At 70.3% G+C, this 57,671-nt stretch carries 42 protein-coding genes and 1 pseudogene (2 of these 43 cut by a window edge); 32 read left to right on the top strand and 11 right to left on the bottom strand.

The genetic code is table 11. The annotated features are described in order from the left end of the window. The 3 genes from AB0F88_RS25875 to AB0F88_RS25865 form a co-directional block, all read right to left on the bottom strand. A protein-coding gene (locus AB0F88_RS25875; protein ID WP_362689046.1) for an RHS repeat-associated core domain-containing protein crosses the window boundary here: on the bottom strand, nt 1-5,480 show its 5' portion. 1,771 nt of this gene lie to the left of the window's left edge; 5,480 of the gene's 7,251 nt are visible here — the first part of the coding sequence; the start codon lies at nt 5,478-5,480; its stop codon lies beyond the left edge, outside the window. Nucleotides 5,481-5,666: 186 nt separating this feature from the next. Continuing rightward, nucleotides 5,667-7,634 carry a beta-galactosidase gene (locus tag AB0F88_RS25870; RefSeq protein ID WP_362689044.1) on the bottom strand — a complete coding sequence of 656 codons (1,968 nt, stop codon included), beginning with the start codon at nt 7,632-7,634 and terminating at the stop codon, nt 5,667-5,669. 342 nt (nt 7,635-7,976) lie between these two features. Then, the gene (locus tag AB0F88_RS25865; protein WP_362689574.1) at nt 7,977-10,154 is read right to left on the bottom strand and encodes a rhamnogalacturonan lyase; all 2,178 of its coding nucleotides are present in this window, start codon (nt 10,152-10,154) and stop codon (nt 7,977-7,979) included. Nucleotides 10,155-11,027: 873 nt separating this feature from the next. Between AB0F88_RS25865 and AB0F88_RS25860 the strand changes: the two genes are divergently transcribed. The 11 genes and pseudogenes from AB0F88_RS25860 (at nt 11,028) to AB0F88_RS25810 (ending at nt 24,349) form a co-directional block, all read left to right on the top strand. Further along, the gene (locus AB0F88_RS25860) at nt 11,028-12,122 is read left to right on the top strand and encodes a glycosyl hydrolase 53 family protein (protein WP_362689041.1); all 1,095 of its coding nucleotides are present in this window, start codon (nt 11,028-11,030) and stop codon (nt 12,120-12,122) included. A gap of 239 nt (nt 12,123-12,361) precedes the next feature. Next, on the top strand, nt 12,362-14,602 hold the full coding sequence (locus AB0F88_RS25855) for a CBM35 domain-containing protein (RefSeq protein WP_362689038.1): 2,241 nt from the start codon (nt 12,362-12,364) through the stop codon (nt 14,600-14,602). Nucleotides 14,603-14,751: 149 nt separating this feature from the next. Beyond that, nucleotides 14,752-16,227, top strand: a complete 1,476-nt coding sequence (locus tag AB0F88_RS25850; RefSeq protein WP_362689035.1) for a family 43 glycosylhydrolase — start codon at nt 14,752-14,754, stop codon at nt 16,225-16,227. Nucleotides 16,228-16,429: 202 nt separating this feature from the next. Then, a pseudogene (locus tag AB0F88_RS25845) lies at nt 16,430-16,594 on the top strand (AbfB domain-containing protein); the annotation flags it as partial. Between the two features lie 522 nt (nt 16,595-17,116). After that, nucleotides 17,117-17,488, top strand: a complete 372-nt coding sequence (locus tag AB0F88_RS25840) for a beta-galactosidase (RefSeq protein WP_362689032.1) — start codon at nt 17,117-17,119, stop codon at nt 17,486-17,488. Continuing rightward, complete coding sequence (locus AB0F88_RS25835) at nt 17,485-17,772, top strand: DUF1961 family protein (RefSeq protein ID WP_362689029.1); 288 nt, start codon at nt 17,485-17,487, stop codon at nt 17,770-17,772. Before AB0F88_RS25840 ends, AB0F88_RS25835 begins: the two co-directional genes overlap by 4 nt. Next, nucleotides 17,769-18,344 (top strand): DUF624 domain-containing protein, encoded by a 576-nt coding sequence (locus AB0F88_RS25830; RefSeq protein ID WP_362689026.1) that lies wholly within the window; start codon nt 17,769-17,771, stop codon nt 18,342-18,344. Before AB0F88_RS25835 ends, AB0F88_RS25830 begins: the two co-directional genes overlap by 4 nt. Then, the gene (locus AB0F88_RS25825) at nt 18,344-19,891 is read left to right on the top strand and encodes an extracellular solute-binding protein (protein WP_362689023.1); all 1,548 of its coding nucleotides are present in this window, start codon (nt 18,344-18,346) and stop codon (nt 19,889-19,891) included. The genes AB0F88_RS25830 and AB0F88_RS25825 overlap by 1 nt, the downstream gene beginning before the upstream one ends. Before the next feature lie 74 nt (nt 19,892-19,965). After that, a complete protein-coding gene (locus tag AB0F88_RS25820; RefSeq protein ID WP_362689020.1) occupies nt 19,966-20,943 on the top strand; it encodes an ABC transporter permease subunit in 978 nt (325 codons plus the stop codon). Between the two features lie 11 nt (nt 20,944-20,954). Next, a complete protein-coding gene (locus AB0F88_RS25815; protein ID WP_362689017.1) occupies nt 20,955-21,872 on the top strand; it encodes a carbohydrate ABC transporter permease in 918 nt (305 codons plus the stop codon). Then, complete coding sequence (locus AB0F88_RS25810) at nt 21,869-24,349, top strand: Tat pathway signal sequence domain protein (protein WP_362689014.1); 2,481 nt, start codon at nt 21,869-21,871, stop codon at nt 24,347-24,349. The genes AB0F88_RS25815 and AB0F88_RS25810 overlap by 4 nt, the downstream gene beginning before the upstream one ends. Before the next feature lie 4 nt (nt 24,350-24,353). On the opposite strand, the gene AB0F88_RS25805 is transcribed toward AB0F88_RS25810, so the two are convergent. Then, nucleotides 24,354-24,791, bottom strand: a complete 438-nt coding sequence (locus AB0F88_RS25805) for a hypothetical protein (protein WP_362689011.1) — start codon at nt 24,789-24,791, stop codon at nt 24,354-24,356. Between AB0F88_RS25805 and AB0F88_RS25800 the strand changes: the two genes are divergently transcribed. Next, complete coding sequence (locus tag AB0F88_RS25800; protein WP_362689008.1) at nt 24,790-27,165, top strand: beta-galactosidase; 2,376 nt, start codon at nt 24,790-24,792, stop codon at nt 27,163-27,165. The two genes, AB0F88_RS25805 and AB0F88_RS25800, sit on opposite strands and share 2 nt — an antisense overlap. 676 nt (nt 27,166-27,841) lie before the next feature. On the opposite strand, the gene AB0F88_RS25795 is transcribed toward AB0F88_RS25800, so the two are convergent. Beyond that, nucleotides 27,842-29,272: an RICIN domain-containing protein gene (locus AB0F88_RS25795; RefSeq protein WP_362689005.1), complete on the bottom strand. Its 1,431-nt coding sequence runs from the start codon at nt 29,270-29,272 to the stop codon at nt 27,842-27,844. A gap of 269 nt (nt 29,273-29,541) precedes the next feature. Here AB0F88_RS25795 and AB0F88_RS25790 point away from each other — a divergent pair, with 269 nt between their 5' ends. From AB0F88_RS25790 to AB0F88_RS25780, 3 genes are all read left to right on the top strand, one after another. Continuing rightward, nucleotides 29,542-29,730: a hypothetical protein gene (locus tag AB0F88_RS25790; RefSeq protein WP_362689002.1), complete on the top strand. Its 189-nt coding sequence runs from the start codon at nt 29,542-29,544 to the stop codon at nt 29,728-29,730. 930 nt (nt 29,731-30,660) lie between these two features. Next, nucleotides 30,661-32,574 (top strand): heparinase II/III family protein, encoded by a 1,914-nt coding sequence (locus AB0F88_RS25785; RefSeq protein ID WP_362688999.1) that lies wholly within the window; start codon nt 30,661-30,663, stop codon nt 32,572-32,574. Then, nucleotides 32,571-33,698 carry a substrate-binding domain-containing protein gene (locus tag AB0F88_RS25780; protein ID WP_362688996.1) on the top strand — a complete coding sequence of 376 codons (1,128 nt, stop codon included), beginning with the start codon at nt 32,571-32,573 and terminating at the stop codon, nt 33,696-33,698. The genes AB0F88_RS25785 and AB0F88_RS25780 overlap by 4 nt, the downstream gene beginning before the upstream one ends. 11 nt (nt 33,699-33,709) lie before the next feature. Here the strand turns inward: AB0F88_RS25780 and AB0F88_RS25775 are convergent, their stop codons facing one another. Continuing rightward, a complete protein-coding gene (locus tag AB0F88_RS25775; RefSeq protein ID WP_362688993.1) occupies nt 33,710-35,608 on the bottom strand; it encodes a DUF2264 domain-containing protein in 1,899 nt (632 codons plus the stop codon). A gap of 271 nt (nt 35,609-35,879) precedes the next feature. On the opposite strand from AB0F88_RS25775, the gene AB0F88_RS25770 reads away from it, so the two are divergent. The 8 genes from AB0F88_RS25770 to AB0F88_RS25735 all read left to right on the top strand — a co-directional run bounded on the left by AB0F88_RS25770 (nt 35,880) and on the right by AB0F88_RS25735 (nt 46,395). Continuing rightward, nucleotides 35,880-36,860 (top strand): hydroxyacid dehydrogenase, encoded by a 981-nt coding sequence (locus AB0F88_RS25770; protein ID WP_362689571.1) that lies wholly within the window; start codon nt 35,880-35,882, stop codon nt 36,858-36,860. A 93-nt stretch (nt 36,861-36,953) separates the two neighbouring features. Further along, on the top strand, nt 36,954-38,192 hold the full coding sequence (locus tag AB0F88_RS25765; RefSeq protein WP_362688990.1) for a sugar ABC transporter substrate-binding protein: 1,239 nt from the start codon (nt 36,954-36,956) through the stop codon (nt 38,190-38,192). 70 nt (nt 38,193-38,262) lie between these two features. Beyond that, nucleotides 38,263-39,198, top strand: a complete 936-nt coding sequence (locus AB0F88_RS25760; RefSeq protein WP_362688987.1) for a sugar ABC transporter permease — start codon at nt 38,263-38,265, stop codon at nt 39,196-39,198. Continuing rightward, nucleotides 39,195-40,094: a carbohydrate ABC transporter permease gene (locus AB0F88_RS25755; RefSeq protein WP_362688984.1), complete on the top strand. Its 900-nt coding sequence runs from the start codon at nt 39,195-39,197 to the stop codon at nt 40,092-40,094. The genes AB0F88_RS25760 and AB0F88_RS25755 overlap by 4 nt, the downstream gene beginning before the upstream one ends. Before the next feature lie 5 nt (nt 40,095-40,099). Then, complete coding sequence (locus tag AB0F88_RS25750) at nt 40,100-40,768, top strand: hypothetical protein (RefSeq protein ID WP_362688981.1); 669 nt, start codon at nt 40,100-40,102, stop codon at nt 40,766-40,768. A gap of 526 nt (nt 40,769-41,294) precedes the next feature. Next, nucleotides 41,295-42,746 (top strand): family 43 glycosylhydrolase, encoded by a 1,452-nt coding sequence (locus tag AB0F88_RS25745; RefSeq protein ID WP_362688978.1) that lies wholly within the window; start codon nt 41,295-41,297, stop codon nt 42,744-42,746. 252 nt (nt 42,747-42,998) lie between these two features. After that, nucleotides 42,999-44,036 carry a LacI family DNA-binding transcriptional regulator gene (locus AB0F88_RS25740; protein ID WP_362688975.1) on the top strand — a complete coding sequence of 346 codons (1,038 nt, stop codon included), beginning with the start codon at nt 42,999-43,001 and terminating at the stop codon, nt 44,034-44,036. A 115-nt stretch (nt 44,037-44,151) separates the two neighbouring features. Further along, nucleotides 44,152-46,395: a cellulose binding domain-containing protein gene (locus AB0F88_RS25735; protein WP_362688972.1), complete on the top strand. Its 2,244-nt coding sequence runs from the start codon at nt 44,152-44,154 to the stop codon at nt 46,393-46,395. A gap of 607 nt (nt 46,396-47,002) precedes the next feature. Here the strand turns inward: AB0F88_RS25735 and AB0F88_RS25730 are convergent. Next, a complete protein-coding gene (locus tag AB0F88_RS25730) occupies nt 47,003-48,064 on the bottom strand; it encodes a hypothetical protein (RefSeq protein ID WP_362688969.1) in 1,062 nt (353 codons plus the stop codon). 259 nt (nt 48,065-48,323) lie between these two features. Here AB0F88_RS25730 and AB0F88_RS25725 point away from each other — a divergent pair, with 259 nt between their 5' ends. The 4 genes from AB0F88_RS25725 to AB0F88_RS25710 all read left to right on the top strand — a co-directional run bounded on the left by AB0F88_RS25725 (nt 48,324) and on the right by AB0F88_RS25710 (nt 51,501). Next, nucleotides 48,324-49,610: a histidine kinase gene (locus AB0F88_RS25725; RefSeq protein ID WP_362688966.1), complete on the top strand. Its 1,287-nt coding sequence runs from the start codon at nt 48,324-48,326 to the stop codon at nt 49,608-49,610. A gap of 300 nt (nt 49,611-49,910) precedes the next feature. Then, nucleotides 49,911-50,660 carry a response regulator transcription factor gene (locus AB0F88_RS25720; protein ID WP_362688963.1) on the top strand — a complete coding sequence of 250 codons (750 nt, stop codon included), beginning with the start codon at nt 49,911-49,913 and terminating at the stop codon, nt 50,658-50,660. A gap of 110 nt (nt 50,661-50,770) precedes the next feature. Beyond that, nucleotides 50,771-50,953: a hypothetical protein gene (locus AB0F88_RS25715; RefSeq protein ID WP_362688960.1), complete on the top strand. Its 183-nt coding sequence runs from the start codon at nt 50,771-50,773 to the stop codon at nt 50,951-50,953. A gap of 23 nt (nt 50,954-50,976) precedes the next feature. After that, complete coding sequence (locus tag AB0F88_RS25710; protein ID WP_362688957.1) at nt 50,977-51,501, top strand: N-acetyltransferase; 525 nt, start codon at nt 50,977-50,979, stop codon at nt 51,499-51,501. An 86-nt stretch (nt 51,502-51,587) separates the two neighbouring features. Here the strand turns inward: AB0F88_RS25710 and AB0F88_RS25705 are convergent, their stop codons facing one another. Both AB0F88_RS25705 and AB0F88_RS25700 read right to left on the bottom strand, forming a co-directional pair. Beyond that, nucleotides 51,588-52,019 carry a VOC family protein gene (locus AB0F88_RS25705; RefSeq protein ID WP_362688954.1) on the bottom strand — a complete coding sequence of 144 codons (432 nt, stop codon included), beginning with the start codon at nt 52,017-52,019 and terminating at the stop codon, nt 51,588-51,590. 122 nt (nt 52,020-52,141) lie between these two features. Beyond that, entirely contained in the window at nt 52,142-52,615 is a 474-nt protein-coding gene (locus AB0F88_RS25700) for a MarR family transcriptional regulator (RefSeq protein ID WP_362688951.1), read from the bottom strand. Nucleotides 52,616-52,708: 93 nt separating this feature from the next. Here AB0F88_RS25700 and AB0F88_RS25695 point away from each other — a divergent pair, with 93 nt between their 5' ends. Both AB0F88_RS25695 and AB0F88_RS25690 read left to right on the top strand, forming a co-directional pair. After that, on the top strand, nt 52,709-53,254 hold the full coding sequence (locus AB0F88_RS25695; RefSeq protein WP_362688948.1) for a YceI family protein: 546 nt from the start codon (nt 52,709-52,711) through the stop codon (nt 53,252-53,254). Nucleotides 53,255-53,424: 170 nt separating this feature from the next. Next, entirely contained in the window at nt 53,425-53,781 is a 357-nt protein-coding gene (locus AB0F88_RS25690; RefSeq protein ID WP_362688945.1) for a metalloregulator ArsR/SmtB family transcription factor, read from the top strand. 109 nt (nt 53,782-53,890) lie between these two features. Here the strand turns inward: AB0F88_RS25690 and AB0F88_RS25685 are convergent, their stop codons facing one another. After that, complete coding sequence (locus tag AB0F88_RS25685) at nt 53,891-54,901, bottom strand: cation diffusion facilitator family transporter (protein WP_362688942.1); 1,011 nt, start codon at nt 54,899-54,901, stop codon at nt 53,891-53,893. 103 nt (nt 54,902-55,004) lie between these two features. Beyond that, nucleotides 55,005-55,448 carry a metalloregulator ArsR/SmtB family transcription factor gene (locus AB0F88_RS25680; protein WP_362688939.1) on the bottom strand — a complete coding sequence of 148 codons (444 nt, stop codon included), beginning with the start codon at nt 55,446-55,448 and terminating at the stop codon, nt 55,005-55,007. A gap of 192 nt (nt 55,449-55,640) precedes the next feature. Between AB0F88_RS25680 and AB0F88_RS25675 the strand changes: the two genes are divergently transcribed. The 3 genes from AB0F88_RS25675 to AB0F88_RS25665 form a co-directional block, all read left to right on the top strand. Continuing rightward, the gene (locus AB0F88_RS25675; RefSeq protein ID WP_362688936.1) at nt 55,641-56,231 is read left to right on the top strand and encodes an SH3 domain-containing protein; all 591 of its coding nucleotides are present in this window, start codon (nt 55,641-55,643) and stop codon (nt 56,229-56,231) included. A 197-nt stretch (nt 56,232-56,428) separates the two neighbouring features. Then, nucleotides 56,429-57,124, top strand: coding sequence for a DivIVA domain-containing protein (locus AB0F88_RS25670; RefSeq protein ID WP_362688933.1), 696 nt, complete (start codon nt 56,429-56,431; stop codon nt 57,122-57,124). A 61-nt stretch (nt 57,125-57,185) separates the two neighbouring features. Then, nucleotides 57,186-57,671, top strand: the beginning of a protein-coding gene (locus AB0F88_RS25665; RefSeq protein WP_362688930.1) for a hypothetical protein. Its footprint extends 693 nt past the window's final position; only the first 486 of its 1,179 coding nucleotides appear in the window; the start codon lies at nt 57,186-57,188; the stop codon falls past the right edge of the window.

Raw genomic sequence — 57,671 nt, 5'->3', positions numbered from 1 at the left:
CTGTCGTAGCCGTGGAACACGACCGGGCGGGCGAACCCGGCGGTGCCGGCCTGGTTGGCGGACCTGACGGTGACCAGGCCGAGCCGGTTGCGGAAGGACTGGATCGTCATGTTCCTGCCGCCGACCGTGAACCGCACCTCGGAGGGCACGCCGTCGTGGTCGTAGCCGGTGTGCACCGACGGCCCCTCGTAGGTGACCGTTCCGTGCGCCATCGCCGCGGAGTACGTGCCGCGTTCCTCGTTGCCGGCCGCGTCCCGCTGGTGGTCGACCACCAGGTCGTCCGCCGTGACCGGTCCGGGCAGCGCCGGCACGATCTGCCGGGCGCCGGCCAGGTGGCCGTACGGGGTGTAGCGGTTGATCACGGTGACCGACGGCGAGCTGGTGTACGACAGCCGGCCGACCTGGTTGGCGGCCTGGACCGCGGGGAGCGACGAGTGCGCCCGGTCGTAGCCGTACTCCTTGGGGCCGAACCTGAACTCCTCCCGCTCCGCGGCGGTCAGGTCGCGCACCGCCGGGGTCTCCCTGACGATCCGGTTCAGGTCGTCGTACTCGGTGGTGTGGGTGTAGGCCGCCGCCTGCGCGCCGGCCGGCAGCGGCTCGGTGATCGACGTCATGTTGCCGTTGGCGTCGTAGCCGTACGACCAGGTGCGGCCCGCGCCGGTGATCGACCGGCGGTTGCCGGAGTGGTCGTGCACCAGCGTGGTGGTCACGCCGTCGGAGTCCGACACCGAGGCCGTGCGGCCCGCGCCGTCGTAGGCGTAAAAGGTGGTGGCCCAGAGCGGGAGGCTCTCGCCGTCGGAGTCGCGGGTGCCGCGCCACTCGTCGATCGTGGAGACCTGCCCGGCCGCGTCCCGCCGGGTGATCGTCTGGGACGGCGGCGAGCCGTCGGCGGTCTGCTGCGAGACGGTGTGCGCGAGCCCGTCGTAGGTGTGCAGCTCGAAGACCTGCGACCCCGACCCGGTCTCCTGGACCCTGACCGGCCGGTCCAGCGCGTCGTAGGTCGTGCGCACGCCCACCGAGCCGGACTCGCCGTCGCCGCGCGGCACGAACACCTGGTACGCCCGGCCCGCGGCGTCGTAGTCGTAGCTCGTCGTGAAGTCCTGCTGGACCCGCTGCCGCACGACGCTGCGCAGGGTGCGGCCCAGGCCGTCGAACTCCGTCGTCGTGCTGCTGAACAGGCCGTCCCCGACCAGTTCCCGCGTCACGCGCGACACCGGCGCGCCGGTGCCGGGCGCGTCGTCGTAGGTGGCGCCGGCCACCTCGACGCCGGTCGCCCCGCCCGCGCCGGCGGCGTGCCGCAAGGTCTGCAGCGGCCGGCCGAACCCGTCGATCCTGACGACGGTGCGCTCGCGGAACTCCGCGTCGCCGAACGCGCACGCGGTCGCCGGATCCGGCTCGCCGCCGGCGTCCGGCCCGTCCGGGCAGACGTAGTCCGGGCCCGCCACGTCGAGCGCGACCCCGGTGCCGAGGTCCACGACGGACGTCGTCACGTGGCCGGCCGGGTTGGTCGTGCGGACCGCGTGCACACCGTGGGCGTCGTAGGCGTACTCGGTGAACCCCGCCGCGTCGTTGGTGTTGCCGTACCTGGCGATCTGCGCCGGCTGCCAGGTCCGGTACGGCAGGCCGCGGTCGGCGCCGTCGCCGCCGTAGTACTGGTAACGGGTGGTCCGGTCGGGCACGCCCGCCATGGCGTCGTCCACCGTGACGTTCTTCGGGTAGTGGAAGTCGCCGTCGTGGTAGGAGGTGCGGGTCACCCCGAGCGGGGTCGTCACGCCGTCGAGCACGCGCTCCTCGACGGTGGTGTCCGGCGCCACCCGGTACACCGCGCTCGTCCAGGCCACCTTGTGGGACGGCGAGGCGCGCCGGATCTCCTGCCGGCCCTGCCCGTTGACGAAGCGGGTCTCGACCTCGCTCGGCAGGTCCGCGACGAACTTCCCGCCGACGCTGCTGCCGGCCCAGCCGGTCTCGACGACCAGCGACGGCGCCGACGCGACGCACGCGTCCGCGGTCTGCCCGAGGGCCCCGGCGCAGGTACGGGTGGTCGTCGCCCGCGGCAGCACCACCCGCGGAGAGAAGCCCGCCGCCATGCCGGGCGCGCGCAGCCACAGTTCCCGCACGTGGTAGGTCTCGTCCACCAGCCGCATCACGCCCGTCCGGCCGGCCGGGTCGAACGCCGGGGCCGCGGTGAACGCCGCGTCGCCGCGGACCGTCGCGGTGCGCCGGGGCAGCCCGCGGTGGTCCTGGTCAAAGGCGTACAGCCGGACCGTGGTCAGGTCGTCGCCGGCGTCACCCGGGTCGCCGACCCGCAGCGTCCGCGCCTCGGCGAACCCGCGGAACCGGGACTGCCCGTACGGGCCGGGCGTGAAGGCGGGCAGCCGGAAGTGGTGGCGGGTGGTCATCTCCGGCTCGCCCTGCCCGGGACGCACGGTGACCCGCGTGGCCGTCCACTTGCCGGCGGCCGGGTCGTAGCCGTACGACACCAGGGACGTGGCACCGTAGCCGTTGCTCACCGTGCGCAGCAGCCGCGCCGGGGCGTTGTGGCTCTCGCCGGTGTCCAGGATCGGCTTGGCGTACCGGACCGTCACCGAGCCGTCGCCGTCGCCGTCCTCGACCAGGTCCAGCAGGCCGTCGGCGTTCACGTCGACCGCCTTGTGCGCGTAGGTGTGCAGGTAGTCGGCGCGGTCCACGAACTGGTTCTGCATGGCCCCGCCGGTGACCCGGCCGCCGAGCCGGTCGGCGAGGGCGGCGTCCACGCCGGTGGCCCTCACCCAGGCGGCGCCGCCGCCCAGGTACAGCTTGGCCGCGGTGCCGGCGTTGTGGAACAGCACGTCCGGCACACCGTCGTAGTCCAGGTCCACCAGCCGGGTCCTCACGTACCGGGTGCTCGCGGTCGGGTAGCCCTGCCAGTCGTGGGAGTCCTCCACCAGCCGGAACGACTCCAGCCGCCTGGTGTCGGCCGCGCCCTCGCTGAACATCACCTGACCGCCGCCGGCCGCGGTGCCGAAGCCGAACCCGGTGTTGTAGGTCACCCGGGTGCCGCCGTCTCGCACCTCGATCCGGTCGGGCAGCCCGTCGGCGTTGATGTCCGGCTCGACGCCGCCCCGCATGTAGCCGGTGTAGGTCTCCAGGCAGCCGGGGCAGCCGGAGCCCTCGGCCCGGTCCCTGCCCGGCGCGAAGTCGGCGTTCTGCGCCCCGTCCGGCAACTTGATCGGGTCGCCGAAACCGCCGCCCTTCGTGCCGGGAAGCACGTAGCCGCTGTCCACCGCGAAGTCGCCGTAGCCGTCGCCGGTGATGTCGGCCAGCGTGCCGAGGACCTGCTTCGAGCCTTCGAGGGGGGCGTACGGCGCGTGGAAGGCGCCCACGAACCCCGGCTCGGGCACCGTGACGATCCGCTCGTTCAGCCGGGTGTCGGTGGTCCGGCCCGCCGGGACCTTCGCCGGGGTCGCCTCGAAGCCGGTGCCGGTGTTGCGGTACACGTACCAGTACGCCTGGCGCGCCGTCACCTGGATCGGGTCGATCGCCGAGTTCGGGATGCGGAATTCGAACTCGGTCCGCCAGTGCGGGTCCGCGGGCACGCCGTCGCGCTCCGGGTCGTCCCAGAGCGGCGCGGGCACGCCGTGCGTGCTCGCGTACGGGCAGTGCACCGAGGCGATCGGCTGGGAGATCAGATCGGGGCGGCGGTCGCCGTCCACGTCGTAGAAGCCGTGCCTTACCTGCTGCATGGAGCCCCAGCCGGCGCGCGCCCCCCAGTTCGCCACCGTGTGACACGGTTTGGATGCGTCGCCCTGCCAGCCCGCCGAGGTGGAGCTGAACGAGCGGTTCAGCGAGCACAGCAGCTCGCCCACCCCGCTGTCGCCCGCGCCCGCGCTCACCGGCACGTCCGCCATGGCCTTGGCCAGGCTGAACGACGCGAAGAGCGCGTCGTCCCTGGCGAAGCCCTGCTCGCCCCGGTTCACGTACACCTCGACGTGGCAGCCGCCGGTGAACGGGCCGGCCGTGCTTGCCCGCGACAGGTTCATGTCGCCGGACTCGCCCGAACGCCTCAGCAGGTCCACCCGGCCGTCGCCGTTGACGTCCAGCCACATCCGGGTCACGCTCTCCCCGGACGCCTGCGCCGCCGACGCCTGCCAGGACAGGTGGTAGGAACCCGGCGGGTTCGCCGTGCCGTCGCCCGGCACCGCGCAGAACTTCGCGTCGCAGGACCGGAAGCCCGACGTGGGCGCGAACAGCCCGGCCGTGTCGCCGAACTGGTCGACCGTGTTGGTGTCGACCGACTCCGGCATCCTCAGGTTCGCCACCGTCACCGCGGGCTGGTAGTGCTCCTCCCTGGTGTACGCGGCCGCCTTGCCGTACGTGAACCGGGTGGCGGGCAGCACCGTCGTGCTGCCCGCACCCGAGCCGATGTTCGGCGAGTACGCGGTCTGCTGGACGCTCGCCAGCTCGCGGAACGGCGCGGCCGTCCCCGCCGCGCAGTCGTCGGTGCCCGAGTAGCCGAGCCGGTACCGGCGTACGTGGAAGAACCCGGTGCCGTTCAGGTTCTTGCGCTGCGTGACGATCTGGTCCAGCTTGCGGGTGCCGGACAGCAGCCCCGTCCCGTACCGGTGGTCGAGCCTGCTGCCGACCGGCAGCAGGTCCGAGGTGTCGGGATCGCCGCAGAAGACCGGGTCCAGGTGGTCGAACACCACCCGGGCGTACGGCTGGTCGCCGCCGGCCTGGGACGAGCCGGGCGACCAGTACTCGATGCTCGACAGCAGGAACTCCCGCGGGTGCCCGGCCGCGGGCGCGGCCGTGGTGCGCCCCACCACGGTGTAGTTGTACATGAGCCGGTGGCCGGTGTGGTCGGTCTCGCTGACCAGCGGCGCGTACCCGTACGGGTGCCGGCTCTTCACCCCGAACCGCTGCACCGTGCCGTCGCCGCGGAACGCCTTCCACCAGTACGGCTCGGAGGCGACCTCGCCGAGATACTCGAACCGGGTGTAGCCGGTGTCGTTGAGCGCCCGGTACCCCACCCCGCCGGGCGAGACCGGCAGGCTCGGGTCCGGCACCATCGGGCTGCCGTCCGGCGCGGCGAAGTTGCGCGGATCGGCCGCGCCGCCGCCGTCCGGCCGCTCGGGGCGGAACGTCCCGGCCTCCGGGTCCACCGTGACCGCCCGCACCGGCAGGCTCCACCCCGCGGCCACCCCGCCGTGCACCGGTGCCGACGACGCGTACCGCAACTCCACCGCCGGGCTCTGCCCCCGCCGTCCCGGCGGGACCTCGATCGGGTACGAGTACGTGAAGTCACCGTCCGGGGCGGTCTGCCCGGATCCCCCCGCCGGTGCCGTCGCCTCCGGCGCCCTGTTGGCCCCCGCCATCAGGGCGGCCGCGTTTCCCGGCCGCCGCGCGTCCGCGCGCGCGGGCGCGCTCGTCACCAGTCCTCCCGCCAGTACGGCCACCGCGGCGACCACCGCGACCGGACCCCCGGCCCGTCTTCGTAACACGTGAAACTCCTTGGACAGGAAGAGGAGGGCCTGCCGTCAGGACAGAACCCTCATGTCCACAGAAGTTTGTTCTGCGACGTCCGCGATCAGGAGGCAGGAATACGCACAGCGAGCGCGTATTCCTGCGCATTCCCCCGTCCACGGCTTTCAGCGGGCGTCCGGCCGCGGCGGGGCCGGGCACGGCGGTCACGAGGTCGCCCGCCCGAAGACACGCCAGCCGTAGGCGCCGATGGTCTCCCCCGCCTCGCTGGCCGCCTCCGGCCTGCGGCCGAAGGGCGAAGGCGGCGTGAAGGGCTGTCCGGAGTGGTTGACGACGAACAGGCGCCCGTCGCGCACGACGGCCTCGACGTGCTGCGGCAGCCGGTCCACGGGCGGGCGGACGCCGGCGTCGGCGAAGATCCGCGCGGTGACCGCGCGCATGCCGTCCTCATCGGGGACGGTGGCCAGGTAGTAGGCCGTTCCCGAACCGCTCGTCCGCGAGGTGAAGGCGGGGTGCCCCCGGAGCCTGCCGTCACGGAAGTCGCCGATGACCGTCGCGTCGATCAGGTCGAGTTCCTCGGCGAACAGGCGGCCGGTCATCGAGGCGTCTCCGAGGGAGACGGTCACCGTGGTGGAATCGTGCCCGTCGATGGGGAGGGCACCGAAATCCCTCACCCTGAGGCCGAATGTGGCTCCCAGCCGCGTGGTGAAGCCCCCGGCGGCGAACCTGTCGTGCTCGTCGACCACGTCGCTGAACGCCGACAGCAGCAACGTCCCGCCGCCGGCGACGTAGGCCGCGAGGTTGGCCGCCGACGCGTCGGTCAGCAGGTAGAGCTGTGGCGCGATGACGACGGCGTACTTCGACAGGTCGTCGCCCGGGTGGCGGACGTCGGCGGTGACGTGCTGTCGGTGGATCGCCGCGTGCCACTGCCGCACGACCGCGAGGTGGTCGAAGCGCACCGGATGGTCGGAGTTCTCCACCGCCCATCGGTTCTGCCAGTCGTAGATCAGCGCCACGGGGGCGTCGACCTCCGCCGAGAGCCGAGGGAGCCCGGCCAGGTTCCGCCCGAGCTCGACGATCTCCCTCCAGGTGCGGGTGCCGGTTCCCGCGTGCGGCACCATCGCCGAGTGGAACTTCTCCGAGCCTGAGCGGGACTGGCGCCACTGGAAGAACATCACCCCGTCGGCGCCCCGCGCGACGGCCTGCACGCTGAGAGCCGCCATCTGTCCCGGCGCCTTCGGCGAGTTGCTCGCACGCCAGCTGACCGCGTCCGGGGCCTGCTCCATGAGGACCCACGGAACCCCCGGCTTGAGGGATCGCATGAGATCCCGGTCGAAGGCGGCCCCCCGGAACGACTCGGCGTCCGCCGGATCGGGGTAGCTGTCATCGGCGACCAGGTCCAGGTCCGCCGCCCACGAGCGGTAGTCGATCGGCTCGAACGCGCCCATGAAGTTCGTGGTGACGGGCTGGGTGCCCCCCGCCGCGCGGATGATCGACTTTTCCATGCGATAGAGCTCGAGCAGCGCGTCGGAGGTGAAGCGCTTGAAATCCAGGAGACCTGCGGGGTTGACGCTGTAGGGCGCGAGCCGGGGCGGGACGACCTCCTCGAAATCACCGTAGCGCTGTGACCAGAAGGCGGTGCCCCAGGCCTCGTTCAGAGCCTCGATGTCGCCGTATCGCCCGCGCAGCCAGGCGCGGAACGCGACCGCGGCGTTGTCGGAGTAGTCGGCGTGCAGGTGGCAGCCGTACTCGTTGTTGACGTGCCACATCACCACCGCGGGATGGGAGGCGTAACGTTCCGCGATCGCTCCGGCGAGTTCGGCCGCCAGGCGCCGGTACACCGGCGACGTGGGAGCGTACGCCTGCCGGCTCCCGTGCCAGTAGGTGGCTCCCGAGGCGTCCTTCGGCAGGATCTCGGGGTAGGCCCGGCTCGCCCACGGCGGCGGGGACGCGGTGGCCGTGGCGAGATTCACCCCGATCCCGCCCGCGTGCAGCTTGTCGAGGATCCGGTCGAGCCAGCCGAAGTCGAACTCGCCCTCGGCGCGCTGGATGCGCGCCCACGCGAACACCCCCAGGCTGACCAGGTTCACACCCGCCGCCCGCATCAGCCGGATGTCGTCGTCCCACACCGATTCGGGCCATTGTTCCGGGTTGTAGTCGCCGCCGTAATACACCTGAGGTGCTCTCCTGTCAGTGGTTCATGCCGAAGCCGAGCATGCGCACCGGAGCGTGAACGCGCTCGGCGCCGCCGGATCCGCGAGCACGGCTGCGTCCGCCGCCCGCGAGCCCGGCTCACGCCCCTGAACCGAGTGGTGTCTGCGCCGGCCGGCGAGGCGCCCGCGAGGGCGGTCACCGGTACCGGGGCCGGCGCGCTGAGAGCGCTGAGCAGAATTCGGCGGAGGGGACGGGGGGAACCTGTCATGGCATTGACCTGTCTCCACGGTGGATGCGGTCTTCGCACGGCATCGAAGCCGGGGCGGTCCCGCTTTCGGACGCCCCGGCCTCTCAGCGGCGGATCATCGGATCCTGGGTACGGGGACCTTGGCCCAGTCGAGGTCGGTGGCCAGGTAGAAGCCGGGGTAGGCGGGCTGGTTGTAGCCCGTCTGCTGCCTGGCCACCTCGACCCGGTACTGCGGGTCGTGCATGAGGGTGTAGAGCTTGCGGTTCGTCACCTCGGTGCTGACGTGAACGCGGGCGGCGGTGCTGTCGGCGGTGCGCGCCACCAGTTCCTCGCGCCAGTCGCCGAGGATGTCGGCGACCAGGCCCGGATTTCCCTTGGTCCCGTTGTTGGCGAGGGTGCCGGTGGCGGTCAGCAGCGTGCCGCGCCTGAAGTCGTCGACGGTGGGTGTCTGCGGCACCGTGGTGGCGGTGCCGTTGACCAGCTGGGTGGTCATGTCGGCTGCCCAGCGGATGCTCTGGTTGGTGCCGGGCGTGATCACGCCCAGGTGCTCGCCGCGCGCGGACCACAGGCCGGCCTGGATCTCCTGGTTGGGCGGCATCGCCGACCAGGCTTCCATGCCGCGGACGGCCGGGTCGATGTCGCCGACCATGCCCCGGCCGGTGTCGCGACCGCTGTAGCCGCCGAACAGGACCCGGCCGGTGGCGGCATCTCGCATGGCCCAGCCGTACGGCGCCCACGTCCCGCCCTCGTGCACGGTCCAGATCTCCAGACCGGGCCGGTCGGGGTCGAGGTCCCCGACGTGCATGGCGTCGCCGTGGCCGAGCCGGACGTTCTGGCCGGGCACGCCGCTGTTCGGCGGGGCCACGTCGAAGGAGGAGTACAGCAGGCTGCCGTCGTCGTCGATGGTGGCCGCGCCGTACACGATCTCCTGCCTGCCGTCGGCGTCGACGTCGGCGACGCTCATCGAGTGGAACCCCTGGGTGGTCAGGGTGGCGAAGGCGGGGTTACTGCCGTCGACGCCGTGGGGGGAGGCGTTGAAGGGATTGGCCATCGGGGCGTGGCCGCTGTCGACGAACCAGCGCTCCTTGAGCTCGCGGCCGTTCCAGTCGTAGGCGACCAGGGTGGTGCGGGTGTAGTAGCCGCGGGCGAAGACCGCCGAAGGGCGCCTGCCGTCGAGGTAGGCCACCGAGGACAGGAAACGGTCGACGCGGTTGCCCGGCTCGATGCGGGCCATCGCATAGTCGCCCCACAGCAGGCCGTCGTCTCCCCGGCCGGGCTTGTAGTCGACGGTCCGCAGCTCCCTGCCGGTGGCGCCGTCGAAGACCGACAGGTATTCGGGGCCCTTGACGACGAAGCCGGCGAACTCCCGCAGGCGGTTGTTGGCGCTGCGCGAGGGCGCGTAGACGTCGACGAAGTGGGTGGCCAGCTCGGTCGCCGCCTGGCGGGAGAGCGGGTAGGTGTGCGCCGGCGTGATGCCGAAGGCCTGCTCCAGCGTCGCGGGCCAGCGTCCGGCGACCACCTCGGGGTGCTCGTGCCACTTCGTGAACATGTCCACGAGGTGGTCGAAGTAGCCCGCGGCGCTCAAACGGTAGTCGTCGGTGTGCGAGTAGCCGGGCCGCGGCATGGTGACGAACCGCTCCTTGCGGGGATTCCCGGCGGCGTCATAGCGGATGACCTTGGTGCCCGGCGCGGTCTTCAGCATCACCTCCGAGCGGCCGTCTCCGTCGAAGTCGTAGACCAGGAACTGGGTGTAGTGCGCGCCGGACCTGATGTTGACGCCCAGGTCCAGCCGCCACAGCAGCCTGCCGTCGAGCGTGTAGGTGTCGAGGTAGGTCGGGCCGGTGTAGCCGCGCTGGGAGACGTCCTTGGCGTTGGAGGGCTCCCACTTGACCACCAGCTCGTAGCGGCCGTCGCCGTCCACGTCGCCGACGCTCATGTCGTTGGCGGCGTAGGTGTACGTCTCGCCCACCGGGGTCACACCGTCGGCGGGCTTGCGAAGCGGCACGTCATAAAACGATTCACTCCAGGGCCGGACGGCAGTGCTCTTTCTGCCCTCCTTGCCCCTCGTGATCGGGGCGACGGCGTAGCCGGAGGCGGGCGTGCCCGCGACGTCCCGGTAGTTGGTGCTGTCGGTGACCGTGGCGATCGGGCGGCCGTCCCGGTAAAGGCGGAAGTCGGTGCCGAGCATGCCGTTCCGGCCCGCTCCGGTAACTTCGGGCCCCAGCAAACGCCAGCTCAGAAAGATGCCGTTCGGGGTGGTCGTGGCGACGAGACCGCGGTCGAGGCGCTCCATCCGGATGCGTGGCTCGGCGGCGGCGGGGGTGGCCGGGAGGATGCACGCGAGTGCGGCCAGGATCGTGAAGGCTAAGCGGGCGGCGTGCATGACGGAGCTCCTGAGGGGGGTCGGAGCGGTTAAATCGATCTACTTTCTGGAGATTATGAGCGTTGACATCGGCAGTCAAGGCTTCGGTTCCTCCGGCACCTGGAGGTCACTCTCCGGCTCCCCCGCCCCGTCACCCCCGTACTTCGCGACACGGTCGAGCTCCGTCCGCGGCCCGTACCGCACCCGACCTGGACGGCTTCCGAGACGAGACCGTCCGCGGCACTCGGCGTCCGGGCCGCCGTCGATCCCGGCCCTCCGCAGGTGGCGATGAAGGAAACGCATGAAACCTTCACGTCACCGCCGGAGAGGGCAAAAGAATCCGGAAGCGTTCACAGGACGGAAAAGGGCCTTGTCACCGCCGGTGGCGATTACATTCTCGCCGCCCCGGCCTTTACCTCGGACTTGAAACGGGCACTTTCAGCGCGCCGGGTTGTGCGTTACTGTGCACGTTCACAGAGCCTCATCAAGCCTGTGAGGAGGACGCGTGGCCTCACCCCCCACCCCGCCTGCGGCTTCGCACCCGATCCCCCGTCACCCCTTCCGCGGAACCCGCGGCGAAACGACCTCCGCCTGACCGCGACCACCGGCACCGGCTCCCGGTGCGACCCCGGGACGGCTCAATCGGACCGACCTCCCACTCGGGCCCGGGACGCGGGCATCGGCGGGTCTGTCCGTCATGCCCGTCCACAGACGGCCTCAGCCGGCGGCACCGGCCGCGCCGCCCGCTTCGGCGACCGCTGTGATCCCCGTTTCCGATCTCCGCCCTGACCATCGGAGGACTCCATGAAAAGGATCTTGGTGGCACTGGCGTTATGCGCCGCCGCGACCGTCCCCACCGGGCAACCGGCCCACGCCGCCGCCGCACCGCTCAGCATGCTCGGCGCGGACGTCTCCTCCCTGCAGCGCGCGCTGGACCTGGGCGCGAAGTACTACGACGCCGGTGGTGTGCAACGAGATCCGCTGGACATCCTCAAGGGGGTCGGCGTCAACTACGCCCGCCTGCGAATCTGGCACGACCCGGTCAGCGGCTACAACAACAGGGACAAGGTGCTTCAGCAGGCCAGGGCGGTCAAGGCCAGAGGGCTGAAGCTGATGGTGGACTTCCACTACTCCGACACCTGGGCCGACCCCGGCAAGCAGTACAAGCCGGCCGCCTGGTCCAGCCATGGCATCGGCCGGCTGCAGACCGACGTCTACAACCACACCTACGACGTGTGTACCGCTCTCAAGGCTCAGGGCACCGTCCCCGACAGCGTGCAGATCGGCAACGAGATCAACACCGGCATGCTGTGGAACGACGGCAGGGTGACCAACAACGACTTCACGAACCTGAGTCTCCTGCTCAAGGCCGGATACAACGCGACGAAGGCATGCAACCCCGGTACGCGGGTGATCATCCACACGGCACTGGCGGAGAGCCTGTCCTCCGCTCGCTGGTTCTACGACGGGATCCGGGCCAAGGGCGTGTCCTGGGACGTCACCGCCCTGTCGTACTACTGCATGTGGCACGGCACGCTGTCCAACCTGTCCACGGTCATCGGTGACATGCGCGCCCGGTACGGCAAGGACGTGGTCATCGCCGAGACCGCCTACCCCTTCACCGCCGACGACGCCGACTCCACGCGCAACGCGATCACTTCGGGCTGCCCGGGGTACCGGTCGACCTGGCAGGGGCAGGGCGCGCAGTTCGCGGCGGTGCAGAGCACGGCTCGTGACGCGGGCGCGATCGGGGTCTTCTACTGGGAGCCGACCTGGTACGCGGTGCCCGGCAACGGCTGGGATCCGGCGAACATCGCGGGCAGCGGTAACGGGTGGGACAACATGGCCGTCTTCAACTGGACGGGCCAGATCAACCCACATGTCCGGTGGACACCGTAAGCCCGAAAGCCACCGTGCCTGCCGAGCGCCCCACCCCGGCACGGCCCGAACGGCCCGAACGGCCCGAACGGCCCGAACGGCTCGGTCTCGCTCCACCTGACCGAGCCGGACGACAACACGCACTTCTCCTCGAACGGAGCGAACGAGATGGCCAGGCTCGTCCTGCAGCGCATGCGCGAGCTGAACCTGTCGCCGGTGTCGTACCTGCGATGACCCCCCACCCACCTGTTGGAGTTCCCATGTCCTCACGTAGACCACGCACCGCGCTGCTGTCGGCCGGCGTCGCGCTGACGATGGCCGCCGCCGGTGTCGCCATCGCCGCGGAAGCCTCCGCGGCGACCCGCTACGAGGCGGAAAGCGCGCCGGCCACGTGCGCCGGTCTCATCGAGTCCAACCACGCCGGGTTCTCCGGCAGCGGATTCTGCAACGCCGACAACGCGGCGGGCGCGGCGGCGCAGTTCACCGTCACCGCGCCCGCCGCCGGCGCGGCCACCATCACCGTCCGCTACGCCAACGGCGGGACCTCCAACCGTCCCGCGGACGTGCTGGTCAACGGCGCGGTCGCGCACGCGGGCAGCGCGTTCGACCCCACCGGGGCCTGGACCACCTGGGTCACCAAGACGCTGACCGTGTCGCTGAACGCCGGCGACAACACCATCCGGCTGAACCCGACCACCGCCGGCGGCCTGCCCAACATCGACTACCTGGAGACCGACCAGGACGGTCCGGACCCGAACCCGACCGGCCGCCAGATGGAGGACCTCAACCGCGGCCTGATCAGCGTGCGCTCGGGAAGCGGCAACCTGGTCTCGTGGCGGCTGCTCGGCACCGAGAGCATGAGCACCGGGTTCAACCTCTACCGGGGCTCGACCAAGCTGAACTCCTCGCCTCTCACCGGCGCCACCAACCACCTGGACAACGGCGCCCCGGCCGACGCCTCCTACACCGTCCGCGCGGTGGTGAACGGGGTGGAGCAGGCGGCGTCCGAGCCGTCGCTGCGCTTCGCCGGCGGCAACTACCTGGACGTGCCGATCTCCCGGCCGGGAGGCAACTACACCGCCGGGGACGCGAGCGTCGGTGACGCGGACGGCGACGGGCAGTACGAGATCTTCCTCAAGTGGGATCCGAGCGACCAGAAGGACAACTCCCAGGCCGGGGTCACCAGCAACGTCTACATCGACGCCTACCGGCTCAACGGCCAGCGGCTGTGGCGCGTCGACCTGGGCCGTAACATCCGGGCGGGCGCGCACTACACGCAGTTCCAGGTCTACGACTACGACGGAGACGGCCGGGCCGAGATGGCGGTCAAGACCGGCGACGGCACCGTGTCCGGCACCGGGCAGGTGATCGGCAACGGCGGCGCCCTGCACCGCAACTCCGACGGCTACATCCTCACCGGCCCCGAGTACCTGACCGTGTTCAACGGGCTGACCGGCGCGGCCATGTCCACGGTGAACTTCGATCCGGCCCGCGGCAACATCAGCGACTGGGGTGACAACTACGGCAACCGCGGCGACCGGTTCCTGGCCGGCACGGCCTACCTGGACGGCCGGCGGCCGAGCATCATCATGGGCCGCGGCTACTACGCCAAGAGCACGATCGCGGCCTGGGACTTCCGCGACGGCCAGCTCACCCGGCGCTGGAAGTTCGACTCCGGCAGCGCCGGCAGCCAGTGGACCGGCCGCGGCGCGCACTCGCTGTCCATCGCCGACGTCGACGGCAACGGCACCGACGAGATCGTCTACGGCGGCATGACCATCAACGCCAACGGCACCGGCCGCTACACCACCGGCTTCTACGCCCACGGCGACGCCCTGCACGTCGGAGACTTCGTGCCCGGCCGTGCCGGCAAGGAGATCTGGATGATCCACGAGCAGAACTCCGGCGCCGCCGCCACGCTGCGCGACGCCGGCAACGGCTCGGTCATCATGCAGAAGAACAACACCTGCAACTGCGAGGGCCCGGCCCGCGGCGTGGCCGCCGACATTCACGCCGGTAACGCCGGCGGAGAGTTCTGGGGAACCGGCACCGGCCTGGGCAACCTGTTCAACGCCTCCGGCGGCAACGTCGGGCGTAACCCCGGCAGCTACAACTTCCTGGCCTGGTGGGACGGCGACCCGGTGCGGGAGCTGCTGGACGGCAACCACGTCGACAAGTACGGCACCGGCGGCGACACCCGCCTGCTCACCGCCTCCGGAGCGCACTCGGTCAACGGCACCAAGTCCACCCCGTCCCTGTCCGGCGACCTGTTCGGCGACTGGCGTGAAGAGATCATCCTGCCCCGCGACGACAACGCCGCGCTGCGCATCTACGCCACCCCCGTCCAGACCGACCGGCGGATCTACACGCTGATGCACGACGCCCAGTACCGCGTCGCCGTCGCCTGGCAGAACACCGCCTACAACCAGCCGCCGCACCCCAGCTTCTTCCTCGGTGACGGCATGAGCACCCCGCCGCAGCCCGACATCCACGTCCGCTGAACATCCGGCGGCCCGGCACCCACCGGGCCGCCGGACCGTGACCCGAGCCGATGATGCCGATCGCCACGGCCGTCCCCGCGCCCAAGGAGCCGTCCATGACCGTTGTGACCTGTTCCCTCTGCTGATCGTCCAGACAAGAGGACCCCCCCATGAACAGACTCCCAAGCCCTCCCCTCCGACACGTCCGCCGTGGCGCCGGCGCCGCCTTCGCGGCAGCCGTCGTGGTACTGCTCGCGTTGTGCCAGTCGATCGTGACCGCTCCCCCGGCCGCCGCCGCCGTCATCGACACCGGCGCCTCCTACGTCCTGGTCAACCGGCACAGCGGCAAGGCGATCGACGTCCTCGATCGCGCCACCGGCGACGGTGCCCCCATCGTCCAGTGGTCCCGCAACGACGGCGCCTGGCAGCAGTGGCAGTTCGTCGACTCCGGCGGCGGCTACTACCGGCTGCGCTCACGCCACAGCGGCAAGGTGCTCGACATCTCCTCCCGCTCCACCGCCGACGGCGCCAACGTCGTGCAGTGGGCCGACAACAACGGCACCAACCAGCAGTTCCGCGTCCTCGACGGCGACGCGGGGCACATCCGCCTGATCAACCGCAACAGCGGCAAGGCCCTGGAGACCTGGGAGTGGTCCACCGCCGACGGCGCCCGACTGTCGCAGTACACCGACACCGGCGGCGCCAACCAGCAATGGCAGCTGATCAAGCTCGGCGGCTCCGCTGACCCCACCACCCCGCCGTCCGCCTACCCCCCTCCCGGGCAGGTCGCCGGCGACATCGGCGTGCACGACCCGGAGGTGACCAAGACCCCCGGCGGCACCTACCTGCTGGCCCACACCGGTGACAACATCTCGCTCAAGACCTCCACCGACCGCACCACCTGGCGCAACGCCGGATCGGCCTTCCCCGGCGGCGTCTCGTGGGCGCACCCCTACACCGGCGGAAGCAACCACGTGTGGGCGCCCGACATCACCTACGTCAACGGGCGCTACTACATGTACTACTCGGCCTCCAGCTTCGGCTCCAACCACTCGGCGATCTTCCTGGCCACCTCCACCACCGGCGCCTCGGGATCGTGGACCCACCAGGGCCTGGTCGTCGAATCCCGAACCGGCGACAACGTCAACGCCATCGACCCCAGCATGACCATCGACGCCCAGGGCCGCTGGTGGCTGACCTTCGGCTCGTTCTGGTCGGGCATCAAGCAGATCCGGCTCGACCCGGCCACCGGCAGGCGCACCGGCACCACCCTCACCGGCGTCGCCGGCCGGGGCGGCGGCGCCATCGAGGCGCCCACCCTCGTCCGCCGCGGCGACCACTACTACCTGTTCGTCTCCTTCGACCGATGCTGCCAGGGCGCCTCCAGCACCTACCGGATCATGGTGGGCCGCTCCACCTCGGTCAACGGCCCCTTCACCGACCGCAACGGGGTGGCGATGAACTCCGGTGGCGGCACCGAGATCCTGGCCGGCCGCGGCAACGTCCACGGCCCCGGCCACCAGACCTACCTGGACGACACCGACGGGTCGATCCTCTTCTACCACTACTACGCCGACAACGGCGCGTCCCTGCTCGGCATCAACAAGCTCGGCTGGGACTCAGCCGGCTGGCCCTTCGTCTACTAGCCGCCACGCGGGACCGGAACCGGGGCACGGTCGATCCGATCGTCCCGCCTCACCCCGTGGCGGCTCCGCTCCGGCGACGTGGCCGACCCGCCGTACCCGCACGCCGGAAACCTTGCTCTCACCCCTCGCGGCCTGACCGTCGCCGGTCAGGCCGCCCAGGCCACCTTCCGGGCGGCCCGGGTGACGGGCGACCTCGCCCGACTCCCAGTTCAAGGTCGTCACCGGCCTGTCCGGCTCGGGCACCGTGTCGCTGGAATCGGTCAACTTCCCCGGCTACTACCTGCGCCACCGCAACCACGAAGCCTGGGTGGAGCGCAACGACGGCACCACCGCCTTCCGAGGCAACGCCGGCTTCGTCCTCGAGTGAGGCCCGGACGGGAAAGGCGGACATGAGAAAGAGAGGTGACAGCGGCGCCCCCCTCTTTCGCCCACTCATTAAATGGACGGCAGCACGGTAGAACAGCGTCCGAAGCCTCTGGTCGTGACGAACGCGATTGTGGTGATCAGCCCGTCTACCAGGAGCTTCTTTGCGTCATCAGGCGAACGCCGGCCTTACGGTCATACTGTGACCAGCAGTTGGCCGCCAGAGGATGAAAAGGTTCACTGTTGTTCACGGCCATTGCCTTCTTCTCCTTCGAGCTGGAAGTTCGCACTCGAAGGATCACGCGATGATCGTCCTCATTTCACGGCGACACGCTCACCAGCTGGGAAAACTCATGCGCCACCCCCGTGGGGGCGACCACGCGGGCAATCGTCATCAGTATTGGGTTGTCGCGCCCTGACCGCAACCGCACGCTGACACCGTTTCCTGAAATGGGGTCTTGTGCTGCCAGAAGAAGAACGTTTTAATCCCCCCTAACGCAGAGCTGACAAGAGCACAGGAGAGCATGTGATCGTCTACGGCGACGCCCGGAACCCCGAGCGGTGGCCGGAACGAGCCTGGATCACGCCTGTCGTACTGAAGACCGTCAAGCTGACGCTCCGCCGGCACCGGGAAATGGACCGGTTCGGCTTCGGTGCCGAGGTGGACGTGGTGGCCGCCTGCGGGATCGCCTTCTTCCAGTGGCGCACATCGCGGACCGGTGCCGAGAAGCGGCACCCGGGCACGGTCCCGCACGCCGGCGTCGGCACCAAGATCTGGCGCGAGGTCGCCACGGCGCCCCCCGAGGGCGCGCCTGTCGAGGAGGTTCTGTCTGTCTCACCTGGCGCTGTTCGAACCGCCCATCCGGAAAGCGCTTTCCTAAAGGAGGGAGGAGAATGAGCTACCACAACGCCCTGGCCATTCCCGAGGACGTCAAGGACTTCCATCTGGAGGGCTCCGGCGCGATCACCTTCCCAAGGGGCCGGATGCGGCTGGAGAGCCTGCGGCCATCGGAGGACGGCCAGGAGGCCAACATCGTCCTGTGGTGCCCCGAGGACTTCGACGGAGACGTCACGATCGAGTGGGAGTTCTGGCCGGTCAACGAGCCCGGCCTGGCCATCGTGTTCTTCCACGCGCGAGGCAGGCAGGGCGAGTACGCCAATCTGAAGGTGACCTCGCCATGATGCGCCTCTACCCGGCCTTCGACGAGGTGTGGTGGGCCATCCGCCTCAACGCGCTGTGGCTGCTGTTCACCCTGGCCGGCGGCGTCGTCCTGGGCATCGGCCCGGCGACGGTGGCCGCCTACACCCTCGCCCGCAGACACGCGATGGGCGAGAGTTTCCCGCCCCTGCGCGCGTTCGCCACCACCTACCGGCGGGAGTTCGCGCGGGGCTCGCTGCTGGTACTCCCGATCCTCCTGGCGGCGGCCGTACTGTCCACCACGACCCTGTACGGCGCGGCCTCCCTGATCGCCCTGCTGCTCCTGGCGATGATCGCGGCATACCTGCTGCCCATGTACGTCCATTTCGACCTGCGGCCACGCGACTACCTCCCCAAGGCGTCGCTGTTCGCGCTCGCCCGGCCCGCGTCCTCGATCGTGCTGCTGTTCGCCCTGGCGGCGACGGCCTACGCGGTGTCGCTCCTGCCCCTCCTGCTTCCCACGCTCGCCGTGGGCGGCTGGATCCAGCTGAACACCTGGCTGGTCTTGCGCTTCTTCGCCGAGAACGAGGCGCTCCTGCTTGCGAAAGGCAACTGATGAACACCACCCCCCGCCGACTGCTGGCCGGCATGGTTGCGTTAACAACCCTGTTCGGCGCGGCCGCGTGCGGCAGCGAGGGCGAAGGCGGCCAGGCCGCGCCCGCCGCGCTGAACCTCATGGTCAAGCTCTTCGGCACCGCACCGGACCCCAACGGCGAAATGCACAAGGCCGTGGAGAAGCTCGCCGGCAAGAAGCTCAACATCACCTGGGTGCCGGACGCGGACTACCCCTCGAAGACCAACGTCACCCTGGCCTCGGACAAGCTGCCCGACCTCCTGGTCGTCAACCCCAAGGACGCCGCGTTCACCAAGGCTGCCCAGGCCGGGGCCTTCTGGGACCTGACGGACAAGATCAAGAAATACCCGAACCTGCCCCAGGACCCCCGGATCCTGGCCAACGCCTCCACCAACGGCAAGAACTACGGCGTCTACCGGATCCGCCCGCTGCTTCGCTCGGCGATCCTGCTGCGCAAGGACTGGCTGGACAAGCTGGGCCTGAAGGAGCCGGAGACCACCGACGATCTCTACGAGATCGCCAAGGCCTTCACCGAGAAGGACCCCGACGGCAACGGCAAGAAGGACACCTACGGCCTGATCCTGCCGAAGTGGCCGGCTCCCAACTTCAGCGCCTCCAGCCCGTACAACGCGATCGACGTCTGGTTCGGCGCCCCGAACGGCCACGCGGTGCGCGACGGAAAGCTGGTGCCGGAGTTCGACGCTCCCGAGTTCTGGGAGGCGCAGAAGTACATCAAGAAGTTCATCGACGAGGGCTTGACCAACCCCGACTGGGCCACGCTCGACACCGCCAAGTGGAACGACCCGTTCGTCCAGGGCAAGGGCGGCATCATCGTCGACGTCAACGTTCGCGCCGACCAGCTGTTCCAGCTGTTCAAGCAGGCGGACGCGAGCGACTACCAGACCAAGGTCGCGATGGCGGGCAACCTCAAGCGCCCCGACGGCCAGAAGTTCTCGCTGCCCTTCACCGGCTACAACGACGTCATCGCCATCTCCAAGCAGACCGTCAAGACCGAAGCGCAGCTCGACGACGTGCTCAAGATGATGGACAAGCTGGCCGCCAAGGAAGGCGCGACCCTCCTGAACAACGGCATCGAGGGGAAGAACTTCAAGCTCGACGGCGGGTACGCGGTCAAGATCAACGACCAGGACCCGGCCGTCCAGACCATCAACAACGACGTCGAGAAGGGCTTCATCCAGCTCGGCACCAGCGCCAGCGTCGGCTTCTCGAGCGACAAGGCGTACGCGTGGAAGCGCGCCACCCCCGAGGAGCAGGCCATCGAGGAGGAGAAGGCGACCCTGTCCGAACTCGACCTGCAGACGGCGCAGCACGACCCGACCCTGCCCTACATCTCCAAGACCGCGGTGGACAAGGGCGCCACGCTGAACCCGATCCCCACCGACGCGCGGATCAAGTTCCTCGCGGGTGAGCTCACCGAGGAGCAGTTCAAGGCCGAGATCAAGCGCTGGTACGACAGCGGCGGCACCCAGGTCATGGCCGAGCTCCTGGAACTGATCAACAAGGGCTGACGCCCTGACACGCCGTGTTCCGCGAGGGACTCCCACCGAGCCTCCCGCGGAACACGCGAGAAAGGAGGCCGCCAATGGCCACCGACCTGGCACCGGTGCCCGCCAAGGCGGCCACCGGCAAGCCCGCAGGGCCACGCGGCAGGCTGTTCTCACGCCTGTCCGTGTTCGGGCGCCACCGCTGGCTCTTCCTGATGCTGCTGCCCGGCCTGGCCTACTTCGCCGTCTTCAGATACTGGCCGATGTACGGCCTGTCCATCGCGTTCAAGGACTTCGTGCCGTTCCTCGGCGTCGAAGGCAGCAAATGGGTGGGGCTCAAGCACTTCGAGGATCTGTTCACCGGGCCCGACTTCGGCCGCCTGATGGGCAACACGATGATCATCGCGCTGCTGACGATCCTGATCGCCTTCCCGGCGCCGATCATCGTCGCGCTCCTGCTCAACGAACTGCGGGTGCGCTGGCTCAAACGCGCGGTCCAGTCGCTCATCTACATCCCGCACTTCCTGGCCTGGACCATCGTCGCGTCGCTGACGTATCTGCTCTTCTCCGTCGACTACGGCGTGATCGCCGACTGGATCCACACGATCGCGGGCGGGCAGAAGGTCGACTACGTCGCCCAGGAGGCGTGGTTTAGGCCGATCATCATGCTGCAGACGGTCTGGAAGACCACCGGCTGGGGCACGATCATCTACCTGGCCGCGCTGGCCGGGGTCAACCCCGACCTGTACGAGGCCGCCCGCATGGACGGCGCCGGGCGCTGGAGCCAGTTCTGGCACATCACCCTGCCCGCCATCCGGCCCACCATCGTCATCATGGCCATCCTCACCTCCGGAAACCTGCTCGACCAGAGCTTCGAGCAGTTCTGGCTGCTGCGGAACTCGCTCAACGCGGACGTCGCCGACGTCTTCGACACCTTCGTCTACTACGTCGGCATCACACAGGGCGGCTACAGCTACGCCACCGCGGTCGGTCTGTTCAAGGGCGTCGCCGGGCTGGTGCTCATCTTCGGCTGCAACTGGCTGGCCAAGCGCCTCGGCCAGCGGGGCCTGTTCTGAAGGAGGGGCGCATGGCGCACAACCTGACCGCGAAGAAGCTGGCGGAAACCCCCGCCACGGTGAGCAACTACAGCTCCTGGGGCAGCCGGCTCTTCGACGCGTTCAACATCGCTTTCCTCGTCGGCCTCGCGCTGGTGACCGTCCTGCCACTGATGTACGTGCTGGCCGGGTCCTTCGCCACCGAGGCGGAGATCGCCACCAGGCCGTTCTTCCTGTGGCCGGACACGTTCATCACCAGCACCTACGACTACATCTTCAGCACCCCCGTCTTCCTCAAGGCGATGATCACCACCATCTGCGTGACGGCGGTCGGCACGCTGGTGCAGGTCATGTTGACGCTCACCATGGCCTACCCGCTGTCCAAACGGGCACTTCCCGGCCGGACCCTGATGCTGAACCTGGTCATCTTCACCATCGTGTTCAGCGGCGGCATGATCCCCACGTACCTGGTGGTGCGAGACCTCGGCATGCTCGACAGCTACTGGGCACTGATCCTGCCTCTGGCGATCAACCCCTTCTACCTGATCATCGTCATGAGCTTCTTCCAGGAGTTGCCGGAGGCGCTCGAAGAGGCCGCCCGCATCGACGGCTGCAACGAGCTGGGGGTCTTCTGGCGGATCGTGCTGCCCCTGTCCAAGCCGATCATCGCCACCTTCTCGCTCTTCTACGCGGTCGGCATATGGAACGACTACATGTCGCCCCTGCTCTACATCAACGACAACGACAAGTGGACGCTCCAGGTACTGGTCCGGATGCTCACCGGCGTCGACGCCGAGAGTTCGGTCTCGGCCTTCGACTCGGTGCTCTTCCCCGAGCAGGGCATCAAGTTCGCCGTCGTGGTCGTCGCGACTCTGCCGATCCTGCTGGTCTACCCGTTCCTGCAGAAACACTTCGCCAAGGGCGTCATGATCGGTTCGGTGAAGGAATGACCGAAGTGCGCTGGCTCGACGGGGCGCGCAGGCAGGGCGTCACCTGGGGAGTTCCCTGGCCGCGCGGCACCGTGACCGGGGGGACCGGCTTCGCCCTGCGCGACGGCACTCCCGTGCAGAGCTGGATCACCGCCACCTGGCCGGACGGCTCGGTCAAGTGGTCCGCCCACGCCATCGGCCCGCAGAGCGACCCCTCCGACGCCTACGAGCTCTGCCCGCGGGCCGTTCCCACCCTGCCCGAGCACCCGGTCACCGTGACCGGCCGGACGATCCGCTCTGGCCCGGTCACCTGGCGACTCGGCGGCGGGCTCATCGAGTCCATCTCGTACAGGGAGTCAAGGAGCTCGCGACGACACGGCTCTCGCGAGATCGTCAGGAACGTCCGCCTGGTCAGCGTCCACGACGACGAGGTGACCGCCACCGTCGAGCGGGTCACCGTCGAGCAGGCCGGTCCGGTCCGCGCGGTGGTCAGGGTCGAGGGCAGGCACGGTGGCCGGCTGCCGTTCACCGTGCGCCTGTACTTCTACGCGGGCTCGCCCGAGGTCCGCCTGGTCCACAGCTTCGTCTGGGACGGCGATCCGGAGCGCGACTTCCTGCGCGGCCTCGGCCTGCGCGCCGACGTGATCATGCGCGACGAGCCGCACGACCGGCACGTCCGGCTGGCGGGGCCGTCCAGGGGGTTCGGCGAGGCGGGATCGGCGACCGGGTTCCTGACCGAGGCCGTGCGCGGCCTGACCGGCCTGCGCCGCGACCCCGGCGCGGCCGTGCGGCGGGCGCAGGTCGAAGGGCGGGCGGCCGATCCGTCGGCGCTGGCCGACCACCTGCACCTGATTCCCACCTGGAGCGACTACACGCTCGACCAGAACAGCGCCGACGGCTTCCTGCTGCGCAAGCGCACCAAGCCGGGGCACGGCTGGGTGACGATCCCCTCCGGCACCCGCTCCCAGGGGTACGGCTACGTGGGCGGCATCAGCGGCGGTCTCGGCTTCGGCCTGCGTGACTTCTGGAAGCTCCATCCCACCCGGCTCGACATCCGTGACGCCGCCACCGGCCTGGCGACCGCGACCGTCTGGCTCCACTCCCCCAGCGCCCAAGCCATGGACCTGCGCTTCTGGCACGACGGCCTGGGCCAGGAGAGCCACAGGGAGCAGCTGGAGGGCCTGGAGATCACCTACGAGGACTACGAGCCCGGGTACGGCACGCCGTACGGCATCGCCCGCACCCACGAACTGTCGCTGTGCCTGTTCGAGACCACCCCGTCGAACGAGGAGCTGGCCGAGCGCGCCGCCGGTCTCACCCCGGGGCTGCTGGTCGCCTCCCCCGAGCGGATCAAGGAGGCGGGCGTCTTCGGCACGTGGGCGCCGCGCTCCGACGACGCGCCGATCGAGGAACGGCTGGACTTCCTCTTCGACCACTACCTCGCGCAGCAGGAGCAACGCCGCTGGTACGGGTTCTGGGACTACGGCGACGTCATGCACACCTACGACGCCGACCGGCACACCTGGCGCTACGACATCGGCGGCTACGCGTGGGACAACTCCGAGCTGTCACCCGATCTGTGGCTGTGGTACCAGTTCCTGCGCACCGGCCGTGCTGACGTGTTCCGCTTCGCCGAGGCGATGACCCGCCACACCGGCGAGGTGGACGTCTACCACCTGGGCCCGTGGAAGGGCCTGGGCTCCAGGCACAACGTGCAGCACTGGGGCTGCTCCTGCAAGCAGTTGCGCATCTCCAGTGCGATCTACCGGCGCATGTTCTACTACCTGACCGCCGACGAGCGCACCGGCGACCTCATGGACGAACTGTCCGAGGACGCGGTCGCCGCACTCGACCCCCTGCGGAAGTATCGCGACGTCTCCGAGCCGAGGATCGGCCTGGGCACCGACTGGGGCGCGCTCGCGGCGATGTGGCTCACCCGGTGGGAGCGCCACCGCGACGTCGGCGCGCGCGACAAGCTGCTGGGCACGATGGCCGATCTGGCGATCCTGCCACATGGCTTCCTGGCCGGGGAGGCGGAGCTGCGTGACGGTCGTCTCCGCCGGACGGCGGACGAGATCACCCTCTCCCACCTGTCGGCCGTCTTCGGGTTGCCGGAGGTCTGCGCGGAACTGATCGACCTCGGCCTGGAGGTGGCCGGCTTCGAGGAGGCGTGGCTGGAGTACTGCCGCCGCTATCTCACCGACCCGGAGCTCAGGGGTGTCTCGCTGATCCAGGCGCACAGCCGCCTGGCCGCCTACGCCGCCGCCCGTACCGGAGACCGGAGTCTGGCCGACGTGGCCTGGCACGCCTTCGACGTCGGCGAAGGCGACCAGCTCAACGTCAACCCCCTACAGGCCCAGCGCGACTGGCGGCTCACCCACGTCCGAGATGTGAGCGTCCTCATGCCCATCGACGAGGCTCCGTATGTCTCCACCAACGACGCCGGCCAGTACGCGCTGGCGGCGATCCAGCTCCTGGCACTCATCCCCCGGAGGTAGGTGCTCACCATGGACCGTACCTTCGTGCTGGCGGGCCCGGGAGCGTGACGGACCAGGCCAGGCGAACGGCCTGATCCATGAGGATCAGCGCGCCGCCGGCCGTCCGCAATCGGTCGTTGGAGTAGTTCAAGCTCGCCGATGGTTCAGATGTGAAACTGGCACCGTTCGGAAAGCGGTCGCGACGACAACGATCACTGCTCGTGAGCCGCCCTGAGTGGCTGCCCGGGGTCATGTCGTATCGATCCCGGCGCCCTTGCGGGATGTCGGCGGAGACGCGCATGCGGAGCGCCTCGCGGACGGCGGTGCGGCTCACGCCGAACCGCTCCTGCGGGGCGGCGACATCGAGATCGTCGTCAGGCGACGGTTGCCCGCTGACGATGGACGTGCCCAGGCTGACGACCACCCGGTCGTGAGCTCCCGTGCGGACGTACTGTTTGACCATGACGTCTGACGGGGAGACGGTGGGGGCGGTGCTGCGGCTCAGCGTTCCGGAACACTTCGGGCCACCTCGTACAGGACATCTGGCGATGGGCGACGAGCCTGGCCGGCCGGATGCCATCACGGTGAACTCTCGTCACCTGAGCAGGGGTGGGGTGCCCTGGTTCCCCGTCATGGGCGAATACCACTTCAGCCGCTACCCCGCCGCCGAGTGGCGGGAGGAGTTGCTGAAGATGCGGGCCGGCGGGGTGAGCGTCGCCGCCGCGTACGTCTTCTGGAACATCCACGAGGAGGTGCGTGGCCGTTATCTCTGGAGCGGCGACCGCGATCTGCGCCGATTCCTCCAGCTGTGCTCGGAGGTGGGGCTCGACGTGGTGGTGCGCATCGGGCCCTGGGGACACGGCGAGTCCCGTTACGGCGGCTTTCCCGACTGGTTGACGGCGGCCGACTGCGAGCCGCGTACCGACGACCCCCGTTATCTCGCCCTGGTCCGTCCTTGGCTCGAGCAGATCGGTGCTCAGCTTCGGGGGCTCACCCGCGCCGGCGGCGGGCCGATCGTCGCGGTCCAGGTGGAGAACGAGCTGTACGACCAGCCCGGTCATCTCCTGACGATCAAGCGGCTCGCCGGGGAGTGCGGCATCGACGCTCCCTTGTGGACGGCGACCGGATGGGGGCACGCCCAGCTGCCGCCCGGTGAGGTGCTGCCCGTCTTCGGTGGCTACTCGGAGGCGGCGTGGGACACCGCGCACGACGGATGGCCCGCCCAGAGCCGGGCGCACTACTTCTTCGGACCCGGCCGGGACGACGACTCCATCGGTGCCGACCTGCGTGAGACGGGCACCGCTCCCGGAGAGGCCACGGGCCGGCCCGCTTCGGCGTCCGGCGGGGAGGAACACCTGGCCGACTACCCGTTCGCCACGTGTGAGCTGGGCGGCGGCATGTACACCTCCTACCACCGGCGCGCGATCGTCGCGGCCCGTGATCTGGCGGCGCTCGCCATGGTGAAGCTGGGCAGCGGTTCCTCGTGGCAGGGCTACTACCTCTACCACGGCGCCTCGCAGAAGATCGGTGAGCTGTCGACGCTGCAGGAGTCGCACGCCACGGGCTATCCCAACGACTGCCCGGTGGTGAACTACGACTTCCAGGCCCCCCTCGGCGAGTACGGCCAGTTTCGCGACTCCTACCGGCACCTGCGCCTGCAGCACCTGTGGCTGGCTACCGACGGGGCCGCTCTGGCGACGATGAGCCTGGTCATGCCGGATGACGCGCCGTCCGACACCGCCGACCGCGCGTCACTGCGCTGGGCGGTGCGCTCCGACGGTGAATCCGGTTTCCTGTTCGTCAACAACCACCAGCCGGTCGAGACGTTGCCCGCGCACGATGACGTCCGGTTCGCGATCACGATCGGCGGCCGGGAACTGCTCGTGCCGTCGCGGCCGGTGTCGATTCCCTCCGGCGGCTACTTCGCGTGGCCGCTGAACCGGCCCCTCGGCGGCGCTCTGCTGCGCTGGGCCAGCGCGCAGGTGGTCTGCGTCCTGGACGGTCCGGAGCCGGTGCTCGTGCTGACGCAGACGGCGGGCCTGCCGGTCGAGCTGGCGCTGGACGCGGCGACGGTCACCTCCGTCGACGGCCCCGCGACGGCGGCCCGCCTCGGTGACGACGTCGTCCTGTCGGCTCTCGTCCCCGGCCTCGACTGCCTGCTGCGGGTCACCGCGCCGGGCGAGGCGATCACGCGCGTCCTGATCCTCGACGAGGAAACGGCGCTGGCGGCGGTCCGCGCGCGCATCGCCGGCCAGGACCGGCTGGTGGTGTGCGACAGTCCCGTGGTGCCCGACGGTGACCATCTGGTCGTGTACGGTGACTCCCCCCTCCGGGTTTTCCCGCCTCTGGACGTTCCCCTGGGAACGGGCAGGACCCGCCCGCCGACCCCGGTCGAGGTCACCCACCTCGCCAAGGCCGGCCCGCCACGGGCACCGGTGATCGACGAGGCGACCGGGCGCGCGTCCGCGCCGGTGGACGCGGACTTCGACAACGCCGCCGTGTATCACCTCACCGTCCCCGAGGAGGCGTTCGACGGCGACGAGGAACTGCTCCTGCGCCTGGACTGGACCGGCGACGTCGGCCGCGCCTATGTCGACGGACGGCTCGTGGCCGACCAGTTCTGGTACGGCCCCGTGTGGGAGATCGGCCTGCGCCGCTTCCGCGACGAGGTCGTCCAGCACGGACTGGAACTGCGGCTGTTGCCGCTGGGGCCGGACGCACCCGTCTACCTCTCCCCCGAGGTCCGCCGGGATGTCGGCCCCGGCGGGCTGGTGGAACTGCGCTCGGCCACGCTGGTCCCGGTGACACGCACCGTCCTCACCGCGGCGCGGGCATGATGAGCCATCCTTGGTCAAGGTCCTCCCCGCGCGTGAGGCGGGCCTTCCTGCGGACGGTACGGGCGCCACTGCCGGATGTCCCGCCCCCTCCTCCAGGCCCCATCGGCTCTCACCGGCGTCGTGACCCGCGACGGGCGCACCACGGGACTTCCATTACGTCGGCGACGCGGCCGGGCAACGCGTCTGCGCGCCCGTAGGTCCCGGTCTTGATGAGCACGTCGGCGTGACGATGGCGTGGCGGAGGGGGAAGCCGCCTTCCCGGCTGCCGGGAAGCCCGCGGTCATGCTAGGTGACCATGACGGCGCCGTGCGTCCTTCATGTCATCCCGGAAGAGCCGCACACCCTCCCGACGAAGGCGATGCCGGTGTCAACACCAAGAATCGATCTCCTCACAACACTGTGAACCGCTGGTTACACACAGGAATGTCAATGCTAACAACATCGGCGGCCGGGGCGGCGGCGCCATCGAGGCGCCCACCCTCGTCCGCCGCGGCGACCACTACTGTCTGCACGTCCTGAGCGGCGCACCACCGCGCCCCGAACCAGAAGATCGCGCGAACGCGCCACCAACCGGCACCACGGCGATCCCGCTCCCCCGGCACCGAGCACACGGCATGTGATCGGCACCGGGGGCGTGAGGGCTTACCGCGGATCCGCGGTCACGCCGAGACGACCGTCAGACGGCCGTGCGCGACCACTGCTGGTTGGTGCCGGCGTTGCACGCGTACTGCTTGAGGATCACGCCGTCCGCGGTCGACGCGGCCGGTACGTCCACGCATTTGCCGCTGTGTCGTGCCCGGAGCTGGAAGTAGCCGCCGTTGGCGACCATCTGGAACTGCTGGTTGTTGCCGGTGCCGCAGGTGTACTGGACGAGCTCGGCACCGTCGGCGGTCGAAGCGCTCACCACGTCGAGGCACTTTCCGCTGTGGCGGCTGACGACGCGCCAGTAGCCGCTGCCGGCGTCCTGGAACTTCCACTGCTGCCACGCGTTGCCGCCGTAGGTGTACTGGCTGACGCGTGCGCCGTTGGCGGTGCTCGCTTGCTGGACGTCCATGGCCTTGCCGCTGTGGCGCGCGTCGATCCTGTAGAACGTTTCCGGCGAGGGCGACGGCGAAGGCGAAGGGCTGGGGTCGCTGACGGCGTCGCCCCAGCCATACCGGATCCGGTTGGCGCCGTGGCCGTTGCGGGTGGTCAGGTTGAGAGTGGTGCCGCTGCCACCCAGGGCGAACATCGAGTACCAGTCGTAGCCGATGGTGCCCGTCTTGCCGCCGAGGGCGGGCCAGTAGGTGCCGCCCATCTGGTTGTCACGCATGACCTGGGTCATCGCGCGGATGTAGCGCACGAAGTTGTCGGTGCTGTTCGGGTCGCTGTAGTTGAGGCCGGTGGACATCGGCGCGCCGTACTCGGTCGCGATCGCGCGGGAGGCGCAGTTGCCCAGACGCGTCTGGATGTGGCTCCGGAAGGCGTCGTAGGTCATGGCGCCGTAGAAGAAGGCGTAGTAGTGGAAGGACAGCAGCGTCGAGTTGAAGCGGCTGTCGTTGCAGATGTCCCTCAGGTCCTGGCTGAAGCCGGTGCCGCCGATGAGCACCCGGCCGGGCACCGCCGAGGTGTGGTAGCTGAGCCAGTTCGCCGCGACGTTGCGCCAGTCCGCCGACGAGTAGCCGTGCGGCTCGTTCATCGGCTCGAAGTAGACGTTGCTGTTCGAGCCGTACGTGTTGGTCACGCTGGACCACATCGTGTTCCATGCGGCGAGGTTCGTGATCCTGCCGCCGGAGGCGGCGCCGTCCTCCCAGTAGGCCAGGATGACCTTGAATCCGCGCTCGGTGGCGGCGTCAATGGCGCCGCGGTAGGCGTTCCACCAGGTCGTGTTGGCCACGGTGTGAGTGTTGATGGGCAGCCGGACGGTGTTGACCCCCATGAGGTATTCCATGCTGTCGTAGAGCGAGTTGGCCTTGGCCCGAACTGTCGCGTTGCTGTCGGACTGGCTCAGGCCCTGCACGACCAGCGTGCCGGTGCTGAAGTTGTCACCCAGCACCGCCCAGTTCATGCCTCGGAATTGCCTGGTGTCGGCATTGGCCGGCGGCACGGAGACGACGAGGCTTGTCACTGTGGCGAGGGCGACCGCCACAAGGGCGATCAGTAACCGGCGCGACGGCCGAGTGCTCCGCGATGGTCCTGATGAGTACCCATCGGACGCCATGATCAGTGCCATGAAATGTCCAATCACTAGATCTGAATTCCTGGGTCGAGCTCTCGGCAGGAGTGACGACCGGGTCGTTCTGGTTCAGGGGCGTCCGGTGGAGACCGTCGGAGCTCACCGCCAGGTGGAGGGCGTGGTTGTCACCGAGCTGGTTCGGCGACTCTTCGAGGTGACCCATGACATGGGCCGAGTACACGGCCGCCGAGGCTGACGGCGCCGCGGCGATGTGGACGACGCCGCCCAGCACGGCCGTCGGCCACGTGCCGGTGGCGGCGATCTTTGACGTGGGGACACCGCGGGCGTCCTTTCCGGGAATCGGCGAGGAGACGGCGAGGGGCGACATCACCGCCGCGCGCTCACGGTGAGGCCTCAGGGGCGACAGGGCGCGTCAACAGGCGCACGAAGGAGTGTTAACGCTAACATTCGTGCATAAACCTCGTCCCTGCGAGCTTGGCAATGGGGCGATTGGTTCCCTATGAAGGGCCGACGGTCGGGCCGCATTCATGTTTCTGTTGCATTTCCGCAAAGTGTTGGGGTTCACAAGCGGGATGTCAACATCTCGCTACGAGAAATTCATCTCCGCCCAGCCGGCATCCCGTGACGGCGGCGATGGCTGTAGCGCCGACCTCCGGTCACAGCCGGTCATATCGCCTGTTCAACCCTCTTCGGCGCCCGGCGGTCGGCGGTCTGGGTCGTCGTGCCAGCCTTCGGGTCACGGGCCGGAAGGTCCGGTGCGGTCGATGACAGCGGGTGTTGACCGCACTCATGTGAACGCACACACCGGTGCGATGCCGACGTGGCCCGCCGCCCTGTCGCGGTTACGGGCCGCGGTTCGCGCATTGAAACCCGCGTCGTTATCGCGTTCCAATAGTCAGGTCCGATTACGTTGACGCCCACGTAATCGCGGCGATGGTGCCGCCCGCGCCTCTGTGCCGACGGGTCACGTGGCGTCGCCTTCCCCGTCGCCCGGCCCGCCCGATCGTGCCCGACCGTGCCCGGCCTCCGAGGGTCGCCATCGCCGAAGGCGGCCGGCCCCGGCATCTCACCTCGTCACCCGGGTCGGGGTGTCACGCGGATCCGGCCACCGCCCCCCGTCGTTCCTCGCCTGCGGCCCCTCGCGACGGACCCACGAGCGGCCCGTCCGCTTACCTGCGGCATCGGTCCACGGTTCCGGCCGGTAGCCCTCCGAGGTGATCGCATGAACATCGGATTTGATCGCTTCACCAGTGAATTTTGCGAAGGGATCAACTTCGATCAGGTTCGATCGGTACTATGAGGGGGCCCTAAGGAGGAGCATGACCAGTACGGCGACCGGCCCCGCCGTTCGGCTCGCGAAGAGCGTCGCTTCAGGCCCGCTGCTCGGCAGGTGGGGGGCGACCGCCTCGCCGGGCGCGCTGACCGACGTCCTGGCGCATCCCGACCGTGCGCTGCCCCTGCCCTCCCTGAGCGGTGAGCCGCCGGCGCGGGCGCTGGAGCGCGTGCGGGAGCGGGCGGAGGCCGAGCGCGGGTCGCCGTGGGCGCAGCCGCTCGCCACGCAGTACGCCAGATACTTTCAGGACGGCGACCGCACGGTCTACGAGGGCGGCGTGTTCGCGCGTCAGGAGCGGCTCACCCGGGCCGTGCTCATGGCCGCGGCGAACGGGTCGGACGAGTGGCTGGCCGAGGCCGCCGACGGGATCGTGCTGGTGTGCGAGCAGAGCTCGTGGTGCTGGCCCGCCCATGAGGAGTCCTGCCGGTCGCGGGGCACGGTGCTGCCCGACCCGGCCACCCCCTGCCTGGATCTCGGCACCGGCGACGTGGCCGCCCAGCTCGCCTGGGCGGACCACCTGCTCGGCGAGCGGCTGGACGAGCGATTCCCCGGGCTGCGGGACCGCCTGCGCGCCGAGGTGCGGTGGCGGGTCCTGGAGCCGTTCACCCGCCGGCGCGACTGGCACTGGCTGGGGCTGGACGGCCGCGTGCACAACTGGTGCCCGTGGATCTGCGGCAACGTGCTCGTCGCCGCGCTGCGCCTGGCCGAGCCGGGAGCGGAGCGGGCCCGGCAGGTCGCGCTGGCGATCGAGGGCCTCGACCGCTACCTGGCGGCGCTGCCCGGCGACGGGTCGGTGGACGAGGGCTACGAGTACTGGTGGAACGGCGCCTGCCGCGCCCTGGAGGCGCTCGACGTGCTGGAACACGCCACGTCCGGGGAGCTGGAGGCGTCCGACGTGCCGGTGGTGCGCGAGACGGTGCGGTTCCCCCACCGGATGCATCTGGGCGGGGCGTGGTACGTGAACTTCGCCGACGCCCGCGCGCTGCCGCCCGCCGAGCAGCCCTGGCACGTGCCGCACCGCTGGGCGCGGCGGATCGGTGATCCCGACGGGATGCGGCACGCCGCCGCCCACCGCGCCGGGACCGTCGCCCCCGCCGCCGAGCTGGGACGGGCACTGAGCGAGCTGGCCGACATCAGCTGGCTGGAGGCCGGCCCGGCCGAACCGCCGCTGGTGGCCTCGGCATGGCTGCCCGGCACGCAGGTGGGCGTCGCCCGCACCGCCCGCGGCACCGAGCGGGGTCTCGCCCTCGCGGTCAAGGGCGGCCACAACGACGAGAACCACAACCACAACGACGTCGGATCAGTGATCGTCGCCGTCGACGGGACACCCGCCGTGGTCGACGCGGGGCGGCCCACGTACACGGCGCGGACGTTCGGACCCGACCGGTACGCGATCTGGACGATGCGGAGTGGCTGGCACAGCGTGCCCGAGGTGCGCGGCACCCCGCAGGGGCAGGGCGCGTCCTTCGCGGCCGGGGACGTCACGGTGGCCGACGAGCCGGACGCCTTCCAGATGAGGCTCGACCTCGCGGGCGCCTACCCGGTGGACGGGCTTGAGCGGTGGTGGCGCACGGCCAGGCTGGACCGGGAGACCGGCGGCGTGACGATCGAGGACTCCTGGGCCTTCACCGACGCGGGCCCGCCCAGCGAGGTGCGGTTCCTGCTGTCCGGTCGGGTGCGGCAGGAGGCGCCGGGGCAGGTGACGATACGGCCGCCCGGCGGGGGCCGGGCCGCTGTCCTCTCCTGGGATCCGGAGCACGCGGCCGGATCGCTGACCGAACGCGAGCTGGACGACCCCCTGCTCGTCGCGGTGTGGGGCGACCGGCTGACCCGGTTGCGGCTGGAGCTGCCCGGCACCGCGAGCGGATCGCTCCTGGTACGCGTGGAGGTGCGGCCATGACCCTGTCCGGCTCACCGGCCTCGCTGCCCGACGAGCGCCGCACCCGGGTGGTCGAGCTGCTGCGGCGGCGTGGCTCCGTCCGGGTCGCCGACCTGGCCGAGGAGCTGGACGTCTCGGTCATCACCGTCCGCCGTGACATCGCGCTCCTCGCCTCGCAGGGGCTGATCCGGCGGATTCGGGGCGGGGCCATGCTGCACGGTGGCGCCCCCGCCGGCGAGCCCGGCGAGGAGGTCTCGCCTCGACCGGCCGCCGAGGAGGACGTCGGCGACGGACGGCGACTCACGATCGGGATGGTCGTGCCGTCGCTCGACTACTACTGGCCGGAGGTGATCCGCAGTGTCCGCGAGGCCGCCGCGGCGGCCGGAGCCAGGGTCGTGCTGCGCGGCGCCACCTACCAGGCCGCCGACGAGCGGCGGCAGTTGTCAGGCCTGATGGACCTTGTCGGCGTGGACGGGCTCCTGGTCGCGCCGACCACCACCGGTGACGACGGCGAGGAACTGGTGCGCTGGTTGCGGCAGGCGCCGGTGCCGGTCGTGCTCATCGAGCGGGCCGCCTCCGTCGGGCCGTACGAGGAGACCATGGAGTCCGTCATCAGCGACCACGCGCTGGGCGCGGCCATGGCCGTGCGCCACCTGGCGGCGCTGGGGCACCGGCGGATCGGGGTGGTCACGACCCTGCACAGCCCGACGACGCCGCACGTGCGGCGCGGATGGCGGCAGGCCTGCCAGGAGCTCGGTCTGGAACTCGACGGCACCCCGGACCTCACCACCGTCGACCAGCGCAACCCCGAGTGGAACGAGGCCATGGACCGGATCCTCGGTTCGTGCCTCGGCACGGGCACCACCGCGCTGCTGGTCCACTCCGACCCGGAGGCGATCAGCCTCGTGGAGCGGTGTCAGGAGAGGGGCGTCCGGGTGCCCGCGGACCTGGCGGTGGTCACCTACGACGACGAGGTGGCGGAGCTGTGCGATCCGCCGCTGACGGCGGTCCGCCCGCCCAGGAAGGCGATCGGGCGGGCGGCGTTCGGCCTGCTGTGGGCTCGCCTGACGGATCAGGACCCGCATCGGCCGACGCATCGCGTGGTCATCGAGCCCCGGTTGATCGTGCGCTCCTCCTCGTCCTGAGGGTGGGCCGTTCACGGCAGAAGGGACGCGGGATCCAGGGTGTCCTCGGCGCCGTCCGGCCAGACGATCCGGGCGACCGCGTTCGCCCAGCCGATCTCCGGCGGGGCCGGGGGCACGCTCGAACCGAGGTGAAGGCGGGCTTCGTACCATCTGCGCGGCTCGGCGGCCGCGCTGGTGCCGCACCAGGGAACGAGGGTCCGGCCCGACAACGGGGTGGCGTTCTCGGCGAGCGTCACGTCCGACAGGTCGAGACCGGGGCCGGGGACGATGCGCGAGATCAGGTGGGACGTCGGGGTGGCGGCGGGGACGGGCCAGCCGCCCAGGCGAAGGGGGGCCTCGCACGTGGGGAGGACGAGGACCAGACGGACCTCCCAGGTGCCTCGCAACGCCGACAGGACGGTGATCCAGGGCCCCAGGACGGCGGTGCCCGACCGGCCGTAGCCGTGGTCGGCGGTGTCCGGGTCCGGGTCCACCCAGTGGGCCCGCCAGCGGGAGGCGCCGACGGCGGTCCCCGTCGGCAGGCGGTCCACGAGGAGGGTCTCGAAGCCGGTGCGATGGCTGGGCCGGTCGCCGGGGCCCAGAAGCGTGACCGACTGGTCGAGAGGGTCGCCGGCGTGCGGGCCGGCCAGGATGGGCGAGGTGGCGCTGGAGTATCCGAGGCGGGCGTACAGCGGCGAGTCCGTGCGGTGGTCGCCGGGGGTGGCGTGGTCGGTGCCGTGGTTGACGACGCGCACGACGCCGTCGGCGCGGGTGCCGGAGACCAGCCAGCCCGGTGATCGGATCACGAGCTGGAAATCCTCCCGCTCGACCGGCAACGGCTCCTCGACCGAGGTCCACACGGGGTGATCGGCGGGCAGCGCCAGCCCGTACAGGCCTTTGGCGGCCCAGTAGGGGGAGCCGGTGCCGGAGTACGACTGGGCGATCGGCCGCCAGGGGCCGTGCCAGCCGAGTGTCAGGAGTCCGTCGTCGTCGGGGCTGCCGTGCTCGGCGAAGTGGCGGGCGATGCCGGAGGCGGCGCGGCGCAGGAGACCCGGCGCGGGGGTCGCGACACCGGCCCGCGCTCCCGCCCAGAACTGGGCGGCGGCCGCGAACCGGTAGGTGAGGCTGCGGCCCTGGATGAGCGGAGAGCCGTCCGCGCCCACCAGGTGGACGGCGTCGTGAAGGTAGCGCGTGAACCGGGACAGGTAGGCGGCACGACGGTCGTCGGCGGCCGGGTCGCCGGCCGCCATCTCGGTCCACAGCAGCGGATAGAAATGCAGGGCCCAGCCGACATAGTGGTCGTAGCCGCGCCGCTCGCCGTCGGAGTACCAGCCCTCCTCCCGGACGAACCCGTCGGTGAGCGCGAGCCCGGCCTCGACGTCCTGGCGTGAGGACGGGCCGCCCACCGAGGCGAGGAACCGCTCGACCACGAGCTGGAACCAGATCCAGTTGATCGGCGGGTACGCGCCGCCGATCGCCGGAGCCAGGTAATCGACCACCCGCTCGCGCACACCGTCGTCGAGGCGGTCCCACAGCCACGGGCGGGTGAGGTGCAGCACCAGCGCGATGGAGGCGGCCTCGACCTTGGCCTGGTCATGCTCGTCCAGCCTCACCCAGCGCTCGGGAGAGGCCGGATCGGTCCCGGCCGCCAGGCCGCGCGCGTACCACTCCAGGTAGCCGTGCGGGTCATGGCCGCCCTCCCCCGCCACCCGGAACCCCGCGGCCAGGAATGTCCGGGCGAACCCCTCCAGCGCGTCGACGTCAGGCCCGTACCCGCCCGGCTCGCCGGGAAAGGAGATCCGCGCGTGCGAGGGGGAGGCGTACCGCCGTGCGGACAGCAGCAGGCGGTCGGCCAGGGCGGCCCAGTGATCTCTGGTCCAGCCGGTGTAGGGCGAGAGCCGCCGGTCGTCCAATTCCCGCAGCCAGCGCATCGGGCCTCCTGTCGCGACTCCGCACGAAACCCCGCGATGCTGGCACCGTCCCGGCGGACACGTCAAGCAGCGATGAATCAAAAGCGTTCATACTGATCATCGCTGACGGCTGCCGGGATCCTCAGATGATCGTATTGATCAGTAACGATCATATTAGCGTTAACAATCTATTGACCTGATTGAAACGATCGGTCATGATCGGCGGCACTGGCAAGCGCTGGCTGGCGAGAGGACCGGTGTGAGAGACCGACGATCACAGGCTCTGCTGGTGATGGATCCCGTGTACGTCGACGTGCAGTTCCAGGAGCCACAGCTGCGGCGGTTGCGCGATCTCGTCGAGCTCACCGACCCCATGGCGACGGCGGACCTCGACGATCCGCTCGTGCGCCGCAGGCTAGGCGAGGTCGAGGTGCTCGTGACCTCATGGGGCTGTCCTCCGCTCACCAAGGAGCGGCTGGACTGCGCGCCGGAGCTTCGGGCGATCTTCCACTGCGCGGGAACGGTGCGCCCGTTCGTCACCGACGAGGTCTGGCGGCGCGGGCTGCTGGTGACCAGCGCGGCGGACGAGAACGCCGTCTCGGTCGCCGAGTTCACCCTCGCCGCGATCATCTTCGCGGGCAAGAAGGCTCCGTTCCTGGCCCAGGACGCGCGCAGACATCGCGACGACTGGTCCTACCTGGAACGGCGGGGCGAGCTGTCCAACCGCGGGCGCACGATCGGCGTCGTCGGCTTCTCACGGGTGGGCCGCCGGGTCGTCGAAAGGCTGCGCAGCCTGGACGTGGAGACGCTGGTGTACGACCCGTACGCCGGCGCCGCCAAGGTCCGTGAGGCGGGCGGCCGGCTGGTCGGCCTGGCCGACCTGCTGCCGCGCTGCGACGTGCTCACCCTGCACGTCCCGGAGCTTGCCTCCACCCGTCATCTCATCGGGGCGCCGGAACTCGCCCTGCTGAAAGACGGCACGACCGTCATCAACACGGCGCGCGGCACCGTCCTGGACACCGCCGCCCTGGAGACCGAGTGCGCGAGGGGACGCCTGGACGCGATTCTCGACGTGACCGACCCGGAGCCGTTGCCCGCGAACTCGCTCCTGTACGACCTTCCCAACGTCATGATCACCCCCCACATCGCCGGATCCCTGGGATCGGAGACCCGGCGAATGAGCGACAGCGCCCTCGACGAGCTCGAACGCTACCTGTCCGGCCGGCCGCCGCGCGCGGTGGTGACGGCCGACGAGTTCGCCGTGAGCGCCTGAGCCCCGCTTCCGGGAAAGGAAACCAGACCGATGTTCAATCCCGTTCCGCCCGCCAGGACCCGAACGCGGCGCCACGTCGTGAAAACCGCGGGAATGACCGTCGTCGCGCTCGCGCTCGCCGCGTGCGGTGGCTCCGGCGAGCCGGCCGAGGGCGGCGGCGGACCCACCACCCTCACCGTCACCGTGTGGAACCTCGCCAAGACCCCCGAGTTCACCGCGCTGTTCCAGGCGTTCGAGAAGGCGAATCCGGGCGTCAAGGTGAAGCCGGTCGACATCCTCGCGGACGACTATCAGGACAAGGTCACCACCATGCTCGCCGGCGGCGACAAGTCGGACGTGATCACGATAAAGAACGTGACGGACTACGCGCGCTACTCCAGCCGCGGGCAGCTCGTCGACGTCACCGATCTCGCCACGTCGGCCGACGCCGCCAAGCTGGCGGGTCTGCAGGCCTACAACACCGGGAACACCTACTACGCGCTCCCCTACCGCCAGGACTTCTGGCTGCTGTACTACAACAAGACCCTGCTCGACAAGGCGGGCATCAAGCTCACCGGCGCCATGACGTGGGACGACTACGCCAAGTACGCCCAGCAGCTCACCGGGGACAAGGACGGCAAGAAGGTCCACGGCACCTACCACCACACCTGGCGTTCGGTGGTCCAGGCGATCTCCGCGGCGCAGACGGGCGGCGACCAGCTCGGCGGTGACTACGCCTTCTTCACCGACCAGTACACGATGGCCCTGGACCTGCAGAAGAAGGGGGCGGTCATGGACTTCGGCACCGCGAGCGCCCAGCAGGCCGACTACCGGAACGTGTTCGGAACCGGCGCGGCGGCGATGATGCCCATGGGTACCTGGTACATCTCGGGCATTCTGGAGGCCAAGAAGAAGGGCGAGAGCCAGGTCGACTGGGCGCTCGCCCCGATGCCGCAGCGGGCGGGCTCCGGCGAGGCCGTCACCTTCGGTTCCCCGACGGGGTTCGCGGTGAACAAGCGGAGCGAGTCCGCCGACCTCGCCAAGAAGTTCGTCCAGTTCGCCGCCAGCAGGGCGGGCGCGGAGGCGATCGCCCAGGTGGGCGTGGTGCCGGCGCTGCAGGATCCGGCGATCACGGAAGCCTACTTCAAGCTCGAGGGCATGCCGTCGGACGAGCTGTCGAAGAAGGCGTTCGAGCCCGGCAAGGTCGTGCTGGAGATGCCGGTGAGCGACAAGAGCTCCGACGTCGACACCATCCTCAACGAGGAGCATCAGTTGATCATGGTCGGTGAGAAGTCGGTCGCCGACGGCATCCGCTCGATGAACGAGCGCGTCAAGAACGAGGTCCTCAACTAGGGCGACGGCGGCGGGCTCCGCGGCCCGCCGCCCGTCCACCTGGTCTGCGAAGGAGTCACGAAGGACGACCATGGCCCATGTCATGCCGCAGCCCGCGCCGACCGAGCCGGGCGAACCTCGGGTGCCCCACGGCGGCCGGGCCTGGCGCAACACCCTGATCGGGTGGAGCTTCATCCTGCCGAACTTCCTCGGCTTCGCCCTGTTCACGCTCATCCCGGTGATCGCGGCGTTCGTGCTGGCGTTCATGGACTGGGACTCCTACGGAACGCCCGAGTGGGTGGGGCTGAGCAACTTCGAACGATTGTGGGGGGACGAGAACTTCCACGTCGCTCTTCGCAACACGTTCTACTACGCGCTCGGCCACATCCCGCTGACCCTGATCGCCGCCCTCGCCCTGGCGCTGGCGCTGAACCGGCGGCTGCGCGGGGTGAACTTCTTCCGCAGCGCGGCCTTCTTCCCGTACATCACCTCCCTGGTCGCGGTGGCCGTGGTCTGGAACATGCTGTTCAATCCGACGGCGGGACCGATCAACCTGTTCCTGGAGGCGATCGGCGTCCAGGACCCCCCGCGCTGGATGTCGAGCACCGGCTGGGCGATGCCCGGGGTGATCATCACCAGTGTGTGGCGCGACATGGGCTACTACATGGTGCTCTACCTGGCCGGCCTGCAGACCATTCCCAGGGAGTACTACGAGGCGGCCAAGGTGGACGGGGCCAACGCCTGGCAGCGGTTCTGGGGCATCACGTTGCCCTCGCTGCGGCCCACCACCTTCTTCGTGCTGGTCATGCTGACCATCCAGAGCTTCAAGGTGCTCGACCTGATCATGGTCATGACCGGAGGCGGCCCCGGTCGCAGCACCCTGGTGCTGGCCCAGCTCGTCTACCGGGAAGGCATCGTCGAGGGCCAGTTCGGCTACTCGTCGGCGATCGCGCTCGTGCTGTTCCTCATCGTGTTCATCGTGACCATCGTCCAATTCCGGATCAACGAACGGAGATACGCGTCATGACCACGTTGCGCGATGCTCCTTCGGCCACGGTACCGCCGCCGCGACACGACGGGCCCACCGGATCGCCGGCCTCCTGGTACCCCGCCGCCCGCAGGACGCTGGCCTACCTCGGGCTCGTCACGGTGACGTTGCTGACGCTGGTGCCGTTCGGAATGATGCTGTCGGCCTCGCTCAAGCGCAACAGCGAGGTCCTGGCGGTCCCGATCCAGTGGATTCCGGAAGAGCTGCGCTGGTCGAACTTCGTGGAGATCTGGGAACGCGCCCCGATGGCGACCTACCTGGGCAACTCGCTTTTCCTGTCGGTCACCATCACGTTCCTGCAGGTGCTGACCGGCAGCTTCGCCGCCTACGGGTTCTCCAAGGTCCGCTTTCCCGGACGCGACGCGCTGTTCCTGGGCTACCTCGCCACCATCGCGGTGCCGTGGCAGGCCTACATGGTGCCGCAGTACATCATGATGCAGCGGCTGGAGCTGACGGACACGTACTGGTCGCTCATCCTGATACAGGCGTTCGGCGCGTTCGGCGTGTTCCTCATGCGCCAGTACTACATGTCGATCCCGGACGAGCTGTGCGAGGCGGCCAGGATCGACGGGCTCAGCGAGTACGGCATCTACCGGCGGATCATCCTCCCGCTGTCGAAGCCGGCGCTCGCCAGCCTGGCGCTGCTGACGTTCGTCACCACGTGGAACGACTACATGGGGCCCTTCATCTACCTGACGAGCAACGAGCTGTGGACGGTGCAGCTCGGCCTGCGCTCCTTCGTCGGCCTGTACGAGGCCGAACACGCGATGATCATGACGGGTGCGGTGCTGTCGGTGCTGCCGATCCTGGTCCTCTTCCTGTTCGGGCAGCGCTACTTCATCCAGGGCGTCGCGACGAGCGGGCTGAAGGGGTGAGCGCGATGCGCGGCCTGCTGCGTCCGGCCCGGCAGGAGACGTACGAGAAGGTCTTCGGCATGGTCTACGTCGGATTGATGACGAACCTGCTGCTGGCGATATCGTGCGCACCGCTGCTGGTGGCACTGGCCCTGGTGCGGGATCCGTCGGCGTCGTGGCCGTTCTTCGCGGTGCTCTCGGCGGTGTGCGCGCCGGCGCTGGCGGGCGCGTTCCGGTGTTTCGCCCTGCTCGACGAGGGGTCGACGGCGGTGTTCGCGGCCTTCTGGAACGGTTACCGGCGGGCGGCGGTGCGGGCGCTGGTCACCTGGCTGACGGGCGCCGCGGTGGTGAGCGTGCTCGTGGTGGACGTCATGGTGGTCGCTGACACCTCGTGGGGTCCGGCGCTGCTGCCGTTCTTCGTCACGGCGGGCGCGCTGGTCGTGGCCACGACGGTGACGGTGCTGGTCGTGGTGGCCGAATCGTCGCGTCCGGTCCGCGGCCTGGTCCTGCCGTGCCTGTACCTGGTGGCGCGTCGCTGGTATCTGACGCTGCCGACGCTGATGGTGCTGGCGCTCACGGTCGGCATGGTGTTGCTCGAACCGTTCTTCGGCGTGCTGCTGGGAACGGCGCCACTGCTCTACGCGGCCTGGGCCACGAGCCGGTTCGTGGCCCTGCCGCTCCTGCCGGGACCTTGACCGGCCCTCGCTCCCGGTCCGCGACATCGGCACGGTGAGGGCGACCGGCGCCTCGACGAAGCGCTGAGGTCTCGCGCGGACCGCGATCTTCCACGAGTGCGACACGATGATCAGCCGAACGCTCCGCGCGGCCCGTCTCACCGTCGGGAACGCGTTCCGATCATCACGGTACCGCCGGGCATGAATTGCGTGCCGTCCGTTGACGGAGGCCCCTTCGCCGGGCTAATAATGCGCCTACGCCCGCATCACCGTCTCCGCGCGGTCTCCGTGAAATGTTAGCGCTAACATTATGGAGGTATCGGAATACGCATATATCAAAGGGCTTTGACCGCGTTGCTCGCCGTCGTCATGGCCGTCGTCATGGCCCTTGTCATGGCCCTCGTCATGGCACCCGTGGCGCCCACCTGAAGGCGTCCACCTCGGCCCTCGCCTCCGCAGCCCACCTGAAGGCGTCCATCTCGGCCCTCGCCTCCGGCGCCTCCTTCACCGTGACCTTCTCCCCTGGCCTGACAGAAGGATGACCCTGATGCCCCCCTCGCACGCGCGCCGCGCCCTGGTGACCGCGCTGGCCACACTGCTCGCCGTGATCGCCGGTCTGCTCTCACCGATCGCGGCCCACGCCTCCCCGCCCGCCCAGTACACCAACCCCCTGGCCGCCCAGCGCGCCGACCCGCACATCTTCCGCCACACCGACGGCTACTACTACCTCACCGCGACCGTCCCCGAGTACGACCGCATCGTGCTGCGCCGCGCCACCACCGTCCAGGGCCTGGCGAGCGCCCCCGAGACGGTCATCTGGCGCAAGCACACCAGCGGCGAGATGGGCGCCCACATCTGGGCGCCGGAGATCCACTTCATCAACGGCAAGTGGTACGTCTACTTCGCCGCCGGCCGCGCCGATGACATCTGGCGCATCCGCATGTACGTACTCGAAAGCTCCGCGGCCAACCCCCTGACCGGCCCCTGGACCGAACGCGGCCGCATCACCACCCCCTGGGACACCTTCGCCCTGGACGCCACCACCTTCACCGCCAACGGCGTACGCTACCTGCTCTGGGCCCAGCAGGAGCCGGGCATCGCCACCAACTCCAACCTCTACATCGCCCGCATGGGCGCCAACCCCTGGACGATCACCGGTGCCACCACCCGCCTGACCGTGCCCACCCTGGCGTGGGAGACGCGCGGCTTCAAGGTGGCCGAGGGCCCGGCCGTGCTGCAACGCAACGGGCGGCTCTTCCTCACCTACTCCGCCAGCGCCACCGACGCCAACTACTGCCTGGGCATGCTGACCGCCTCCGCCTCGGCCGACCCGCTCAACGCCTCCTCCTGGACCAAGAGCGCCAACCCCGTCTTCACCAGCAACGCCTCGACCGGCCAGTACGGCCCCGGCCACAACTCCTTCACCGTCTCCGAGGACGGGCAGAGCGACATCCTCGTCTACCACGACCGCAACTACCGCGACATCAACGGCGACCCGCTCAACGACCCCAACCGCCGTACCCGCGTCCAGAAGATCTACTGGAGGGCGGACGGCACCCCCGACTTCGGCATCCCGGTCCCCGACGGCGCGACCCCGGTGCGGCTGATGTCCCACGACACGCCGGGCTCGGCGATACGCCACTGGGAGTACCGGGCCCGCCTGGAGGCGAACGTCTCACCGCTGGCCGACTCCCAGTTCAAGGTCGTCACCGGCCTGTCCGGCTCGGGCACCGTGTCGCTGGAGTCCACCAACTTCCCCGGCTACTACCTGCGGCACCGCAACCACGAGGCCTGGGTGGAGCGGAACGACGGCAGCGCCCTGTTCAGGGCCGACGCGAGCTTCACCCGCCGCACCGGGCTCACCGGTTCGGGCACGGTGTCGCTGGAATCGGTCAACTTCCCCGGCTACTACCTGCGCCACCGCGCCGGTCAGGTGTGGGTCGAGCAGAACGACGGCACCACCGCCTTCCGGGGAAACGCCAGCTTCGTCCTCGAGTGAGGCCCGGACGGGAAAGGCGGACATGAGAAAGAGGGGTGACAGCGGCGCACCCCTCTTTCGGCCCCTGCCCGAGCCCCTTCCGGCCGGTGTCGGGGACTCGGCGGGCGGCGCGCCCGCGTCGTGGACGCCATCCTCATGGACCCGCGGCGGAACGGGCCAACCCTTTTGAACGTTTCATACCACGAAGTGGGATTGCCCCTCTCTGAACACGTATCAGCGCATCAGGGGTATCGATCTCGATATGGTTTCCCGGTGGTCGAGGGGGAAAAGGCGCCCAGGCGCCGCGGGATGCGGTCGGTCGCCGAGGAGGCCGGGGTCTCACTGGCGACGGTGAGCAATGTGTTGAACAGCCCCGACGTCGTGGCCAAGGAGACCCAGCAGCGGGTGCAGGCCGCGATGGACCGGCTGGGCTATGTGCCCAACAACGCCGCCCGCCGGTTGCGCGGGCTGCCGAGTTCGCTGGTCGGCGCTGTCACGCTCGACATGACCAACCCGTTCTTCACCGAGGTCTGCCGCGGCATCGAGGACCGGCTGCTACAGGACGACTGCATGCTCATGATGTGCAGCACCGACATGCAGCCGGGGCGCGAGCAGCACTACCTGCGCGAGTTGGAGAAACACGGCGTCCGCGGCGTGCTGATCACCCCGGTCGACCTGAGCCTGCGGCCGCTCCTGGCGATGGCCCGGCGCGGAGTCCCGATCGTGCTGGTGGACCACCGGACCGACCAGGGGAAACTCTGTTCGGTGTCCATGAACAACGTGATGGGTGGACGGCTGGCCGCCGATCACCTGCTCAGGTTGGGACATCGGCGAATCGCGGTGCTGTCCGCGTCCGTCGATGTGCAGCAGACGATCGACCGGCGATCCGGCGTCCGGGAGGCCTGCGCCGCCGCCGGGCACGACCCCGACAAGGTGGTCCTGGACGTACGGGTGCCGGCACCCGACATGACGACGGCCGAGACCGTGCTCGACGACGTGCTGGCCGACCCGGTGCCGCCGACGGCGATCCTGTGCCTGACCGACCTGGCCGCCATGGCCGTGGTGGGCGGCCTGCGTGAAAGGGGCGTCGACGTGCCGGGGGACATCTCCGTCGTGGGTTACGACGACCTGGTGTTCGCCGCGCAGATGACGCCGTCGCTGACCACGGTCTGGCAACCCAAGCGGGAACTGGGGCACACCGCGGCCGGGTTGCTGCTGGACGAGACGCGCCCGGGACACCGGCACCGGCGCCTGGTCTACCGTCCCCGCCTGGTCGTGCGTTCATCGACGGCGAGTCCGAAACTTTCATAGGCCAGATGGCCTTTGACGTGAAACGTAACAATTTCCACGTCGTAGGCGTTTGACAGTTCTACCTCGCCGTTTTTACCGTTCGGTCGCTCCCCAACCCCCTTTGATTGGACGGCTGATGAAACGTTTAACCCGCCTGCTGGCGGTCTTAGGCGCGGTCGGACTAGCCGGGACATCCATCCTGGCCTCGTCCGCTTCGGCGGCGGTGGCGTGCCGGGTCGACTATGCGATCACCAACCAGTGGCAGGGCGGCTTCGGCGCCAACGTGACGATCAACAACCTCGGCGACGCCGTGAACGGCTGGCGGCTGACGTGGTCGTTCGGCGCCGGGCAGACCGTCACCCAGGCGTGGAATGCCACGGTCACCGCGAGCGGCTCGAACGTGACGGCGACAGACGCCGGCCACAACGCGGCGATCCCGCCCGGCGGCACCGCGACGTTCGGTTTCAACGGCTCGTGGACCGGCGACAACCCGGTCCCCTCGTCATTCGTGTTGAACGGGACGACCTGCACGGGGACCGAGCCCACACCCACACCCACCCCGACGCCCACGCCCACTCCAACGCCCACACCCACCCCGACACCCACCCCGACGCCCACGCCCACCCCGACGGTGATCCCCGGTGACGCCAAGCAGGTCGAGGACCTCGACCGCGGCGTCATCAGCGTCCGGTCCGGCGGCGGCAACCTGGTGTCGTGGCGGCTGCTCGGGACCGAGGCCCGTTCAACGACGTTCAACCTGTACCGGGGGGCGACCCGGATCGCGACGGTCACCGACTCCACCAACTACCTCGACAGCGGGGCCGCGGCGGACGCCTCCTACACGGTGCGGGCGGTCGGCGGCGCCGGCGAGGGCCCGGCTTCGGAGACCTCGCTGCGGTTCGGCAGCGGCTACCTGGACGTGCCGATCACCCCGCCGTCCTCCGGCCACCACGCCAGCGACGCCGCCCCCGCCGATCTGGACGGCGACGGCCGCCTGGACATCGTGCTGAAGTGGGAGGCCAACAACTCCAAGGACAACTCCCAGTCCGGCACCACCGACCCGGTCTACATCGACGGCGTCAAGCTGGACGGCACCCGGCTGTGGCGGATCAACCTGGGTCGTAACATCCGGGCCGGGGCGCACTACACCCAGTTCCAGGCCTACGACTACGACGGCGACGGCAAGGCCGAGGTCGCGATGAAGACAGCCGACGGCACCGTCGACGGCCGCGGCACCGTGATCGGCAGCGCGAGCGCCGACCACCGCAACTCCGGCGGCTACATCCTCACCGGGCCCGAGTACCTGACCATGTTCAACGGCCAGACCGGCGCCGCGATGTCCACGGTGAACTACGACCCGCCGCGCGGCAACGTCGGCTCCTGGGGCGACACCTACGGCAACCGCGTCGACCGGTTCCTGGCCGGCACCGCCTACCTGGACGGCCAGCGGCCCAGCCTGATCATGGCCCGCGGCTACTACACCCGCGCGGTCATCGCGGCCTGGGACTTCCGCAACGGCTCCCTCACCAAGCGGTGGACCTTCGACTCCAACGCCTCCGGCAACGGCTCCTACGCCGGTCAGGGCAACCACTCCCTGACCGTGGGCGACGTCGACGCCGACGGCAGGGACGAGATCCTGTACGGCGCCGCCGCCATCGACGACAACGGCCGTGGCCTGTGGAACGTCGGCTGGGGCCACGGCGACGCCGCCCACCTGGGTGATCTCGTCCCGAGCCGGCCAGGCATGGAGTACGTGAAGATCTCCGAATCGGCCGGCCGCCCCGGCCTGTACATGGTCGACGCCCGCAACGGGGCGAGGCTGTGGCAGACCGGCTCGGGCTCGGGCTCGGACGGCGAGGGCCCCGGGCGCGGGGTGTCCGCCGACATCTACGCGGGCAGCCCCGGCGCCGAGTCCTGGGCGGCGGGCGCCGGACAGAACGGCCTGCGCAACACCGCGGGCACGGTCGTCGGCCGCCAGCCCTCCTCGGCCAACTTCCTGGCCTGGTGGGACGCCGACCCGGTGCGCGAGCTGCTGGACCAGACCCGGATCGACAAGTACGGCACCGGCGGCGAGACCCGGCTGCTGACCGCCTCCGGGGTGCACTCCAACAACGGCACCAAGGCCACCCCGTCCCTGTCGGGTGACATCCTCGGCGACTGGCGCGAGGAGGTCATCTGGCCCACCACCGACAACCGGGCCCTGCGGATCTACTCCACGCCGAACGTGACCACCACGAAGATCCACACTCTGCTGCACGACCCGCAGTACCGGGTGGCGCTGGCCTGGCAGAACACCGCCTACAACCAGCCGCCCCACCCGAGCTTCTTCATCGGCAACGGCATGTCCACCCCGCCCCAGCCGAAGGTCTACCTCCGGTAGGACCCGGCGCCGGGGCCGGACCTGATCTCCCCCGGCGCCGTCCGACGGGCGCCCTCTCCCGGTGGGGAGGGGGCGCCCCGGCGGGTGCGGCGAAGTGGTGATCATGGTGGGCGTCCGAAGGAGCCGTCACCCTCCCTGAGGGCGACAAAGGCAGTTTCTCTACCCTTTTCTGAGGTTTTTCGATGCGGGCGCCCGGGGCGGCGGGCCGGCCGTCGCATGCCGCGGGCCCGCGCTGACGCCGGCGCGGGCGACGCCGGACCGCCGCCGGAAAGAAGAACGTTTCAACGGACGGCGGGTGTGGCACCTGGCCGCCCGCACGGTTCGAGCCTCCGGACCGGGCGGGAGATCCCCGGTTCGGAGACTTGACGAGCGAGCGTCCTCCTCCCCGCACCTCCAGGAGACGGGAAACCGTCGCATGCGCCGGCAGCCGGTGCCGTGACCCGCGTCCTGTTCTTTCGGCACCGTACGGGCGCGAGGCCGGCGTACGGAGTGCCGCGCGGGAGCGTGGAAGCCGGCGTACGGGGTGCCGCGCGGGGGCGTGGAAGCCGGCGTACGGGGTGCCGCGCGGGGGCGTGGAGGCCGGTGTGGTGGCGGACGACGCGTCCCGTCACGGCCGGGCCGTCCTGGTCCCGCGCAGGCGCCGCGCGGCGAGGGCGAGGATCACGACGGCGATCAGCGTGAACACCGCGTTGCCGACACGGGCGACGACCGGATCGGTCGTGCCGACGATGGGCGTCAGGAAGAAGCTCGCCCACGCGTAGGCGACGACGGCCCCCGACGCGGCGGCGAAGACCTGCGACGGTCCCCACTCTCGCCGCCGGCCGTACCACCAGAGCGCGGCCACCGCCACGACCTCGGCCGACAGGCAGACGACGACGCTCACCCAGCCGTGCAGGTGATGAGCGCTCTGCCGGACGACACTCGTCACCACCAGCGAGCCGGCGAAGACGAGCAGCGGCGACGGGACGGAGCCGGGCGGGCCAGAGGACGTGGCGTTCGGCCGGACGGCGAAGGCGGCGACGACGAGCACCACGGCGGCGACCGCGGTCGCGATCATCTGGTTCGCGGAGGGCCGGAACACCGGCACCCCGGGAGTCGCTCCCGCCGCGTGGAACGACCCGGCCCAGTAGAGCGCGACGGTGAGCAGGAACACGACGGACGTGACGACCAGGCCGCGGGTGCGCAGCCAGGGCACCCGCGCCCGGTCCGGGAACAGGGTCTCGGCGAGCGCGATCGGCGCGCAGACGCTCCAGATGACGTGCAGCGACAGTACGTAGACCGTCCAGTGCGCCCCCATGCCCAGGAACGGCAGGGGCGCCTCGTCGAGCAGGCGATATCCGGCGAAGTCCGGGTTGAACAGGGACATCGTGGCGAAGCCCTCTTCCAGCACGCCGTAGGCCCCGGCCAGCAGCGCGATGGCGGGCCAGCCCCGGCCGGTGCGCCGCGCGAGCTCACGGACGAGCAGTGCCCCGCAGCCGTACAGCGGGACGAAGACCACCACGATGCCCACGCTGGGCAACGCGACGTCGCCGAGCAGCAGCTCCGCCACGAACGGCGCGAGCAGCAGCAGGGAGACGACGGGTGCCCATCTCCGCCACCTCGGCTCCGGCCGGTCTCCGGCGGGTCCGGGGTGCGGGACGGGATCGGACGGGTGCGTGTTCTTCCACATGCCGATGTCCTTGTGAGGGGAGGTTCACGGCGATGAAGACGGCGGCTCGACCTGCGCGCGACCGCGACCGGAGGCCACCGGCATCGGCACGTTGACCTGCCGAATCGCCGTACGGACAACGAACAATCTATCGGCCGGCAGCCCCCCGGACCCGGCAACCGGGTTGCGTTGTACGTCGCCGAGGTTGTCTGTTCGGCGGCCCGGCTTCCGGCCGCCGCCACGAGGTGACGGCGTCTCCTGACGGGGAAGGTGCGCGGTCATGACGTCACGATCGGCACTCGCCCGTGACCGGCACCCCGGGCGGGCGGGGTACGCCGTGCTGTTCACCATCATCGCGGCCCACGCGTGCCTGCAGGTGCTGCTCTACGCCGGGGCGCAACGGACCTCGGGAGCGCTGGGACCGGCGGCCGAGCTGGTGTTCAACCTCGTCGTCGACGGGCTCCTGCTGCTCATGCCGAGCCGCCCGCGGACGGTCGGCGTCCTCGTCGTCCTCGGCGCGGCGATCGCGCAGGCCGCCGCTCTGGCCGCACCCGGGCTGCTGACCGCCACCGGCGCGCTCTTCGCGGGCCCGGTGCCGCTGGCGACGCCCGTCGCGGTGTGGATCCTGGTCTACCTGCGGCCCACGCCCATGGCGTTCGCCTGCGTCGGCGCGCTGGCGCTGCTGAACGTCCAGCCGTGGGCACCGACCTGGAGTGGCCTCTACGTCGGTGTGGTCTACGCGGTGCTGCCCGCCGTGATCGCGATGTACGTGCGGGCGCGGGCGCGGCTGCTGGGCTCGCTGCGCGAACGGGTCGAGATCGCCGAACGTGAGAGGCACCTGCTCAACGAGAGGGCCATCGCGGCCGAACGCCGGCACCTGGCCGCCGAGATGCACGACGTCGTCACCCATCACGTCACCGAGATCGTCCTGCACGCCGGGGCCCTGCGGACGTCCACCGAGGACGAGGCCGTCAAGGCCGCGGCGCGGCGGATCGGGGATCTCGGCTCCCGGACCATGGTCGAGCTGCGTGACCTCCTCGGCGTCATGCGGAGCGGCGAGCGGGCCACACCGGCACGGGGAACGGACGACCGGGACGACAGCCGGACGGCGGCGCGGAGCACGGACGACCGCGGCGGCGACCTGGCCGAGCTGACCGCCACCGCCGGGGCGTCGCTGCGCGTCGGCGGCGATCCCGGCACGGCGTCCCCCGTGATCTCCCGTGCCGCGTACCGGGTGGTGCAGGAGGCGCTGACCAACGTCCGCAAACACGCCCCGGGCGCCCGCGCGACCGTCGACCTGCAATACCGTCCCGAGGCGGTGAGCATCGAGATCCGCAACACCGCGCCCACCGCGCCCGCCGACCCGTCGCTGGTGGCCAGCGGATCGCGGGCGGGGCTGGCCGGCCTGCGCCGCCGGGTGGACCTGCTCGGCGGCACCCTGCGGAGCGGGCCCACCGAGCAGGGCGGGTATCTGGTCACGGCGAGCCTCCCGGCGTCCGTCCCGGCCGAGGACCGCCGTGAACGACCGGCTCCTTCGGACCCGCCTCCGCCGCGAGCCCTCGCGTGAGCGACAGGTTCCCGCACGACCACTCACGCCGCGGACTCCCGCCCGGGTGACGGGCTCCCACGTGCTCACGTGCGTCGCGGACTCCCGCCCGGATGACGGCTTCCCGCACGACCACTCGCGCCGCGGACTCCCGCCCGGGTGACGGGTTCCCGCGGGCTCACGTGTGTCGCGACCCTCGCCTGAACGACGGGTTCCCGCGGGCGCACCTCTGCCACGGGCCCCGCCCGGGCGATGGGCCCGGCCGGGCCCGGCCTCGTCGCGTCCAGCGCGGCGACCAGTGCGGATGTATACGCTTGGGACATGACCACCCCCCGGTGGACCGAACCGCCGAACGACGTCGGTCAGGCCGGCGGCACCGGCCCGTTGTCGGCGATCAGGGTCCTGCTCGTCGACGACGACCCGATGGTCCTCGGCCATCTGCGGACCATCCTGGGCTCGACCACGGAGATCGACGTCGTCGGCGTGGCGTACGACGGCGCCGAGGCCGTCGAAGAGGTGCTGCGCACCCGCCCCGACGTGGTGCTGATGGACATCAGGATGCCCGGTGTCGACGGTGTCACCGCCACCAGGGAGATCAGCCGGTTGCCCGGCCCGCCCGCCGTCGTGGCGCTGACCACCTTCGACTCGGACGCCCACGTGCTGGGCGCGCTGGAAGCGGGCGCGATCGGCTTCCTGTCGAAGACGACGCCCCCCGAAGACCTGCTCGGCCTGATCAAGGTTGCCGCGAGCGGGCACAGCGTGCTGTCGCCCGGCGCCGCGCGACGCCTGCTGGACCGGTCGGCCCGCGCGGCGGACGACCGGGACGCCGCGCGAAACAGGATCGCCGTGCTGAACGATCGGGAGCGCCGGCTGTTGAGCCTGGTCGGGAGGGGCCTGACGAACCGGGAGATCGCCGCGGACCGCTTCCTCTCCGAGACGACGGTCAAGAGCTACGTCTCCAGGCTGCTGGCCAAGCTCGGCCTGGCCAACCGGGCCAACGCGGTGCTGCTCGCGCACGAGGCCGGCCTGGTGGACGACCCCGGCGCGGAGGGCGGTCCGTCTCCTGGATGACGGTGATCCCCTGCCGGCCCGCCCCGGATGTCGTCGGCTCTTCTCCCGATCGTCGGTACGTGCCGCAGGGGGATCCGCTGTCGCACGCATCGGTTGCCGATATGATCCTGATGCTCGACAGCGCGACCGTCGTCCGGTTCCTCCTCGCCGCGGACCTGCGGCTTTCAACGGTCCCGTCCTCCTCGGCGGCGGGCTCCGGTTCCCGCCCGGAGGTCTCCTCCGGCCGGTCGCCGGTGTCGTCCACCGCCAGGCCCCACGGGGCGATCACCGTCCACCACCGCCGAGCCCGCTGAGCCGATCGTCAGGAAGCGCTGACATGACCACCGCCACGAACGCCACCTGGATCACCCGAACCGAGACCGACGCCGACCTCGCCGCGATCCGCGCGGTCAACCTCGCCGCCTTTCCCACCCCGGAAGAGGCCGACCTGGTGGAGGCTCTGCGTGCCGACCCCGCGGCGTGGCTTCCCGGCCTGTCCTGGCTCGCCCAGGCCCCCGACGGGACCGTCGCCGGATTCGCGCTGCTCACCCGGTGCCATGTCGGCGATGTCCCCGCCCTCGCCCTGGCGCCGTGCGCCGTCCTGCCCGATCACCAAAGGCGGGGTGCCGGTTCGGCCGCCATCCGCGCCGCCCTGCGAGCCGCCCGTGACCAGGGCGAGAACCTCGTGCTCGTCCTCGGCCACGCCGAGTACTATCCCCGCTTCGGCTTCACCCCGGCCTCGGGTCATGCCATCCGAGCGCCGTTCGACGTCTCCGACGAGCACATGATGGCGCTCGTCCTCGATCCCGAGCGCCCGGTCCCCGCAGGCGTCATCCGCTACCCGGCGGCGTTCGGCGTCTAGCCTCCGGACGGCCCTCCCACCAGGGCGGGGGCCGTCCACGGCCGGTCACGACGTGGACGCCCGCGCCGGCTCCCCGGTGTTCGCCGTCAGGGGGCGAAGACCTGGGAGTCGTCGGCGAACGCCTTGAACTCCAGGGCGTTTCCCGCCGGGTCGAGCAGGAACATCGTCCACTGCTCGCCGGTCTGCCCCTCGAAGCGGACATAGGGCTCGATGACGAATTCGGTACCGGCCGCGCGCAGCCGGTCGGCGAGCGCACGGAACTCCGGGACCGTCAGGATCAGGCCGAAGTGCGGCACCGGGACGTCATGGCCGTCGACGGGGTTGTGCACGCGCCGCGCGCGGCCGGGCGCCAGGTGCGTGACGAACTGGTGACCGCGCAGGTTCCAGTCCACCCAGGTGTCCGCGCTGCGGCCCTGCTCCAGGCCCAGCACCTCGCCGTAGAAGTGGCGCGCGGCGGCCAGGTCGTCGACCGGCACGGCCAGATGGAACCTGGGGATCGGGGAATCGAGAACGGTCATGGGCGTGGGCTGCCTTCCTGGACGCGGGCCCGGTGGACCACCGGGCCGGAAGCGGTTGTCCCAATGGGGACATCAGAACAGATGGTGACATCAGGACAGCGGGGAGAGCCCGCTGACGGCGGTCAGCGCGACGGGGAGGACGGCCCCGGCTCGGTCAGATGGTCGAGGAGGACCCGGCTGATGTCCTCCAGGTTCCGCAGCTGCTCCGGGGTCAGCAGGTCGATCAGGTGCTCGCGCACGCTGACCACGTGCCGGGGAGCGGCGGCCTGCAGCGCGGCGAACCCGTCGTCGGTCAGGACGGCGAGCCAGCCGCGCCGGTCGTCCGCGCAGTGCTCCCGGCGCACCCACGCCTTCTGCTCGAGCTTGTTGATCGCGTGGGAGATGCGGCTGGGCTTGGAGTTGGTCCAGTTCGCCAGCTCGCTCATGCGCATGGTCCGCTCGGGTGCCTCGGAGAGCAGGACCAGCAGCTCGTAGTAGGTCGGTGGCATGTCGGCCGCGGCCAGCAGGTCGCGGTCCAGCCGGTCGGTCAGCAGGCGGGTGGCGAGCGCGAAGGCCCGCCAGGCGCGCTGTTCGTCGTCGGTGAGCCATCGTGTCACGGAAGCCATCGTACTCAAAAGTTGCGCACTGAAATAAAGGGATGTACTGTCCTGCTAAATATTTCAGCACTGAACCAAAAGAGGCGACGCGACATGCACCCGAACGAGCTCACCGGCACCTACACCATCGACCCCGCGCACAGCAGGTTCGGCTTCGTGGCCCGCCACGCGATGGTCACCAGGGTCCGAGGGAGCATCCCCGTCCAGGAGGCCACCGCATTTCTGAACGCCGGCGACCCCGCCGCCTCCAGCGTTCACGTGGTCCTCGACGTGGCCGGGATCGAGACCGGCAACCAGCACCGCGACGCCCACCTGCGCACCGGCGACTTCCTGGACGCCGCCGGCCACCCCTCCATCACCTTCGACTCCACCGACGTCAAGCACGTCGGCGGTGACGACTTCGAGGTCACGGGCGAGCTGACCATCCGTGGCGTGAGCAGGCGGATCACCATCCCCCTGAGGTACACCGGGACGGCGGTCGACATCCAGAGCCTGACCCGGGTCGGCTTCGAGGGCGAGACCGTGATCAACCGCAAGGACTTCGGCATCACCTACAACGCCGTCCTGGAGACCGGCGGCGTGATGGTCTCCGAGAAGATCACGCTCGAGTTCGACCTGTCCGCCGTGAAGACCGCCTGACCCCTCCCCCAGCCCTCCCCGGCTCACGCCTGCCGATCGACGAAGGCCCACGGCGTCACGACACGATGTCAGCCGGTTGACAGGCCTCCCCCGATGACCACTAACGTTTATATATGAATAGTTCTTCAGATGGGCGATTCGTGGCTGTTGATGGGTGTACCACCCGGATCGTGGACGCGCCGCGGGTGGCGTCGGTACGCGAGCGGATGCCCGCCGCGCAGGATCTGACCGACACCGCGGAGGTGTTCGGGTTGCTGGCCGATCCGGGCCGCCTGCGGTTGCTGCTGGCCCTGCTGGAGGGTGAGATGTGCGTGTGCGATCTGGCCGCGGTGAGCGGCCAGAGCGAGTCGGCGGTCTCGCACGCGCTGCGGCTGTTGCGGGCGCACCGCATCGTCACGGCCCGCCGGGCCGGCCGGATGGCCTTCTACCGGCTGGAGGACGCGCACGTGCGGATGCTGCTCGATCTCGCGCTCGCCCACACCGAGCACACCCAGGCCATCCACCCCGAACGCGGCGGAACCCGCTGACGGCACCGGGCACGGCCACGGTCGCGGGCGCGCAAGATGACGGATCCGTCGAGGTCACGCGGCTCGTCGACCCGCGTTCGGCGATCGCCGCCGAGGCGGAAGCCGTGCTCTACTCCAGGATCGGGGACAGACGGGCCGCACCTCCCTGATCACCGGGATCGGTGTCGTCGGCCGAGGGCGTGGCGGCGGCGTTGTCACGCCGCGGGGGGCTGCGGTGAGCGGGGGTGTGCGGCGCGGCGCAGCCGGGGGCGGTGTCACCGATGGTCAGCAGTCCCGGCGGGGCGTGGTCGACCTGCACGGTGATGTGCTCGATGCCGTAGATGTCGCGGAATATCCGCTCGGCGGCCAGGCGTACGGCGTGGCAGTCGGCGCCGGGGACGACCAGGATGTGCGCCGACAGGGCGGCGTAGCCGGAGGCGACCTCCCAGATGTGCAGGTCGTGCACCTCGACGACGTGTTCCAGGGCGGCGGTTCTCGCGCCGATCTCGGCGGGGTCCATGCCCACGGGAGCGGCTTCCATGAAGACCCTGCCCGCGTCGCGGACCAGTCTCCAGCCCGCTTTGAGCATCAGGACGGCGACGACGAGGGCGGCGATCGCGTCGGCCCGGGTCCAGCCGGTGAGCCAGATGAGGGCTCCGGCGATCGTGGTGGCGATGAAGGCGAACAGGTCGTTGAGGATGTGCTGGTAGGCGCCTTCGACGTTCAGACTGGAGCGGTCGGCCCGGGACAGCAGCCAGGTGGCGGCCAGGTTGACGACGATTCCGGCCAGGCCGGTCACCACCACGTACAGGCCCTCGACATCGGGAGGCGCGATCAGGCGGCGGATGCCTTCATAGACGAAGTATCCGGCCGGCAGCAGCAGGGTGATGCCGTTGATCTGCGCGGAGATGATCTCGGCACGTTTGAGCCCGTAGGTGAAGCCGCCCCGGGGTGGCCGGGCGGCGACCCGCATGGCGATCAGCGCGAAGACGATGGCGACGGCGTCGGTGAGCATGTGCCCGGCATCGGAGATCAGGGCCAGGGAGCGGGCGATGAAGCCGATGACGACCTCGACCGCCATGAATCCGGCGATCAGCGCAAGCGCCGCGACCAGATAGCGGCGATCGGCCTCTGCGCTCACCCCGTGTCCGGCACCGTGCCCGTGCCCGCGCCTGTATCCGTGCCTGTGCCCATGTCCGTGTCCGGCACCGTGCCCGCCCGGGTGTTCGTGCTCGGCCATCGCTTCACTCCCCGTGATGAGTGTCTGTTTCGTGCCTGATGTGAGTGATCGCCTGGGCGAACAGCATCCGCATGTGGGAGTCGGCCAGCCGGTAGTGCGCCAGCCGCCCGGCGCGGCGGACCTGCACCACGTGGTGGGTGCGCAGCAGTCGCAGCGCGCACGAGGTGGCCGACACGCTCTGGCCGGTGACCGCCGCCAGGTCGCGTACGCACATCTCGCCGGTGTGCAGCAGGGCGGCGGTCAGCCGCAGCCTTCCGGGGTCGGCCAGCAGCGCGAAGACCTGCGCGAGCTCCTGCACCACCTGTTCGGCCGGCAACGCCCGCCGGATGCTCTGCACCCACTCGGCGGCCGCCACCGAGCCGGAGGGGGCGCCGGGAGGCGCGGTCACCTTCGCGGGAGAAGGGCCGGTCGGGTCCGCGGGAGCGCAGACCGTGGTTCGGGGGGTCACGGCGCCCACCTCTTTTCCTCGTCGGGGTAAGGGCTGCAGGTCGCAATGGATGTGTGTTCAGTTGCTCATATGTTTAAGCATTTAGTAATGAGGAAATTACTCTTCGTGAGCATCGCAGGTCAAGTGCCCTGGCTTGGCCGGACCACCGACTCCGCGCCGGTGAGCAGATGCCGATCGAAGGGAGACACCTCGATGATCACGAAGCGAGCCACCGCCACCCTGACCGCCCTGACCGCGTGCGCCACCGCGGGCGGGCTCATCTGGACCGCCCTGCCCGTCCACGCGGCCGCCCGCCTCGCCGAGGCGACCAGCACTCCTGCCCTGACCTGCACCTACCGGGTCACCGATGTGCGCTCCGACACCGTGCTGACCATTCGCTCCCACGCCGGCGAGAGTTTCGGCCCGGTCGGCACGCTGCGGGCGGGCGATAAGCCGGTCGCCGGCGCCTGCGCGAGCGTCAACGGCTGGGTGCAGGTCAAGACCGCCGCCGGCGTCACCGGCTGGGCTCCGTCCGGCAACCTGCGCAAACTCACCTCCCCTCCCGCCGCGACCGGCCGGCCGGCACCGGCCTGCGCCTACCGGGTCACCCACGTGCGGCGCGTCAGCTTCCTCAACGTCCGCGCCGGTGCCGGGCTGCGCTTTCGCCCCGTCGCCAAGCTGCGGGTGGCCGACGGCCGGGTCGCCGGCGCCTGCAAGGCGACCCGAGGCTGGGTCAAGGTGAGGGCCGCCAACGGCAAGCGTGGCTGGGCCTCGGCCGGCTACCTGCGCAAGGTCGCCAAGTAGCGACCGCGGGCAGCCCTCGCCCCCGCCGGCGTCGGGCCGGGCGCGGGTGCGCCCTTCGTCGCGGTGCGCCCTTCGTCGCGGTGCGCCACGACCGGCCGGCCCGCGCCCGGGTCGGACCTGCCGCGACGCGGGTGTTCCCGAGCCGGCCGGTCCCGGTCACGCTTCGAAAACCATGGTGAAAGGTCACGTGAAAGGCAATGCACGACGAGCCCGGGCACTCACCCGTCCCCATCGACGAGATCGACCACGCCCCCACCTTTCCGCTCGGCACAGGCCTTTCCGCCGGCGTGAGCCGGCTGAGCCCCGCCGCCGTGCGCAACCAGGTGTTCACCGTGGTCCGGCTGCGCGAAGGCTACGACCTGGCCGAGGTGGACACCTTCCTCGGCCATGTCGAAACCACCTTCACCATGCTCGTGCAAGAAAACGCGGAACTGTACGCCCGGGCGACCACCGCCGAGCGCGCCGCCAGGCATGCTGGACCGGCGGAGGAACGCGTGACACGGATCATGGCGATGGCCCAGGACAGTGCCGACCGGATACTGGCCGCCGCGGAACAGCAGGCCGAGGCGATCGTGGCGCGAGCCCGCGACCGTGCCGCCGTCCTGCGGAAAGAGGTCCACGCCTCCTGCGGACAGGAGCTGGAACGCCGGACCGAAGAGTTCAACGCCTTCGCCGCCGACTACGGCGAACGGCTCAGGCACAGCCTGCAGGCGCAGGTCGACCAGCTACAGCGCCTGCTCGGTGAGCTCGCCGGCTCCGGTGAGCCGGGGCCGGCACCGCCGTCACCGATGGCCGTCGGCCGGCAGCCCTCGTCGAGGCGAGCGGCATCGCCACCGGCCGGCGACAGACCTGCGGGAACGCCCGCAGGTGACCCCGCCGCCGAAGAGCGCTGAGCGACCCGGCGGCCGACCCGAAACTCCTCCGCGATCCGATCCCGACAAGAGGTGGTGAGACATGTTGACGGCCGAAGGGGCACCGGCGCTGGGACCGGCGCTGGAGGGAGCCTCTCCCGGTGCCGGCGCGTGGGCCGCGGTGCTGCTGGTGTCGCTGTCCACGCTCGCCGGGGCGTGGCTGGTCCGGCGTAACTCCGCGAAGGTGACGGTGTGGCTGGCGATCGCCTCGGCGATGATGCTGATCACCGCCCTGGTCGACCTGCTGCCCGACGCCTGGCGAGACGCCACCGAAACGGGGGTGCCTCTGTGGGCGGTCGGGCTGGCCATCGTGTTCGGCTTCCTGGTGATCACCCACTTCACCCGCAGAGGCTGCGGGCACGGGCACGGAGGATCCAGGCCGGCCGGCGGCAGGCACGCGCCCGGCTTGCACCGCCGTGTCAAGGAAGCCGTCGACGCCGCCTTGTTCGGCGGTATGGGCACCGCCGCCGCCCTCACCCTGCACCGGGCGATCGAAGGCGCGACGCTGGCGCTGACCGCCTCCGCCGTG

Origin of the sequence: Streptosporangium sp. NPDC023963 (genome assembly GCF_040639135.1) — a bacterium.
Classification (GTDB): Bacteria; Actinomycetota; Actinomycetes; order Streptosporangiales; family Streptosporangiaceae; genus Streptosporangium.
Note: the sequence above shows the minus strand (reverse complement) of the source record. Positions and strands in the feature narration are given on the sequence as shown.

Excerpts from the sequence above, each read along its gene's own strand:
- AB0F88_RS25865 (WP_362689574.1), bottom strand. The coding sequence starts at position 10,154 with ATGGAGCGCCTCGACCGCGGTCTCGTCGCCACGACCACCCCGAACGGC.
- AB0F88_RS25860 (WP_362689041.1), top strand. The coding sequence starts at position 11,028 with ATGAAAAGGATCTTGGTGGCACTGGCGTTATGCGCCGCCGCGACCGTC.
- AB0F88_RS25855 (WP_362689038.1), top strand. The coding sequence starts at position 12,362 with ATGTCCTCACGTAGACCACGCACCGCGCTGCTGTCGGCCGGCGTCGCG.
- AB0F88_RS25850 (WP_362689035.1), top strand. The coding sequence starts at position 14,752 with ATGAACAGACTCCCAAGCCCTCCCCTCCGACACGTCCGCCGTGGCGCC.
- AB0F88_RS25835 (WP_362689029.1), top strand. The coding sequence starts at position 17,485 with ATGAGCTACCACAACGCCCTGGCCATTCCCGAGGACGTCAAGGACTTC.
- AB0F88_RS25830 (WP_362689026.1), top strand. The coding sequence starts at position 17,769 with ATGATGCGCCTCTACCCGGCCTTCGACGAGGTGTGGTGGGCCATCCGC.
- AB0F88_RS25825 (WP_362689023.1), top strand. The coding sequence starts at position 18,344 with ATGAACACCACCCCCCGCCGACTGCTGGCCGGCATGGTTGCGTTAACA.
- AB0F88_RS25820 (WP_362689020.1), top strand. The coding sequence starts at position 19,966 with ATGGCCACCGACCTGGCACCGGTGCCCGCCAAGGCGGCCACCGGCAAG.
- AB0F88_RS25815 (WP_362689017.1), top strand. The coding sequence starts at position 20,955 with ATGGCGCACAACCTGACCGCGAAGAAGCTGGCGGAAACCCCCGCCACG.
- AB0F88_RS25810 (WP_362689014.1), top strand. The coding sequence starts at position 21,869 with ATGACCGAAGTGCGCTGGCTCGACGGGGCGCGCAGGCAGGGCGTCACC.
- AB0F88_RS25800 (WP_362689008.1), top strand. The coding sequence starts at position 24,790 with ATGACGTCTGACGGGGAGACGGTGGGGGCGGTGCTGCGGCTCAGCGTT.
- AB0F88_RS25805 (WP_362689011.1), bottom strand. The coding sequence starts at position 24,791 with ATGGTCAAACAGTACGTCCGCACGGGAGCTCACGACCGGGTGGTCGTC.
- AB0F88_RS25790 (WP_362689002.1), top strand. The coding sequence starts at position 29,542 with ATGACATGGGCCGAGTACACGGCCGCCGAGGCTGACGGCGCCGCGGCG.
- AB0F88_RS25785 (WP_362688999.1), top strand. The coding sequence starts at position 30,661 with ATGACCAGTACGGCGACCGGCCCCGCCGTTCGGCTCGCGAAGAGCGTC.
- AB0F88_RS25780 (WP_362688996.1), top strand. The coding sequence starts at position 32,571 with ATGACCCTGTCCGGCTCACCGGCCTCGCTGCCCGACGAGCGCCGCACC.
- AB0F88_RS25775 (WP_362688993.1), bottom strand. The coding sequence starts at position 35,608 with ATGCGCTGGCTGCGGGAATTGGACGACCGGCGGCTCTCGCCCTACACC.
- AB0F88_RS25770 (WP_362689571.1), top strand. The coding sequence starts at position 35,880 with ATGGATCCCGTGTACGTCGACGTGCAGTTCCAGGAGCCACAGCTGCGG.
- AB0F88_RS25765 (WP_362688990.1), top strand. The coding sequence starts at position 36,954 with ATGACCGTCGTCGCGCTCGCGCTCGCCGCGTGCGGTGGCTCCGGCGAG.
- AB0F88_RS25760 (WP_362688987.1), top strand. The coding sequence starts at position 38,263 with ATGGCCCATGTCATGCCGCAGCCCGCGCCGACCGAGCCGGGCGAACCT.
- AB0F88_RS25755 (WP_362688984.1), top strand. The coding sequence starts at position 39,195 with ATGACCACGTTGCGCGATGCTCCTTCGGCCACGGTACCGCCGCCGCGA.
- AB0F88_RS25750 (WP_362688981.1), top strand. The coding sequence starts at position 40,100 with ATGCGCGGCCTGCTGCGTCCGGCCCGGCAGGAGACGTACGAGAAGGTC.
- AB0F88_RS25745 (WP_362688978.1), top strand. The coding sequence starts at position 41,295 with ATGCCCCCCTCGCACGCGCGCCGCGCCCTGGTGACCGCGCTGGCCACA.
- AB0F88_RS25735 (WP_362688972.1), top strand. The coding sequence starts at position 44,152 with ATGAAACGTTTAACCCGCCTGCTGGCGGTCTTAGGCGCGGTCGGACTA.
- AB0F88_RS25730 (WP_362688969.1), bottom strand. The coding sequence starts at position 48,064 with ATGTGGAAGAACACGCACCCGTCCGATCCCGTCCCGCACCCCGGACCC.
- AB0F88_RS25725 (WP_362688966.1), top strand. The coding sequence starts at position 48,324 with ATGACGTCACGATCGGCACTCGCCCGTGACCGGCACCCCGGGCGGGCG.
- AB0F88_RS25720 (WP_362688963.1), top strand. The coding sequence starts at position 49,911 with ATGACCACCCCCCGGTGGACCGAACCGCCGAACGACGTCGGTCAGGCC.
- AB0F88_RS25715 (WP_362688960.1), top strand. The coding sequence starts at position 50,771 with ATGCTCGACAGCGCGACCGTCGTCCGGTTCCTCCTCGCCGCGGACCTG.
- AB0F88_RS25710 (WP_362688957.1), top strand. The coding sequence starts at position 50,977 with ATGACCACCGCCACGAACGCCACCTGGATCACCCGAACCGAGACCGAC.
- AB0F88_RS25705 (WP_362688954.1), bottom strand. The coding sequence starts at position 52,019 with ATGACCGTTCTCGATTCCCCGATCCCCAGGTTCCATCTGGCCGTGCCG.
- AB0F88_RS25695 (WP_362688948.1), top strand. The coding sequence starts at position 52,709 with ATGCACCCGAACGAGCTCACCGGCACCTACACCATCGACCCCGCGCAC.
- AB0F88_RS25675 (WP_362688936.1), top strand. The coding sequence starts at position 55,641 with ATGATCACGAAGCGAGCCACCGCCACCCTGACCGCCCTGACCGCGTGC.
- AB0F88_RS25670 (WP_362688933.1), top strand. The coding sequence starts at position 56,429 with ATGCACGACGAGCCCGGGCACTCACCCGTCCCCATCGACGAGATCGAC.